General features: G+C 63.1%; 52 protein-coding genes (2 of these 52 only partly in view). 28 read left to right on the top strand and 24 right to left on the bottom strand.

All coding sequences use genetic code 11. From position 1 onward, the window contains the following. The 3 genes from BUB23_RS09345 to BUB23_RS09335 all read right to left on the bottom strand — a co-directional run. On the bottom strand, positions 1-1,083 hold the 5' portion of the coding sequence (locus tag BUB23_RS09345; RefSeq protein ID WP_073102840.1) for an MmgE/PrpD family protein. 255 nt of this gene lie to the left of the window's left edge; the window shows 1,083 of its 1,338 coding nt (coding positions 1-1,083); it begins with the start codon at positions 1,081-1,083; its stop codon lies off the left edge, out of view. Positions 1,084-1,144: 61 nt separating this feature from the next. Beyond that, entirely contained in the window at positions 1,145-2,119 is a 975-nt protein-coding gene (locus tag BUB23_RS09340) for a tripartite tricarboxylate transporter substrate binding protein (protein ID WP_073102839.1), read from the bottom strand. 168 nt (positions 2,120-2,287) lie between these two features. After that, on the bottom strand, positions 2,288-3,580 hold the full coding sequence (locus BUB23_RS09335; RefSeq protein WP_073102838.1) for an amidase: 1,293 nt from the start codon (positions 3,578-3,580) through the stop codon (positions 2,288-2,290). On the opposite strand from BUB23_RS09335, the gene BUB23_RS26670 reads away from it, so the two are divergent. Then, positions 3,579-3,809, top strand: a complete 231-nt coding sequence (locus tag BUB23_RS26670) for a hypothetical protein (RefSeq protein WP_143160931.1) — start codon at positions 3,579-3,581, stop codon at positions 3,807-3,809. The two genes, BUB23_RS09335 and BUB23_RS26670, sit on opposite strands and share 2 nt — an antisense overlap. After that, positions 3,788-4,717 (top strand): LysR family transcriptional regulator, encoded by a 930-nt coding sequence (locus BUB23_RS09330; RefSeq protein ID WP_073102837.1) that lies wholly within the window; start codon positions 3,788-3,790, stop codon positions 4,715-4,717. The genes BUB23_RS26670 and BUB23_RS09330 overlap by 22 nt, the downstream gene beginning before the upstream one ends. A 28-nt stretch (positions 4,718-4,745) precedes the next feature. Here BUB23_RS09330 and BUB23_RS09325 read toward each other — a convergent pair whose 3' ends face one another. Continuing rightward, positions 4,746-5,633: a LysR family transcriptional regulator gene (locus BUB23_RS09325; RefSeq protein ID WP_073102836.1), complete on the bottom strand. Its 888-nt coding sequence runs from the start codon at positions 5,631-5,633 to the stop codon at positions 4,746-4,748. A gap of 140 nt (positions 5,634-5,773) precedes the next feature. Between BUB23_RS09325 and BUB23_RS09320 the strand changes: the two genes are divergently transcribed. Genes BUB23_RS09320 through BUB23_RS09300 form a run of 5 tightly spaced genes read left to right on the top strand, consistent with a single transcriptional unit; the run spans position 5,774 to position 11,988 of the window. Beyond that, positions 5,774-6,745, top strand: a complete 972-nt coding sequence (locus BUB23_RS09320) for a Bug family tripartite tricarboxylate transporter substrate binding protein (protein ID WP_073102835.1) — start codon at positions 5,774-5,776, stop codon at positions 6,743-6,745. A gap of 34 nt (positions 6,746-6,779) precedes the next feature. Further along, the gene (locus tag BUB23_RS09315) at positions 6,780-8,948 is read left to right on the top strand and encodes an acetate--CoA ligase family protein (protein ID WP_073102834.1); all 2,169 of its coding nucleotides are present in this window, start codon (positions 6,780-6,782) and stop codon (positions 8,946-8,948) included. Next, the gene (locus tag BUB23_RS09310) at positions 8,945-9,739 is read left to right on the top strand and encodes an enoyl-CoA hydratase/isomerase family protein (protein ID WP_073102833.1); all 795 of its coding nucleotides are present in this window, start codon (positions 8,945-8,947) and stop codon (positions 9,737-9,739) included. Before BUB23_RS09315 ends, BUB23_RS09310 begins: the two co-directional genes overlap by 4 nt. Then, on the top strand, positions 9,736-11,151 hold the full coding sequence (locus BUB23_RS09305) for an aldehyde dehydrogenase family protein (RefSeq protein WP_073102832.1): 1,416 nt from the start codon (positions 9,736-9,738) through the stop codon (positions 11,149-11,151). Before BUB23_RS09310 ends, BUB23_RS09305 begins: the two co-directional genes overlap by 4 nt. A 24-nt stretch (positions 11,152-11,175) precedes the next feature. After that, positions 11,176-11,988: an enoyl-CoA hydratase gene (locus BUB23_RS09300; protein ID WP_073102831.1), complete on the top strand. Its 813-nt coding sequence runs from the start codon at positions 11,176-11,178 to the stop codon at positions 11,986-11,988. 40 nt (positions 11,989-12,028) lie between these two features. Here the strand turns inward: BUB23_RS09300 and pgi are convergent, their stop codons facing one another. The 8 genes from pgi to BUB23_RS09260 form a co-directional block, all read right to left on the bottom strand. Continuing rightward, positions 12,029-13,606: a glucose-6-phosphate isomerase gene (pgi, locus tag BUB23_RS09295; protein WP_073102830.1), complete on the bottom strand. Its 1,578-nt coding sequence runs from the start codon at positions 13,604-13,606 to the stop codon at positions 12,029-12,031. A 146-nt stretch (positions 13,607-13,752) separates the two neighbouring features. Continuing rightward, positions 13,753-14,010: a translation initiation factor IF-1 gene (gene infA, locus BUB23_RS09290; RefSeq protein WP_013744218.1), complete on the bottom strand. Its 258-nt coding sequence runs from the start codon at positions 14,008-14,010 to the stop codon at positions 13,753-13,755. 508 nt (positions 14,011-14,518) lie between these two features. Next, positions 14,519-15,385 (bottom strand): HpcH/HpaI aldolase/citrate lyase family protein, encoded by an 867-nt coding sequence (locus tag BUB23_RS09285; protein ID WP_073102829.1) that lies wholly within the window; start codon positions 15,383-15,385, stop codon positions 14,519-14,521. Then, complete coding sequence (locus BUB23_RS09280; RefSeq protein ID WP_073102828.1) at positions 15,385-16,587, bottom strand: CaiB/BaiF CoA transferase family protein; 1,203 nt, start codon at positions 16,585-16,587, stop codon at positions 15,385-15,387. Before BUB23_RS09280 ends, BUB23_RS09285 begins: the two co-directional genes overlap by 1 nt. Positions 16,588-16,594: 7 nt before the next feature. Beyond that, the gene (locus tag BUB23_RS09275) at positions 16,595-17,698 is read right to left on the bottom strand and encodes an ABC transporter ATP-binding protein (protein WP_073102827.1); all 1,104 of its coding nucleotides are present in this window, start codon (positions 17,696-17,698) and stop codon (positions 16,595-16,597) included. Beyond that, positions 17,691-19,412 (bottom strand): ABC transporter permease, encoded by a 1,722-nt coding sequence (locus BUB23_RS09270; RefSeq protein ID WP_073102826.1) that lies wholly within the window; start codon positions 19,410-19,412, stop codon positions 17,691-17,693. The genes BUB23_RS09275 and BUB23_RS09270 overlap by 8 nt, the downstream gene beginning before the upstream one ends. A gap of 51 nt (positions 19,413-19,463) precedes the next feature. Beyond that, complete coding sequence (locus BUB23_RS09265; RefSeq protein WP_073102825.1) at positions 19,464-20,570, bottom strand: ABC transporter substrate-binding protein; 1,107 nt, start codon at positions 20,568-20,570, stop codon at positions 19,464-19,466. Between the two features lie 98 nt (positions 20,571-20,668). Next, the gene (locus BUB23_RS09260; protein WP_073102824.1) at positions 20,669-21,592 is read right to left on the bottom strand and encodes a LysR substrate-binding domain-containing protein; all 924 of its coding nucleotides are present in this window, start codon (positions 21,590-21,592) and stop codon (positions 20,669-20,671) included. 317 nt (positions 21,593-21,909) lie between these two features. On the opposite strand from BUB23_RS09260, the gene BUB23_RS09250 reads away from it, so the two are divergent. Together BUB23_RS09250 and BUB23_RS09245 are read left to right on the top strand one after the other, a co-directional pair. Next, complete coding sequence (locus tag BUB23_RS09250) at positions 21,910-22,341, top strand: VOC family protein (RefSeq protein ID WP_073102822.1); 432 nt, start codon at positions 21,910-21,912, stop codon at positions 22,339-22,341. Positions 22,342-22,437: 96 nt separating this feature from the next. Further along, positions 22,438-23,202, top strand: a complete 765-nt coding sequence (locus tag BUB23_RS09245; protein ID WP_073102821.1) for an IclR family transcriptional regulator — start codon at positions 22,438-22,440, stop codon at positions 23,200-23,202. A gap of 27 nt (positions 23,203-23,229) precedes the next feature. On the opposite strand, the gene BUB23_RS09240 is transcribed toward BUB23_RS09245, so the two are convergent. The 5 genes from BUB23_RS09240 to BUB23_RS09220 are packed head-to-tail and all read right to left on the bottom strand — an operon-like array spanning position 23,230 to position 28,103. After that, the gene (locus tag BUB23_RS09240) at positions 23,230-24,396 is read right to left on the bottom strand and encodes an acyl-CoA dehydrogenase family protein (protein ID WP_073102820.1); all 1,167 of its coding nucleotides are present in this window, start codon (positions 24,394-24,396) and stop codon (positions 23,230-23,232) included. After that, complete coding sequence (locus BUB23_RS09235) at positions 24,393-25,625, bottom strand: CaiB/BaiF CoA transferase family protein (RefSeq protein WP_073102819.1); 1,233 nt, start codon at positions 25,623-25,625, stop codon at positions 24,393-24,395. Before BUB23_RS09235 ends, BUB23_RS09240 begins: the two co-directional genes overlap by 4 nt. Before the next feature lie 10 nt (positions 25,626-25,635). Next, entirely contained in the window at positions 25,636-26,646 is a 1,011-nt protein-coding gene (locus tag BUB23_RS09230; protein ID WP_084135920.1) for a Bug family tripartite tricarboxylate transporter substrate binding protein, read from the bottom strand. Between the two features lie 58 nt (positions 26,647-26,704). After that, positions 26,705-27,085, bottom strand: coding sequence for a cupin domain-containing protein (locus BUB23_RS09225; protein WP_073102818.1), 381 nt, complete (start codon positions 27,083-27,085; stop codon positions 26,705-26,707). A 55-nt stretch (positions 27,086-27,140) separates the two neighbouring features. Further along, positions 27,141-28,103: a LysR family transcriptional regulator gene (locus BUB23_RS09220; RefSeq protein WP_073102817.1), complete on the bottom strand. Its 963-nt coding sequence runs from the start codon at positions 28,101-28,103 to the stop codon at positions 27,141-27,143. Positions 28,104-28,196: 93 nt separating this feature from the next. Here BUB23_RS09220 and BUB23_RS09215 point away from each other — a divergent pair, with 93 nt between their 5' ends. From BUB23_RS09215 to BUB23_RS09150, 14 genes are all read left to right on the top strand, one after another. Further along, on the top strand, positions 28,197-29,576 hold the full coding sequence (locus BUB23_RS09215; RefSeq protein WP_073102816.1) for a D-serine ammonia-lyase: 1,380 nt from the start codon (positions 28,197-28,199) through the stop codon (positions 29,574-29,576). Between the two features lie 61 nt (positions 29,577-29,637). Then, positions 29,638-31,227: an ABC transporter substrate-binding protein gene (locus BUB23_RS09210; RefSeq protein ID WP_073102815.1), complete on the top strand. Its 1,590-nt coding sequence runs from the start codon at positions 29,638-29,640 to the stop codon at positions 31,225-31,227. 7 nt (positions 31,228-31,234) lie between these two features. Beyond that, complete coding sequence (locus BUB23_RS09205) at positions 31,235-32,176, top strand: ABC transporter permease (protein ID WP_073102814.1); 942 nt, start codon at positions 31,235-31,237, stop codon at positions 32,174-32,176. Positions 32,177-32,183: 7 nt separating this feature from the next. Beyond that, positions 32,184-33,086 (top strand): ABC transporter permease, encoded by a 903-nt coding sequence (locus BUB23_RS09200; RefSeq protein WP_084135919.1) that lies wholly within the window; start codon positions 32,184-32,186, stop codon positions 33,084-33,086. 34 nt (positions 33,087-33,120) lie between these two features. Continuing rightward, positions 33,121-34,797 carry an ABC transporter ATP-binding protein gene (locus BUB23_RS09195; RefSeq protein WP_073102813.1) on the top strand — a complete coding sequence of 559 codons (1,677 nt, stop codon included), beginning with the start codon at positions 33,121-33,123 and terminating at the stop codon, positions 34,795-34,797. A 71-nt stretch (positions 34,798-34,868) separates the two neighbouring features. Then, positions 34,869-36,371 (top strand): M81 family metallopeptidase, encoded by a 1,503-nt coding sequence (locus tag BUB23_RS09190; protein ID WP_073102812.1) that lies wholly within the window; start codon positions 34,869-34,871, stop codon positions 36,369-36,371. 109 nt (positions 36,372-36,480) lie between these two features. After that, positions 36,481-37,434, top strand: coding sequence for a MurR/RpiR family transcriptional regulator (locus tag BUB23_RS09185; RefSeq protein WP_084135918.1), 954 nt, complete (start codon positions 36,481-36,483; stop codon positions 37,432-37,434). Then, a complete protein-coding gene (locus BUB23_RS09180) occupies positions 37,427-38,386 on the top strand; it encodes an isoaspartyl peptidase/L-asparaginase family protein (protein ID WP_073102811.1) in 960 nt (319 codons plus the stop codon). The genes BUB23_RS09185 and BUB23_RS09180 overlap by 8 nt, the downstream gene beginning before the upstream one ends. A gap of 40 nt (positions 38,387-38,426) precedes the next feature. Next, on the top strand, positions 38,427-40,316 hold the full coding sequence (locus BUB23_RS09175) for a dipeptide ABC transporter ATP-binding protein (protein ID WP_073103094.1): 1,890 nt from the start codon (positions 38,427-38,429) through the stop codon (positions 40,314-40,316). A 20-nt stretch (positions 40,317-40,336) separates the two neighbouring features. Beyond that, positions 40,337-41,884 (top strand): glutathione ABC transporter substrate-binding protein GsiB, encoded by a 1,548-nt coding sequence (gene gsiB / locus BUB23_RS09170; RefSeq protein WP_073102810.1) that lies wholly within the window; start codon positions 40,337-40,339, stop codon positions 41,882-41,884. A gap of 66 nt (positions 41,885-41,950) precedes the next feature. After that, on the top strand, positions 41,951-42,871 hold the full coding sequence (gene gsiC / locus BUB23_RS09165) for a glutathione ABC transporter permease GsiC (protein WP_073102809.1): 921 nt from the start codon (positions 41,951-41,953) through the stop codon (positions 42,869-42,871). Between the two features lie 9 nt (positions 42,872-42,880). Beyond that, complete coding sequence (gsiD, locus tag BUB23_RS09160; protein ID WP_073102808.1) at positions 42,881-43,780, top strand: glutathione ABC transporter permease GsiD; 900 nt, start codon at positions 42,881-42,883, stop codon at positions 43,778-43,780. A gap of 5 nt (positions 43,781-43,785) precedes the next feature. Then, the gene (locus BUB23_RS09155; protein ID WP_073102807.1) at positions 43,786-44,847 is read left to right on the top strand and encodes a DmpA family aminopeptidase; all 1,062 of its coding nucleotides are present in this window, start codon (positions 43,786-43,788) and stop codon (positions 44,845-44,847) included. A 12-nt stretch (positions 44,848-44,859) separates the two neighbouring features. Continuing rightward, the gene (locus BUB23_RS09150; protein WP_073103093.1) at positions 44,860-45,684 is read left to right on the top strand and encodes a M55 family metallopeptidase; all 825 of its coding nucleotides are present in this window, start codon (positions 44,860-44,862) and stop codon (positions 45,682-45,684) included. 23 nt (positions 45,685-45,707) lie between these two features. Here BUB23_RS09150 and BUB23_RS09145 read toward each other — a convergent pair whose 3' ends face one another. Further along, on the bottom strand, positions 45,708-46,403 hold the full coding sequence (locus BUB23_RS09145) for an SDR family oxidoreductase (RefSeq protein ID WP_073102806.1): 696 nt from the start codon (positions 46,401-46,403) through the stop codon (positions 45,708-45,710). 418 nt (positions 46,404-46,821) lie between these two features. Between BUB23_RS09145 and BUB23_RS09140 the strand changes: the two genes are divergently transcribed. The 5 genes from BUB23_RS09140 to BUB23_RS09120 all read left to right on the top strand — a co-directional run bounded on the left by BUB23_RS09140 (position 46,822) and on the right by BUB23_RS09120 (position 51,682). After that, positions 46,822-47,805 (top strand): tripartite tricarboxylate transporter substrate binding protein, encoded by a 984-nt coding sequence (locus tag BUB23_RS09140; protein ID WP_073102805.1) that lies wholly within the window; start codon positions 46,822-46,824, stop codon positions 47,803-47,805. 57 nt (positions 47,806-47,862) lie between these two features. Next, a complete protein-coding gene (locus BUB23_RS09135) occupies positions 47,863-48,384 on the top strand; it encodes a PPC domain-containing DNA-binding protein (RefSeq protein WP_084135917.1) in 522 nt (173 codons plus the stop codon). An 86-nt stretch (positions 48,385-48,470) separates the two neighbouring features. After that, complete coding sequence (gene rfbB, locus BUB23_RS09130; protein WP_073102804.1) at positions 48,471-49,532, top strand: dTDP-glucose 4,6-dehydratase; 1,062 nt, start codon at positions 48,471-48,473, stop codon at positions 49,530-49,532. Between the two features lie 260 nt (positions 49,533-49,792). Next, positions 49,793-50,992, top strand: coding sequence for a CaiB/BaiF CoA transferase family protein (locus tag BUB23_RS09125; RefSeq protein WP_073103091.1), 1,200 nt, complete (start codon positions 49,793-49,795; stop codon positions 50,990-50,992). 156 nt (positions 50,993-51,148) lie between these two features. Further along, positions 51,149-51,682, top strand: coding sequence for a carboxymuconolactone decarboxylase family protein (locus BUB23_RS09120; RefSeq protein WP_073102803.1), 534 nt, complete (start codon positions 51,149-51,151; stop codon positions 51,680-51,682). A 35-nt stretch (positions 51,683-51,717) separates the two neighbouring features. Here the strand turns inward: BUB23_RS09120 and BUB23_RS09115 are convergent, their stop codons facing one another. The 6 genes from BUB23_RS09115 to tcuA form a co-directional block, all read right to left on the bottom strand. Next, the gene (locus tag BUB23_RS09115; RefSeq protein WP_073103090.1) at positions 51,718-52,434 is read right to left on the bottom strand and encodes an ABC transporter ATP-binding protein; all 717 of its coding nucleotides are present in this window, start codon (positions 52,432-52,434) and stop codon (positions 51,718-51,720) included. Continuing rightward, positions 52,427-53,179 (bottom strand): ABC transporter ATP-binding protein, encoded by a 753-nt coding sequence (locus BUB23_RS09110; protein WP_073102802.1) that lies wholly within the window; start codon positions 53,177-53,179, stop codon positions 52,427-52,429. The genes BUB23_RS09115 and BUB23_RS09110 overlap by 8 nt, the downstream gene beginning before the upstream one ends. Beyond that, complete coding sequence (locus BUB23_RS09105) at positions 53,172-54,140, bottom strand: branched-chain amino acid ABC transporter permease (protein WP_073102801.1); 969 nt, start codon at positions 54,138-54,140, stop codon at positions 53,172-53,174. Before BUB23_RS09105 ends, BUB23_RS09110 begins: the two co-directional genes overlap by 8 nt. A 31-nt stretch (positions 54,141-54,171) precedes the next feature. Then, entirely contained in the window at positions 54,172-55,041 is an 870-nt protein-coding gene (locus tag BUB23_RS09100; RefSeq protein WP_073103089.1) for a branched-chain amino acid ABC transporter permease, read from the bottom strand. 80 nt (positions 55,042-55,121) lie between these two features. Further along, complete coding sequence (locus BUB23_RS09095) at positions 55,122-56,300, bottom strand: ABC transporter substrate-binding protein (RefSeq protein ID WP_073102800.1); 1,179 nt, start codon at positions 56,298-56,300, stop codon at positions 55,122-55,124. 30 nt (positions 56,301-56,330) lie between these two features. Continuing rightward, positions 56,331-56,443: the 3' end of an FAD-dependent tricarballylate dehydrogenase TcuA gene (gene tcuA / locus BUB23_RS09090; protein WP_073102799.1), read on the bottom strand. 1,372 nt of this gene lie beyond the right edge of the window; the window shows 113 of its 1,485 coding nt (coding positions 1,373-1,485); its start codon lies off the right edge, out of view; it ends in the stop codon at positions 56,331-56,333.

Raw genomic sequence — 56,443 nt, 5'->3', positions numbered from 1 at the left:
GGGTTGCGCCGTCACGCGTTCGCGCAATGCGATCACGGCGGGATCCCTGACGGCCTGGTCCGAGTAGTTCCAGGCCGTGCTGCTTCCCTTCAACAGCGCAATGGCGGCTGAATGAAACACACTGAACTTGCCTTCGAGCCCGGTCAGCGGCTGAGTCTTTCCGGTAAGTTCCAGTACGAGGGGGTGGACTTGCAGCGCGACCTGTTCGATCTCGTCCGGCGCGTAAGCCTGCGCGGAGCTCAGCGCCAGGCATCCATCTATGATGGGATGAATCACCACGCCGCAAGCATAGGGCTTGAAGCTGTTGGCCAGCGTCTGCCATTGTTCCCCGAGGCCGCTGGTTGCATCGGCCAATTGCGGATCCGAGGACAGCACATGCGCAAAGCCGCGCGGCGCTTCAATGGCCCGGCTCGAGCTGGTGAAGCCGGCCCGGGCCAGCAGGACCGCGCTCAGCCCGCTCTGCGCCGCCCGGCCCGGATGCAGGCTCTTGCACATGGTGCCGAACATTTCGCGCAGGCCGGCTGCCTGCGTTGCGACAATGCCAAAGGCCCAGGCCATGAGCTTCGCGTCCAGCTTCAGGGCCCGTCCGACCGCGGCGGCGGCGCCGAAACCGCCCGCGGTGCCTGTCACGTGCCAGCCCGCGTCATAATGGGCCGGGCCGACGCCCATGGCGACGCGGCATTCGACTTCGATGCCGAATACGATGGCGTCCACGAATGTCTTGCCGTCTATGGGATGGTATTGCGCAAATGCCAGCAGGGCGGATAGCACGGGCCCGCTCGGGTGCACCAATGTGGCCAGGTGCGTGTCGTCGAAATCGAGGACATGCGAGCTGATGCCATTGAACAAGGCGGCGTGCAGGGCGTCCACCCGTTCCGGGCGGCCCAGTATCGACGCCTGCGCTGGCCCGATGAATGGGCGGAACGCAGCCAGCGCATTTTCCACCGCGGGATGCCGCGCGCCGCCCAGCGCGCAGCCGGCCCAGTTGACCAGGCTGCGTATGGCCTGATGGCGCACCGCGTCCGGTATGCGGCGCGTGTCATATTCGCTGACGAAGCGCGCAAGGCTTTCTGTGGTTTTCATCCTGTATTCCTGCTATGTGGCGCCCGGGGGCGCCCTGGTCTGCCGGGCGGCATAGAGCCGCTCAACTCGCTTGTATATTGGCGGTCTTGATGACTTCGGCCCATTTTTCCACTTCGCTATGGATCAATTGATCGAATTGGGCGGCAGACTGGCCGCCGGGCTCGGCGCCCATGGTGGCGAGCTTTTGCTGTATGTCCGGCGAGCGCAGGGCTGCGGCGATATCCGTGTTCAGCTTGGCGATGATGTCGGCGGGCGTGCCCGCGGGAGCCGCTATCCCCCACCATTGCAGTACCTCGTAACCGGGCACGTCGTCGGCGACCGCTGGAACGCCGGGCAGGGCGGCAAACGCTTTGGGTGTCGTCACGCCCAATGCCTTGAGCTTGCCGGCTTTCACATATTCGATGACGGTAGGGACAGGGGCGAACATGGCCTGGACCTGTCCGCCGAGCAGATCGGTCAGGGCGGGCGAGGTGCCTTTGTAGGCGATATGCACGAGGTCGACCTTGGCCTGCATATTGAAGAGTTCGCCCGCCAGGTGGGGCGAACTGCCGACGCCGGCGGAGGCGTAATTGATGCTGCCGGGCTTGGAGCGGGCCTGGTCGATGAATTCCTTGACCGAATTGGCGGGATTCGAGGCATTCACGACCAGCACCAGCGGGCCGGACGCAACCAGCGTGACCCCGTTGAAGTCTTTTTGCGGATCGAACGACAGATTCTTGTATAGCGTGGCATTGATGGCATGGCTCGGCGACGCCATCAAAAGGGTGTAGCCATCGGGAGCGGCCCGCGAGGCATTTTCGGTTCCAATGGAGCCACCCGCGCCGGCCTTGTTGTCCACGATGACGGGCTGCCCCCAGCTCGCTCCCAGTTTCTGGCCTATCAGGCGGGCCAGTATGTCGGCGCCTCCGCCTGGCGCGTAGGGCACTATGACGCGCACTTGCTTGGCCGGATAGGCCTGCGACCAGGCGCCAGCGCTAGTCAGCAGCAAGCCCGCCGCCAGGGCGCAGGCTTGGAATAGAACAGGTATTTTTTTCATGGTTGTCTCCGTGATTGTGCCGCAGCATAGGGAAAACGGCGGCCAGGGCGGGGAGCCTGGCGGTAAGGAAGAATGGCGGCTTTGACCGATATAGGCAATTCGTATTTATGGAAAAGTCGATTCGCCCTGGCTTAAAGCCGCGGGAATATTCGGCGCGCGCCGCCGGCATCAGGGAGCATGCACGATGCGCCCAACGTGGCCGGCAACCTGCAAGGCCAGGGTGTCGCAGCCCGGCCTTGCCACAATCTGGACGCCTATGGGCAGGGGGCCGGCGGCGGGCACAGGCACGTTCACGCTGGGCATGCCCAGCGTCGTCCACAATTTGCTGAAGACGGAACTGCCCAGCTCGGTGTCCGAGAATGGCGGAGCCAGGCCGGGCGCGCTCGGTGTCAGCAGGCAATCGCAATCGTGGAACAATTCTTCGCCGGCGGCGCGGCACTCGTCCACGATCCGGCATGCGCGCCGGTAGGCGGGCCCGGCTATCATTGCGCCGCGGGCCAGCTTCGCGCGCAGGCCCGGGGAAAGCCCTGCGCGGCAATGATCCCATTCGTAGGCCAGGGACTGGCGCGCTTCATAGTCGCTTATCGTATCGTGCGCCGCACCCAGCTCATTGAAGGCCTGCGGCAATATCGTGTCGCGCAGCTGCGCGCCGGCGCCGCCCAGCCTGCGCGCAACCAGGTCCAGGACATTCCGCGTGGCTGTTTCAGCATGCGCCCAGAAAGGCGCGCGGCAGACGGAAATGCGCAGGCTTGCGGGAGGGCCATGGGAAAATTCTTCCATCCCTGTCCAGTCGGACAATGCCTGCAGCGCCAGCGCGGCATCGCCCATGGAGCGGGCATGCACGCCCAGCGTATCGAAGCTGGGCACGATGGGTTTCATGCCCGCGGTATCGATGGCATCGAAAGTGGGTTTGAACCCCACCACGCCGCAATACGATGCCGGGCGTATGATGGACCCCGCCGTCTGGGTGCTGATGGCCAGAGGCACCATCAAGGCGGCCACCGCCGCCGCCGATCCGCTGGAGGACCCGCCAGGCGTATGGCCGGGCGACCATGGGTTGCGGGTCGGGCTCGCCCTGCCGCGCGTCGCGAATTCTTGAGTCGCGGTCTTGCCGATGACGACCAGGCCTGCGCGGCGCGCGCGCGCCACCACGCTGGCGTCACGCGGCGGCTGGTGGCCGCGGTAAATGGGCGAGTTGTATTGCGTGGGAAGATCGCCGGTGGCTATGACGTCTTTCACGCCTATGGGCACGCCATGCAGCGGCCCGCGCGCCGGTTGGGCGTCGAACGCGCGCGCCGTCGCCATCGCCCGCTCGGCGTCTATGGCGGCCCAGGCTTGCACCAGCGGCTCTTGCGCGGCGATGCGGTCCAGGCAGCTGCGCACCAGTTGTTCGGAGGTCAGCCGCCGCTCGCGCATGGCATGGGCGGCCTGGCTGGCTGTAAGCTCATAGGGCAGGGACATGGCGGGACTCCTGCTTGGGATCGGTTATAAAGTGCTTGCCCGGATTCCGCTGTGCCGGGCCGCAATGGGCGGACCTCCAGAGATTCGCCTTTTTCATGAAGACAGGCAATTCGTGATTATGGAAAAGCCGCTTCGCCTGCGCTTAAAGCTATTGGCGCTACGCCCGCTGATGTGTCGCATCCGCCCAATTCCCGGGATGAATAAAGTATGGCTTTCGACTTCGACCTGATTGATTTGCAGTTATTCGTGAACGTGGTGGATACGCTCAGTTTGACGCGGGGCGCCGAGCGCTCCCATATGTCGGCGCCGGCGGCCAGCGCGCGCATCAAGAAGATCGAGGAGGCGCTGGGAACACAGCTGTTTTACCGGACCACCCAGGGCCTTACGCCCACGTCCGCCGGGCATACCGTGCTGAAGAATGCGCTGGGCATCTTGCGGCAGGCCGAGCAATTGTCGGAGGAATTCCACGCGGGCGCCGGCAGCATGAAAGGCAATATCCGCCTCTATGCCAGCACCCTGGCCATCAGCGAATTCATCCCTTGCGCGCTGCAGAAATTCCTGTTGAGTTTTCCGGGGATGAACATCGACCTGCACGAGCGCGCGTCCACCGATATCGCGCGGGCGCTCAAGCAGGGGACGGCCGATATCGGCATCTTGTCGGCCGACGTTCCAGGCGAGGGATTGGAATGCGTTCCCTACCGCAGGGAAAGGCTGGTGCTGGTCGCGCCCGCGGGGCATGCGCTGGCGGGCGTCGGGCCGGTGGACTTCGGCCAGACGCTGCAAGCCGATCATATCGGCCTGACCGAAAGCACGGCCCTTCAGTCTTTCATCATACGCGCGGCATCGCGCGAAGGCATGGCGTTGAAATTGCGGATACAGGTCAATAATTTCGAGTCGCTGTGCAACCTGGTCGAATCGGGAGTCGGCGTCGGCATCATTCCGGATTCGGTGGCACGCCGGCATGCCCGGCGCCTGCGCATCGCTATCGTGATGCTGCGCAATGACTGGGCCATACGCGACCTGAAGATCGCGGTGCGCGACATGCGGTCGCTGTCGCCGCCGGCCAAGGCGCTGATCGATGTGCTGACCGCCCCCGAGCAAGGGCAGGAGCCCGGCGGGCCGGCGTCCGGCGGCTGAAACCCTGCCGCGGGAGGGAGCCCGGCATTCACGTTTGGGCGATCATGTGGCGGATCAGCCTTGCGACTTCGCGCGCGGCCCGGCTGGGCGGGCGTTGGGTGGTCGTCAGCATGACAACCAGCCTCGGCAACTGCGGCTCTATGATTCTTCTCGCCTGGAACAGCTTTGCGGCGACTTCCCCGACTATGGTCTGCGGGCTGAGCACGGCGTAGCAATGCTGCTGCTTGATGATGGCCTTCTGGGCCTCCAGGGAATCGGCTTCCACCACGACGTTCAGCTGGATGTGCAGCCGCCTTGCCGCGCTATCCACCGTAGCCCGCAAACCATTGGGATTGGCCGGCAGAACCAGGGGGACCTTGCCCAGCTCACTGAATCGGACTGTATCGCCTGGCGTCCTTTTTTCGGAAATGCCCACCAGCATGAGTTCGGACGAGGTCAATAGCTCCTCGCCATGGGTCTGCTCTTTGCGATAGCGGCTCAGCAGGGCTATGTCGGCGCGGCCTTCCGACAGCCATTCTTCTATCTGGCCACTGAATCCTTCCAGCATCCTGAGCCGTATGCGCGGATAGGTCCGCCGCACCGAGTCGAACAGGCCGCCAGCGATGTCCCGCATGAGGGATGGCAACAGGGCCAATGTGACCAACCCCGATGGCGCCTCGCCGAGATCGCGCATATCGGCCACCAGCTGGACGCTATTGAGCACCAGGCTTCTCGCGCGCGGCAGCGCGGCTTCGCCGAGTTCGGTAAGGGTTACGCCGCGGCCTGTGCGGTAGAACAACGGGCCGCCAAGCTCGCCTTCCAGGCCTACGATGATTCGGCTCAGCGACGGCTGCGTCAAGCCGAGCGCGATCGCCGCCTGTGAGATGTTGCTGACGTCCGCGACCTCGACGAAGGCGCGCAGTGCTTTGAGTTCCAAGCTTGTCTCCTATGCATGCCATGCATATCTGGTATAGAAGGTATTGTATACATGGATGCCTGGCCCGCTGCTAGACTGCCCCTCATCCTGCCTGGCGGCGCTATATGCCTGAAGCAGGAAAATCAAAAATGGAGACCCCAATGAAAACCCATAATGCCGTGCTGAGCGCGCTTCTTTCCGCCTGCGTCCTCACCTTCGCCGCGCTGCCGGCGCAGGCCGCCTATCCCGAACGGCCCATCCGCCTGATCGTTCCGTACACGCCCGGAGGCGTGACCGACGCCTTGGCCCGAGCCGTCGCCCAAGCGCTTTCCGAGAGGGTTGACCAGCCGGTCATTGTGGCCAATCATCCGGGCGGCGGGGCCAATATCGGGGCCAATATGGTCGCCAAAGCGCCTCCCGACGGCTATACCCTGCTGATGGGCTCGGCCGCCACGCACGCCATCAACGCCAGCCTGTACAAGAAAATGCCGTTCGATCACGTCAAGGATTTCGCCCCGATTTCGCTGGTGGCAGAGGTGCAGAACATTCTGGTCGTCAACCCCTCGCTGCCGGTCAAGAGCGTATCCGAGCTGATCGCCTATGCCAAAGAAAGGCCGGGAGACCTGAATTTCGGCTCATCGGGCAAAGGCGGCACCATACATTTGTCGGCTGAGCTGTTCAAGAGCATGGCTGGCGTCAATATGGTCCACATTCCCTACAAGGGCAGCTCCCCGGCGGTGGTCGATCTGATGTCCGGGCAGACGCAGGTCATGTTCGACAGTTCCGTCGCGCCGTATGTGAAGGCAGGCAAGCTGCGCGCTCTCGCCACCACGGGCACGAAGCGCTCTTCCGTATTGCCCGACTTGCCGACCATGGCGCAAGCGGGCCTTCCCGGCTACGAAGCTACGGCGTGGTTCGGCATCCTGGCCCCGGCCGGCACGCCCCGCCCCATCATCGACAAGCTGAACACAGAACTGGTCGCGCTACTGCACGACCCGAAGATGCGCAAATGGATGTTGGACCAGGGTGCCGACGCCATAGGAGATAGTCCCGAGGAATTCGCGGAATATATCCGCAAGGAAACCGACAAGTGGGCCCGCGTCATCAAGGAAGCCGGCATTACCCCAGAGTAAAAAATCTCTTTCATCTCAGGAAATTCGTATCGGTATGAATCACCAAGCCATTGCCCTCGGCGCAGCCCTTGATCCGGCTTCCATCGCCATTGTCGGCGCCTCCGACAACAAAAATAAAGTAGGCGGACGCCCGCTCGATTATCTAAAGCGCTTCGGTTACGCCGGCAGGGTATATCCGGTGAATCCATCGCGCAGCGTGGTGCAGGGCCAGCCCTGTTTCCCGGATATCGCCACGCTTCCCGAGGTGCCCGATCTGGCGATCGTGGCCGTCGCCGGAAGCGCTGTGCTCGAGGCTGTGCAAGCCTGCGCGTCCAAGGGCATACGCGCCGCGATCATCCTGAGCTCCGGATTCGGTGAAACCGGGGACCTTGGCCGCCGCCAGCAGGCGGAAATCGCCGAGGCCGCGGCAGCCGCCGGCATGCGGCTGATAGGGCCAAATTCGCAAGGGCTTGCCAATTTCAGCAGTGGAGCCGTGGCCAATTTCAGCACCATGTTCACGCAGTTGCCGCCTCAGGACGGGCCGGTGGCCATTGTCAGCCAGAGCGGCGCCACCAGCGCCGCTCTGTATACCTTGCTGCGCTTGAATGGCGTGGGGGTGCGCTATGTCCTGGCCACCGGCAACGAGGCGGACGTGACCGTGTCGGAACTCGCGCTTGCCGTCGCGGCTGATCCCGCGATAAAGCTTATCGTGGTCTATGCCGAGAGCCTGCGCGATGCCGATATGCTGGCTCGCGCAGCGGCAGCGGCGAAAGATAGAGGCATCCCCCTGCTTATGCTGAAAGCGGGGCGCAGCGCCGCGGGAGCCGCCGCCGCCGCCTCCCACACTGGCGCGCTGATCAACGAAGACGGCGTGGTCGACGCGTTTTTCCAGCGCCATGCGATCTGGCGCGCGACCGAGCTGCTGGATATCGTCAATATCGCGCCGCTATATCTGAAGGAAATCCGGCCGCGCGGCAGGAATCTGGTGGTCGTCAGCAACAGCGGTTCATCCTGCGTGATGTGCGCCGACTTTGCCGATGGGCTGGGCTTGCCCATGGCCGCCCTGTCCGCCACGACGCGCGGGCGGGCCGGCCGGGCGCTTGCTTCATTCGCCACTTGTTCGAATCCCATAGACGTGGCGACCGCCCTGCTGGGCGACAGCCGGGCCCTGGGGGCCGTTCTGCAAGCATTGGCCGATGATGAAGCCGGGGACCTATATCTGATCAGCTTGCCGGTGGCAGGCGACGGTTATGACCTGGAACAACTGGCCGAGGACATTGCCTCGTTCGAGAAGACCACCGGCAGGACGGTGGCGGTAAGCGCCACCACGGCGGCGACCCAGGAGCCATTCCGCCGGCGCGGGCTGGTGACGTTCGGCAGCGAACGCCAAGCCCTTGCCGCGCTCGACCAGTTCACCCGCCATTTGGCGCTGACAGCTTCGGCGCAGGCGCAGGCGCAGGCGCCCGCGCATCAGCGAAGGCCGCTATTGCTTCCGCCCGGAACGTCCGCCTTCCTGAGCGAAGCCCAGAGCATGGCTGTATTGGCCGACGCCGGTTTGCCCATGGCCGCTCATCAGGTCTGCTTCGATGCCGATCAGGCCGTCTCGGCCTGGCGCGGCATGGGCGCGGCCGTCGCGATAAAAGCATGCTCCGCCGAGCTTCCGCACAAGTCCGAGCATGGCCTGGTCCATCTGAATGTCGATGGCGAAGCCGCCGTGCGCCGGGCGTTCGAGGCCTGCCGCCAGGGGGTTCAGGCGCTGGATATAGCCTGGGATGGCGCCATCGTGGCCAAGATGGCGCGAGGCCGCCGCGAACTGGCGATTGGCGGCAAGATGGATCCGGTATTCGGCCCCGTCATTATGGTCAGCGACGGCGGCAAGTACATCGAGGCCATGCCCGATTTCGTTTTGTTGATCCCGCCATTCGATGCGGCGGCGGCGCGGGCGGCCATCGGCGCTTTGCGGGTGGCGCCCCTCTTTGCCGGCGTGCGCGGCGAGCCGCCGATGGACGTGGACGCCATATGCGCCGCCATGGTGACCGTTGCCTCGATCATGCAGCAGAATGCGGACACCGTTGCGTCGATCGATTTGAACCCTGTCATAGTAGGCTGCGCCGGGGACGGCATCGTCATAGCCGACGCCTTGATTGAACGCCGGTTGCCGGATGGCTCCGCGGCGCATGCTTTCCTCCCCCTCAACGCCGTAACCGAAGAAGTCGCGCAATGAAGAAATACGTAAACATCGAATATTCCGGCAATGCGGCCATCATCACGCTCAACCGTCCCGAGTCGCTGAATGCCATCGATCGCTCGATGAGGGACGCGCTTATCGACGCGATGGGCAGCGTCAACAGGGATGGCAATGTCCGGGCGATCGTGCTGACCGGCGCGGGCGATCGGGCTTTTTCATCCGGCCAGGACCTGAGCGAGGCGGCCGGTTTCGAGGCGCATGAAGTGCAAGCATGGATGGGCCACCAGTGCGCCATGTTCCAATCGATCCGCGACCTAGAAAAGCCGCTGATTGCCGCATTCAACGGCACCGCGGCCGGCACTGGCTTCCAGATCGGGCTGCTGGCGGACGTTCGCGTCGGCCATGCCGATCTTCTGATCGGACAGCCCGAGGTGCGCGTAGGCTTGGCCAGCATTCTCGGCTCTTACTTGATGACTTTGCACCTGGGCCTTTCGCACAATATAGAGATGTCTTTGCTTGGACGCCTGCTCACCGGCGAGCGGGCGCATGCGCTTGGGCTGGTCAATTATCTCGTCAGTCCGGATCAGGTGAAGGCCAAGGCGCTCGAGCTGGCAAACGAGTTCGCGCAATTGCCGGCCAATGCGCTGCGCCTGACCAAGGAGCGCTTCCGCCTGCTGACGCAGCCGGGCTTCGATGAAGCCTGCGAGGCGGTGCGGCGGTATCACCAGGCCGAGTATGCAACGGGCGAGCCGCAGGAAATCATGCGGGGTTTCCTGGAAGCCCGCAGCAGCCGCCGGCGCGAGCGCGAAGCGGGGAGAGCGGCATGAAACAATACGCACAAACCTATATAGATGGATCATGGCAAGGCTTTGATCCGCTGGCCTCCCTGGACTTGAAGGACTCCTTTACCGAGCAGCCCTTTGCCCATATCGCCCTGGCGGGGGCGGCGCAAGTCCAGCTTGCGGTTGCCGCGGCGCGCCGCGCCTTTGACGGATGGTCCGGCACGCCGCTGGAGCAGCGCGCGCAATTCCTGCGGCGCATCGGCGCGAACCTGGCCAAGCAGGCCGAGCCGCTTGCCGAGCAGATTACCCGCGAAGTCGGAATGCCGCTCAAGCTCTCGCGGCGCATCCAGGTCAACGCTCCAGCCGGAGCTTGGGAAAGCTATGCGCAGCTTGCCGGACAAATGGAGTATGCATCGCAGATCGGCCATTCTCTGGTAACGCAAGAGCCCGTCGGTATCGTGGCCTGCATCACGCCATGGAACTACCCGCTGCATCAGATGACCGCCAAGGTTGCGCCTGCGCTCGCCGCAGGCTGCGTCGTCGTGTTGAAGCCGTCCGAGCTCGCGCCCGCGGCGGCCTACGCCTTGGCCCAGGCCGTACATGAGTCCGGCTTGCCTCCCGGTGTATTCAATCTTGTCGTCGGTGCAGGAAACGTGGCCGGAGAGGCCCTGGCAGCGCATCCCGATGTCGACATGGTGTCGTTCACGGGGTCGACCGCCGCCGGGAAACGCGTGGCGGGCATTGCGGCCGACGGGGTGAAGCGCGTTGCGCTGGAGCTTGGCGGCAAGTCCGCTTCCATCGTGCTGCCCGGCGCCGATCTTGCCCTGGCCATGCGCCATGCCTTGGGCGCCTGCTTCCTTAACAGCGGGCAGACCTGCACCGCCATCACGCGCCTCCTGGTTCCGGCCGATCGCTATGACGAATGCGCCCGCCTGCTGCAAGAAGGCGCGGCATCGTTTGCCATGGGCGACCCGATGGAGTCCGGAACCCGGCTGGGTCCCCTGGTTTCCGGGCAGCAGCGCGACCGCGTCCAGGATTACATCGCGCAAGCCCTTGCCGCCGGCGCCACATCGATCACGAGCCGCGCCATATTGCCACCCCATGGCTATTTTGTTGCGCCCACTGTCCTGGGTGGTGTGCATCCGGACTCCGCAATCGCCCAGGAAGAGGTTTTCGGGCCTGTGCTGGCGGTGATCGCCTATCAGTCGGAGGAAGAGGCCATCGCTATTGCCAATCACAGCAACTATGGGCTGGCCGCCGCCGTCTGGGGCGCCGATCGCGGCCATGCCCTGGCGGTGGCGAAGCGGCTGCGGGCCGGCCAGATAGACATCAATGGAGCGGCTTTCAATCCCCTGGCGCCTTTCGGCGGATTCAAGCATTCAGGCGTCGGCCGGGAAAACGGCGCTTTCGGAATCAAGGAATTTCTCGAACCCCGCGCTATCCAATTGCCCGCATAGCCCCACCCCGCCAAGGAGATCCCGATGTCTTTCGAACAATTGCAGTACGCCGTCGCCAGCCATGTGGCTACCATCACGCTCAATCGCCCGGACCGCCTGAATGCCTTGACCCGCGTCATGGAGGCGGAAATCCGCCTCGCCATGGAGCAGGCGGACGCCGATCCCGGCGTCAGGGCCATCATCCTGACGGGGGCTGGCCGCGGCTTTTGCGCCGGCATGGACATGGACGAGCTTGCGGTGCTGCCGCCGGATGATATCCGCGCGCAGCAGTGGATGCGTCCCTACGATATGAACCGGCGCGCGGACTACCAGACCCGCTATTCCTATTTTCCCGCCATCGGCAAGCCTGTCATTGCCGCCGTCAATGGCGCCGCGGCGGGGCTGGGCCTGATCATGGCGCTGTATAGCGATATTCGCTTTGCCAGCAAAACGGCGGTTTTCAGTACCGCCTTCGCCAAGCGCGGCCTGATTGCGGAGCACGGCATAGCGTGGATATTGCCTCGTGTGGTCGGCCAGGCGCATGCCGCCGACTTGCTGTTTTCGTCGCGCAAGATAGCGGCCGAGGAAGCCCTGGGCATCGGGTTGGTGAACCGTGTGACCGAACCGGAAGCGCTGCTCGAAGAGGCGCTTGCCTATGCGCGGGACTTGGCCGGGAATGTATCGCCGCGCTCGATAAGAATCATGAAGCGCCAGCTATGGGAAGCCCCCTACCAGACGCTGGGCCAGGCCATTGCCGACGCCAACCAGGAAATGTTTTTGAGCATCCAGAGCGCGGACTTTAAAGAAGGGATAGAACACTTCCAGCAGCGGCGCCCTGCGGCATTTACCGGGGAATAAGGGATAGGGGCAGTGGCGCCGCCGCTACCCCCTGCCGCACTCACGCTTTCAACGAGGCGCCAAATTCCTTCACCCAGTGCGCTGTGGACGCATCATGGGCGGGGTCTATGGCGGCCTGGCCGGAAAGTTCGGCGGCAATGCCCTTGGCCAGCACCTTGCCGTATTCCACCCCCCATTGGTCGAAGGGGTTGATGCCCCAGACCACGCCCTGCACAAACACCTTGTGCTCGTACAGCGCGAGCAGCGCGCCCAGCGTGTAAGGCGACAGGCGGGGCAGCACGATCAGATTGGACGGGCGTCCGCCCGCATGGACGCGGTGTCGCGCTAGCCACTGGGCCTTTTCTTGCGGCATGCCCGATTCCTGGCATTCCTTCAAGGCCTGCTCGTAGGTTTTGCCTTTCAACAAGGCTTCGCGCTGGGCCAGGCAGTTGGCCAACAGGCTTTGATGGTGGCCGGGCCAGCCGTGGTCGGCCTGTTCACAGACTATGAAATCGACTGGCGCGCCGTCGCTGCCCTGGTGCAGCCATTGGAAAAACGTATGCTGGGCGTCCGTGCCGGGCATGCCCCATACGGCCGGGCCGGTGGGCACGCCGACCGGGTCGCCCGCCAGGTTGACCGACTTACCCAGCGATTCCATTTCCAATTGCTGGATGTAGGGCACCAGGTTGGCGAGGCGGAAATCATAGGGCGCGATATTCAGGGACCCGTAGCCCAGCACGCTGCGGTTGACGATGCCGGCGATGGCCATCTGGATGGGGGCATTCTGGGCGATGGGGGCCTGGGCGAAATGGGCGTCCATGGCGGCGGCGCCGGCCTGCATGCCGGCCACTACGTCGGAGCTCACGGCCAGGGCCGTGGTCAGGCTGACGGCCGACCACAGGGAAAAGCGCCCGCCGACCCAGTCCCACAGCTTGAAAATATGCGCGTCGGGCACCCCCCAGGCCTTGGCCACGTCGGGGCGCGCGGTAATGGCGACGACTTGTTCATAAGGGTTCTCCACGCCCGAGGCCTGCAGCCATTCCAGGGCGCGCTGGCCATTCTGCAGGGTCTCGGCGGTGGTGAACGATTTGGAGGCCAGCACGATCAGGGTGTCGTGGGGATCCAGCCCGGCCAGCCCGCCTTGAATCGCGTGGCCATCGATATTGGCCACGAAATGCACCTGGCGCCAGGTGCCGGCATAGCCGAAAGCGCTGACGGCCAGGCGCACGCCCCAGTCGCTGCCGCCGATGCCGATATGCACGATATTGCGCCAGCGGCGCTCGGAATCGGCCAGGCGCACGAAGTCATTGAGCCTTTGGCGTTCGGCGGCGACTTCGTCGATGGGGGCGGGGGCGCGCAATGCGGTGTGCCAGGCGGCGCGTTCCTCGGTGGCATTGGCCATGCCGCCGGAAAGCATGCGCTCGCGCTGTTCGTTGAATTGGCGGGCGGCCAGCAGGGCCTCGGTGGCCTCGACCAGCGCGGGCGAGCTTCCTTGCCCGCTGATATCGAGGTCGATGCCCGCGGCCTGTATCAGCCGCAGGCTATGGACGTGGATGGGGGAGTTCTTGGCCGCGCTCTCAAACGCTGCCCATTCAGGCAAGTCCGACAGGGAGTCGGCAGTTGGCTGCTTGCTGATCACGAGCGTTCCTTTGGCAATGACTATCGTTGGCCGATTGTATAGCCTTTGGTGCCCGGCGCATTGGCGCAGCCCGACGGCGGCATGCCCCGGCCGCCATGCCCGCAAGGGCGGGCATTCGGGGAGGCGTTCAGCGGATTTTTTTCTTATTAACGGCGGCGCTGGCTTGGGCCGCCAGGCGCGCGTCCCGCAATGTGGCGGAAAGTGATCCGGCCCTTGCTCAAATCATAGGGCGACATTTCCAGCGAAACCTTGTCGCCGGCCAAAATGCGGATATGATGCTTGCGCATCTTGCCACCGGTGTAGGCAACTACCGGGTGGCCGTTGTCCAGCGTGACACGAAAGCGCGAATCGGGCAGCACTTCAGTGACCAGCCCGCCCATTTCGATCAGTTCTTCTTTAGCCATAAAATATTCCTGTAAAAATTAATGAAATGCCGGCATGTCGAACTCGCGTTGCGTGTCATTCGATGGCGGGCATGATGCGATACCACAGCATTTGTGCAGCGTGCATAGCGGAAACGGCAATGCCATTTCGCGGGAAGGCGCTAGCCTGGCCCAGTGTACGATTGCTGCGATTGCGAACCGAGGTTCGAAGGTCAGGCGTGGCGTTAGCCGCAGCCTGAGGCGGCGCCCCTGGCCTTGGTGGGGGCCACAGGTGAATACTTGCGACGCGGCGCCGTCTGGGCGCATGGTGCCGGGTTCCCGATGAGGGTGGGTATTGTTTTTGCTGGCTGCACCTGCGTTAGCAGAACCATGGTATCACACATGGGCCGCCCTGCCAATTGGCGCTTACGTTAAATGAGCACGCTGGGCCCAGGGTATTCGTTTCACGGGCCGTCAGGCGGCCGCGGCGAAACATTGCGCGAGCCGCGACCGGACCGGCTGGCAATGCCGGCCCGGTCGCGGGCGACGGTCAGGCCGTGGCCTTTCCGGCGCGGCGGATAGTGGCCAGCGCGCGCTCATAGACAGGAATGTCTATCATCTTGCCGTGCAGCGCGATTGCTCCCAGGCCTTGCGCCATTGCCGCCTCGAATACTTCGATGACTTCCGCGGCCTGCGCCGCCTGGGCGGCGGAGATCCCGAAGGCTTCATTGAAAGTGGCGACCTGGGCGGGGTGAATGGCGCAACTGCCCGTGAACCCCAATTGGCGCGCCAGCGCCGCAAGGCGCGCGAGGGCTTCGATATCCGTGAAGTCGGCGATGCTGCCGGGCAAGCCCAGGGCGTCGACGCCGGCCGCGCGCGCCGCGATCGCCACTGTTTGGGCCGCGTAGCTCATCGCCACCGGTTCGGGAATCTGCTCCATGGCGGCGGCGTAGTCCTCCACGCCAAAGCCGAGAGCCACCAGCCGGTCGCTCGCCTGCGCGATCGCCACGGCGTTGAAGATGCTCAGCGGTGTCTCCAGCAACGCCACCAGCGCGGTGTGTCCATCGGGCAGCCCGGCCTTCTGTTCGGCCCGCTTGACGCGTTCGACATGGGCCAGCAGTTGCTCCGGCGTATCCACCTTGGGAACGAACAGCCCCGCGACGGCTTTGCCGACGCTGGCCGCCACGTCCTTGTCCGCCAGTTCGGGGGCGCTGTTGATGCGGACGAACACCCGCAGGCCGCGGCTGGCAACGTCCACCGCCGCCTGCGCGATGCGCGCGCGCGCCTCTTCCTTGCGTTGCGGGACGATCGAATCCTCCAGATCGAGAATGACGGCATCGGCGCCCCGCAAGTGGGCCTTGGCCAGGAACCGGGGCTCCAGTACGGGTACAAATAACAACGATCGCAGTATGCCCATCAGATCACTCCTTCAGTATGTAGTTTTTCAAGGTCGTCCGCGCCCAGTCCGAGCGCGGCATAGATTTCCGCATTGTCCGCTCCCAGCGCCGGCGCGGGACGGCGGATGGCGCCCGGCGAGGTCGATAGCCGGGGCAGAACTTCGTGCATGGGTATGCTCCCCATGTCATCGTCGGGTAGTTCGACGATGACGCCGCGCGCCTGTATGTGAGGGTCGTCCATCACCTCGGAGACGTCGTAGACGGGGCCCACGGTGACATGTTCGGCGGCGAAGAAGGCCAGCGCGTCAACGCAGTCGCGCGCGCCGATGAAACCGCCAATGATGGCGTCGAGTTCTTCGATGTTGCGCAGCCGGTCGGAATTGGTGCGAAAGCGAGCGTCGCCGATCAGGTCGGCGCGTCCGATCGCGCGAAAAAGCCTGATGGCCATTTCCTGTGTCGATGCCGAAAGCGCCACGTACTTGCCGTCACGAGTCGCATAGATATTGCGCGGCGCCGATACCGAAGCGCGATTGCCCGAGCGCGGGGGCACCTGGCCCGTTACGCGGTACGCCGCAATGTCGGGGCCAAGTATCGATATCATGGGTTCGAGCAGTGAAAGATCGATCACCTGGCCGCTGTTTCCCTTGCATTCGACTTCGCGCAGTGCGATGAGCGTCGCGTAGGCGCCGTAAAGGCCCGCCACCATGTCGGCCAAAGCCATATTGGGCAGGGCCGGCGGCTTGTCGGCGAATCCGTTCTTGGCGGCGAAGCCTGAAAGCGCCTCGACCAGGCTGCCGAAGCCCGGCAGCTTGCTGTACGGCCCGGTCTGGCCCCAGCCCGAGACGCGCACGACGACCAGGCGGGAATTGAGCTCATGCAGCCGTTCGGGTGAAAAGCCCAGCCGTTCGAGCACGCCGGGCCGGAAATTCTCCAGCAGCACCTGGGCATCGCCGACCAGCTCTTCGAGCATTTCCTTGCCGCGCGGCGTGCGGATGTCGAGAGTGATGCTTTTCTTGTTCCGGCCGTATACCTTCCAGAAGACGGCAACGCCATCCTCGTTCCATTCCCGCAGCGTATCGCCGCGGCCAGGCGCCTCCACCTTGATGACTTCGGCGCCGAAATCGGCCAGAAGCAGGCTGGCCATGTTGCCGGCGACCACGCGCGACAAATCCAGGACCCGGACACCGTCCAAGGGACAGCGGGCATGCGCTTGATATTCCATTATTGACTCACGCGGGTTGAAGTTGCGCTCCTCCGGCGGCGAACGTCACGATCGCCTCGGCAGGAACATGGATGGCGACATCGCCATTGGGAAGATCTTCGGTGGACTCGACGCGCAGGATCGAACCCAGCGTCTCGACCGTGTAGGAATAACGGGCTCCGAGATAGCTTTGCTCGACGATGCGCCCCAGGATCCGCGTGGCCGGCGAGGCCTCCAGCGGGATATCACGTTGTGTCAGCCGGATGCTCTCGGGGCGGATCGCCGTCATGATGGCGAGGCCGTCGTTGCCGGAGATATCGGCTGGCAGCGCCAGCTGCTGGCCATCGGCATAGCGCGCCATCGTCGCCTGGCCCACCCGCGCAAGCGAGGCGTTGATGAGATTGCTGGTGCCGATGAAGTCGGCCACGAACTGGTTGGCGGGCGAGCCGTAGATGCGCTTGGGGGTGTCGATCTGGACGATTCTTCCGCCGTTCATGACCGCGATGCGATCGCTCATGGCCAGGGCTTCCACCTGGTCGTGCGTGACATAGACTGTGGTCAAGCCGACCTTGGTTTGCAAGTGCTTCAGCCAGGTCCGGGCCCGGTCGCGCAGCTTGGCATCCAGATTGGACAAGGGCTCGTCCAGCAGCAGCACATCGGGACGGAACACCAGCGTGCGGGCCAATGCGACGCGCTGCTGCTGCCCGCCGGACAACTGGTGCGGATAACGGTCGGCCAGATGCTCCATTTCCACCAGGGCAAGCGCCTCGCGCACCCGTTCGCTGCGCATCTGGCGTGAAATCTTGCGCAGCTTGAGCGGAAATGCGCAGTTCTGCTCTACCGACATATGCGGCCACAGCGCATAGGATTGGAAAACCAGGCCGCAGTTGCGCCGCTCGGGCGGCAGATGGATGCCGGTGGCGCTGTCGAAATAAACCGATGCGCCCAGGCTGATCCGCCCGGACGTGGGCGGCTCGAGCCCGGCGATGGCGGCGAGCGTGGTGGACTTGCCGCAGCCGCTGGGGCCCAGCAGGGTCAGGAACTCTCCTTCATGCACCTTGAACGAGACATTGTCGACCGCCAGCACGTCGCCATACTTGCGGCAGAGGGAAGAAACCTCGAGTTCAGCCATAGTTCCTGACTCCTATAAGGTAGCGGAAAATCACCATGAAGACCGCAATGATCGCCATCTGGATGACGGCAAGCGCCGCGACCGAGCCGTTTTCGCCCTGTACCCAGAAGGACAGCATCGTGGTGCCCATCACCTCGCTGCCGGGGCCGAACAAGAATACGGCCACGGCATATTCCTTGATGAAATGGATGAAAAGAATGGCATAGCACGCGAACAAGGCCGGGCGCAGCTGCGGCGCCAACACGAGCAGGCAGGTTTGCAGCCAACTGGCGCCGACACTGCGGGCGCTGCGGTCATGGTCGCCGCTGATCTGCAGCAACGCGGGCTGGATCGCACCGTATCCGGTGGGCAGATGGCGCATGACGAAGGCAAAGATAAGAATGGCGATGGTGTTCTGCATCCAGGCCATTCCCGGCAGCCAGGCTGTGGCCCACAATACGCCCATGCCCACCAGCAGGCCAGGGATCGCACGCGGATAGAGCGCGATGAATTCCAGTGGGCGGCGCAGCTTGTAATCGGAGCGTAGGGCGACGAAGGCGCAGGCGGTCACCAGGACGGTGCCCACCAATGCACCCAGGACGGCCACGCCCAGGGTGTTCCAGATAGATCTGACATACGCGGGAAACGAGAAGACAGTCTGGTAATTGTCCAGCGTCAGGACGTCGGCCAGGGGAACGAAGGGCGACAGCACAGAAGCGAACGACCGGACCACCAGACCGCCCATTACCAGCAGCACGGTGGCGAACAGGTAGGCCAGCAGAGCTATGCAGCATGGCCAGCGCCACCAGCCCAAGTCGAGCAGGCGCGCGCGGCCGGCTTTGCCGCCGACTGTGACAAAGCGCTTGCCGTCGCCTACCAGATGCATCTGCAATAGCACCAGCACCGTGACTACGCCTATCAGCATGACCGCCACGGCGCTGACCAGGGCATGGTCTGGCGTGGAGGCTTCAAATCCCTCGGCGTAGATGAATGTCGTGAGAAAGTGCATGCCGCTGGGCACCGCCAGCAGCAGCGGCATGACGAATAGTTCGAGCGCCAGCACGAAGTTGAGGATGGTTGTCGTGACGATGGCCGGTCGCAGCAGTGGCAATGTAATGGCGGCCAGAGTCTTGATCGGCCCCGCTCCGCTTAGCCGCGCTGCATCTTCCAGAGCCGGGTCGATGGTGCGCGCTGCGCCGATGCTGTAGAGAAATGTAAGGGGCGCGAGCGACAGGCCGGCCGCGATCGACAGGCCTGCCAAGGAATAAAGGTTCCATGGTTTCCAGCCGATGATCTGCTCGACCTGCAGCGTGACGAAGCCCGAGGGTCCATAGGCAACGATCCAGCCGAATGCGAGGACCAGATGGCTGACATAGATGGGCCAGAGCATCAGGTTCATGATGCCCCGCGCGCCGGGCAGGTTGGTGCGCGCCACCAGGATTGTGGCCAGCACCCCGACAACCTGGGCGATCAGCGTGGCCAACGTTGCGAATATTGCAGTGTTGACCATGGCGCTCTGGAAAGCGCTGCTGGATAAGGCGCGCCAGTAGCCGCCGAGGCTCAATTCGCTCATGCCGTCGTACAGCGGCGTATTTGAAAACGACTGCATGACGACCGGAGCGATGGGCGCTGCCACCAGCACCAGCACTACCAGCAGCACACAGGTCTGCAGCGTGCGTTCCCCTACACCCGCCCCACGGCCGTGCGTGGGGCGGGTTCCTTGATCTGGCTTCATATCTTTGATCCCTCGGTGTCAATGAGTGCGCTGCTGCGCTTGGGGGAGGAATCAGCGGTTGAATGCCTTGCGCCAGCGCGGGATGAACGCATCGAGGAGGGGCAGTTGGTCGGGATCGTAGGTCATCATCTGGATATGATCTTCGCCGCCGACTTTCTCGACAATGGTGTGATATGTCCAGTAGGTGATGTCTTCGGGCTTGAGGTCGCGAACCGGCGTCAGGCCGCCGCGCCCAAAGCCGACTTGGCCCTCGTAGGACAGCACATGATCAAGCAGCAGCCGTGCCGATTGGGGGCTTCGGCCGCCCTTGGTGACCGCCATCAGCCGAGGGTAGATGGGCTGCTTGTCCTTGAAGAAAGACCAGCCGATGGTGTTGCGCTGGGCCGGCCCGTCGAGCTTGGGAAACACGGTGATGCCGCTGATGAGATAGGCCAGCGCGTATTCGCCGATGGTGAGTTTTTCGAGCATGACGCCGCCTGCGCGCTCGGCCTTGGAGACCGGGCCAAGCTTGGCGTATGTATCCCATATCTTGTCACCATGGCCCTGCGTCCAGACCCAGTTCCATATGGCAGTTTCGGCGCCAGCCCCCGCATCGTAGGTGACGAACTTTCCTGCCAGATTCTTCTGCTCGTCGGCCAGCTTGGCGATTTTTTCCGCCGTGTCTGGGACTTCCCCCTTGGGGATCAAGTGCTTGTTCCACACTATCAGCGCTGGGTCGGCTGACAGCGTATATGCGCCCGGGATCGGGTTCGACCAGGCGGGCAAGTGGCCTTTTTCCGGCGAATCGTATGCAAGCAGCTCGCCGCGTTCGGACGCTTGCAGCCAGCGGGGAATGCCGAACGCGGCGATGAAGTCGGCCGTGCGCGATCCGCTTGCCTTTTCGGTGTAGTACCTGTCCCATAGCTCGTTGTTGAGATCCAAAGTCTCTACTTTGATCCAGGGGTATTTCTTGGCGAAGCTTTCGAGCACGGGCTTCCAGTTGAAGGAGGCCATGACGGAATAGACCAGCAGGCCGCTTTCCTTCTTGGAGTCGTCAATGATCTTGCTGTAGGAGGCCGGGTAATAATCCGGCAGGGTCTGCGCGGCGGCGGAAGTTGCGTAAACAAGCGTCAGGCTGCTGGCAATGGCAAGTATTCCACGGGCGATCGTCGTTTTCATATTGTCTCCTTCGTTATAATTTTTTCAAAGGAGTTTTAGTATAGACGTCAAGTTTCGCGGCGAAGCATACGGAATTCCTATGTGGCCAAAGGTTGAGCTTATGTCCTCATGCGGACCGAGCCGGCGGCGGAGGGCTGCTTCAACTCTGCGGCGATGACTTTCCGCAGCAGTTCGTATACCGCTTTGGCCGGGCGCGACAGCGGCGGGACTTTTGGCCGGCACAGCGCGACCGGCCGCCATATTTCGGGCTCGATGCGGTAGCCCTTGACCTCGCCGCGGCCGGCCTCGAGCGAGAACGTCGCCCAAGGGAGGATGCTGCAGCCGACCCCCCGGCTGACCAAGGTATTTATGGTGGGGATGGATCCGTCGATTTCGGAGATGACGTTGGCTTTGACGCCGTGACGCGCAAACGCCCCATCGAGCAGGGTGCGCAAACCGAGGAAGGCGCTGGGGAGGATCATCGGGTAGCGGCTGACGTCCTCGATCGGGAATGGATCGTCGACCTGCAAGGAGGGCGGCGCCATCAGGTACAGCGCTTCGTCGAAAATCCACTGAACGCCCAGGCCCGCCTGGCCGGTCTGGAACAGGATGGCCATGTCCAGTTGGCCGCTGTGCAGCAGCGGCTCCAGACGGCCGCTGACGCCGGTCATGATATACAGATTGATATCCGGGTAGGTGGCGCGCACTGCTTCGAGTATCGGCACGGCCAGCATGATCGCGGTGCTGGACGGGATGCCGATGGATACATATCCGGAGGGATGCTTGTCCAGTTCGCGCAGTTCCTGCCGCATCGAGTTTTCCAGCCGCAGCAGCATCTGTGAACGTTCGTAGAATCGTGCGCCCGCCTCGGTGGGGACGATGCCTCGCGGCGTGCGTTCAAGGAGCTTGACCCCCAAATCATCTTCCAGCAGATGCAGCTGCTGGCTCAAAGCGGGCTGGGCGATATGCAGCTGTTCCGCGGCGCGGGTGATGCTGCCCGCATCGACGATAGTGACGAAATAGCGATACCGTCGCAAAGCCATGCTCCTTCTCTCCATGAAAGCGTGCTGCGCCGGCTCGCGCAAGGACATCGTGCAAAAGAGGCGCGGGCGCCCTGCGCTACCGGCCGATTATACCCGGCGCGTCTTTCATCCATGCGATTGAGCGGGCATCCGCAAGCTCGATATCCATGGCGGGGATTTCTTCGTCTGCTGGTCTGCGGTGTCGCCAAAGGGATAGGGGGCTATGAGGAAAAGATTCTTTTAAGATACTATGGTCCATCATGCTTATCCGGCCTTGGTCGGGCGTGTAGACCACCGGGCCGAACACGCCGCGCCGGGCCGTCAAGGAGGTATGACGCATGCTCAAATTGAACCGCATCATCGAGACCGCTCTTTACGTCGATGATCTCGATCGCGCAGGGCGCTTCTACGCCGATATATTGGCGCTAAAGCCGATGCTGAATACAAAAACCTTATTCGCCTATGACGTGGGCGGTCAAAGCGTCCTGCTGCTGTTCAAGCGCGGCGCATCGATGAAGACTCAAGTATTTCCAGGGGGGCCGGGCTCCCCCGCGGGCGAGATACCGCCCCACGATGGCAGCGGCCCGCTGCATATGTGTTTCGCCATTGACGCGGACCAGCTCGCCGCCTGGGAGGCGCGGTTGAGCGGAAAGGGGGTGCTTATCGAAGGCCGCGTGCGGTGGGCGGGCGGCGGCGAAAGCGTTTATTTCCGCGACCCGGATGGGCATCTTCTCGAGTTCATGACCCCGGGCAACTGGCCGATCTATTAGGGCCATTCGGCATATCTCTACACCCCCGGAATGTGGACCGGAACTCCGCTCGGTATACTCAGGCACATTACCTACCTGACGCCCGCGATACGGACCATGATCGAAAAAAAAGCTGATACCAACGTCAAGACTGCCTTGCGGGTGATCGAAATCATCGAGGTTTTCGCGCGCGAAACCAAGCCGCTGTCGCTGTCGGAGCTGGCCAGGCACCTGGATGCGCCGGTTTCCAGCTGCCTGGCCCTGTTGCGCACTTTGGCCAGCCTGGGGTATCTGTACGAAGCGGGGCGCCGGCAGGGCTACTATCCGACCGGGCGGCTGCTGGCCATGGCGCAGCGCATTTCCAAGGCGGACCCCATCTTGGGGAAGGTGTTGCCCAGCCTGGAAGAGCTGCGCGACACGACTTGCGAAACTGTGGTGTTCGCCAAGCTGGACTTGATGAGCAAACGGGTGGTGTACCTGGATGTGCTGGCGTCTCCGCATCCGATCAGTTATGTGGCGGTGGCGGGTTCGCAAAGGGACATACACGCCAATTCGCTGGGCAAGGCGCTGCTGTCCACGCTGGGGGGCGAGGAGCGCCGGGCGCTGCTGTCCGGGCTCAAGCTGCAGGCCTATAACAAGCGCACGCTGGTCACGCCGGAAGCCATCGAGGCGGACATCCAGGCGTCGCTGGAGCGCGGCTGGTTCGCGAATCTGGGCGAGTCCATCATGGAGGATGTGGGCGCCATTGCCTGGCCTTTGAAGGTGTCGGGCAATGATTATGCGATTTCCGTAGCGGGGCCTTTGTACCGCATCGAAAGCCATGTGGAAGACCATGCCAAGAAGCTGCGCGTGGCATGCCGGTTCATGGAACAGAATATTTGACCGTTGTGCTGACGCGGATGTTCTTTTCTAATATGACTTCGGCAGCCCCAGGACCTTTTCCGCGATGAAGCACATGATCAACTGCGGACTCACCGGCGCAATGCGCGGAATGAAGCTTTCGCGCAAATACCGCTCTACATGGTATTCCTTCGCATACCCCATCCCCCCCAGCGTCAGCACAGCCGTCTGGCACGCATTGAAGGCCGCCTCCGCCGCCAGATACTTGGCCGAATTCGCATACTCGCCGCAAGGCAGGCCCGCGTCATACAGCCATGCCGCCTTCTGCACCATCAGATCGGCCGCTTCCAGCTGCATCCACGCTTGGGCCAAAGGATGCTGCACGCCTTGGTTCTGCCCGATAGGCCGGCCAAAGACGACCCGCTCATTCGCGTAATCCACCGCCCGCGCCAGGGCCGCCCGGCCAAGGCCCACCGCTTCCGCGGCGATCAGGATGCGTTCCGGATTCAGGCCATGCAGAATATATTCGAAGCCCTTGCCTTCCTCACCGATACGGTCGGCCGCGGGGATGCGCAGGCCGTCGATGAACAGCATATTGGAATCGACCGCCTTGCGGCCCATCTTTTCGATTTCCCGGACCTCTATCTTGCCCTTGTCCAGGTCGGTGTAAAACAAGGACAAGCCCTGCGTCGGCTTCTTTACTTCCGACAATGGCGTCGTGCGGGCCAGCAGCAGCATTTTGTCGGCCACCTGCGCCGTCGATATCCAGATCTTGCGCCCGTGCGCCACATAGCCGTCGCCGTCGCGCACCGCCCGCGTAGCGAGCTTGGTGGTGTCCAGGCCGGCATCGGGCTCGGTGACGGCGAAACAGGCCTTCTGCTCGCCGCTGATCAAGGGTGGCAGCGCCCTGGCGCGCTGTTCGGGCGTGCCGAACACGACCACGGGATTCAGGCCGAAAATGTTCATGTGCACGGCCGACGCTCCCGAAAACCCCGCCCCCGAGCGCGATATCGTGTGCATCATCAGGGCGGCCTCCGTCATGCCCAGCCCGGAACCGCCATACGCTTCGGGCATGGCAATGCCCAGCCAGCCGGCTTGCGCGAGGTCGCGGTGGAACTCATGGGGATATTGGCCATCCCGGTCGCGCGCCAGCCAGTAGTCGTCGCTGTAGCGGCTGCACAGGGCTTCGACCCCCGCGACCAGGGCCTTGCGTTCATCTGTCAATACGAAACTCACGGCTTTTTCCCCTTGTTTGCGGCCGCCGCCGCGCCAGTCCCCAGCAAGCCTGCAATGGCTTCATCGGCCAGGCCGGCTTCGCGCAGCACTTCTTGTGTATGTTCGCCCAGGCGCGGCGCATGGCGCCGGATGCTCAGCGGCGTTTTCGAATAGCTGCCGACCGGGGCCGGCGAGCGTATCGCCCCTTCGGATGGATGCTGCAGGTCCTTGAGCATGCCGACCTGGCGCAAGTGCGGGTCGGCAATCAGGTCGTCCACGCCATACAGCGGCGCGGCCGGAATGTCGGCGTCGCTGAAGGCCTGCAGCCAATGCTCGCTGGTGTTGGTCGCCATCACATCGGACACCAGGCAGTAGGCCTCATCGATATGCCGCGCCCGGGCGGTATGGCTGCTGAAGCGCTCGTCCTCGAGCAGGCCGGGCCGGCCTATCATCTGGAAAAACCGCGACCAATGCTTGTCGTTGTAGATCAGCACGCTGACGTAGCCATTGGACGTGGCGTAGGGGCGGCGATACGGCGCCAGCAGGCGGGCGTAGCCGGTAGGGCCTTCGGGCGGGCTGAAGCTTGCCCCGCCCAGGTGATCGCCCAGCACCAGCTGGGCCATGGCTTCGAACATGGGGACTTCGATCTCCTGGCCCTGGCCCGATGCGCGCGCCTGGATCACGCCGGCCAGTATGGCGATGGCCGCCTGCATGCCCACGGCGCGGTCCGCCAGGGTCAGAGGGGCGTAGCGCGGAACGTCGCCGGAATTCTGCTGATACAGCGACGGAATGGCCGTCATCCCCTGGATCAGGTCATCGTAGGCTGGCCGGCCCCCATAGGGCCCGGCGTTGCCGAAGCCATAAGCTCCCACATACACCAGCTTCGGGTTGACGCCGGACACCTCCGCGTAGCCCAGGCCCAGCCGCGCCATGGCCTGCGGCCGCACGTTGTACAGCAGAACGTCCACCGTCCTGGCCAGGTCAAGGCAGGCTTGCCGCCCTTGCGGCGTTTTCAGGTCCAGCACGATCGAGCGCTTGTTGCGGTTGAGGTGCAGGTACATGGCGCCCATGCCGGGATTGCGCATGGGGCCGACCGCCCGCATATTGTCGCCCGCCGGGGACTCCAGCTTGATCACGTCGGCGCCCAGGTCGCCCAGTATCTGCGTGGCGTAAGGCCCCATCACGACGGAGCTCAGGTCCAGTATGCGGATCCCGTCCAGGGGACCCGCGGAAGATTGTGTTGTTTTCACGCCGGGGCCATTATTGCGCGCTTATATTGGCTGCCTTGATCAAATTGCCCCACAGGACATACTGGTCCTGGACGAATTTGCTGAAGTCTTCGGGCGTGCCGCTGAACGCATCGAAGCCCAATTGAGCCAGGCGGGCCTTGGTGTCGGGGTCGCTGACGATTTTGTTGATGGCGTTGTTGAGCACCTTCACCACATCGGGCGACATGCCGGCGGGGCCGAAATAGCCATTCCATGAATTGATGTCGAAATTGGCGACGCCCGATTCTTCCATGGAAGGCAGGTCGGGCACCAGTTCGCTGCGCTTGGCGGTGGACACCGCCATGGCGCGCAGGCGGCCCGACTTGACGAAGGGCATGCCGGAGGTGAAGTCGGTGAACATGAAATCGACCTGGCCGCCGACCAGGTCGGTCAGCGCCTGCGGCGTGCCTTTGTAGGGAATATGCAGGATATCCAGCCCCGCGGCCTTCCCGAGGGTGGCGCCCGCGACTATGCCGGTGCTGTTGCCGCTCGCATAAGTGACGGTGCCCGGATTGGCTTTCGCGTACTTGACCAGTTCCTGGACGGTTTTATAAGGCTTGCCGGGATTGCTCACCAGCAGGAAGGGCAGATTGCCGCCGCGGGCGATAGGGGTGAAGTCCTTGACCGGGTCGTAGGACACGTTCTTCATCAGCCATGGCGCGGCCGAATGCGAAGTGTTGGTCGTGACGAACAGGGTGTAGCCATCGGGTTTGGCCTTGGCCACGAAATTGGCGGCTATCGTCGCATTGGCGCCGGGCTTGTTCTCGACAATGACGGGCTGGCCCAGTTGCTTGCCGAGCTCTTCGGCAAAAATTCGCCCCACGGCGTCGGTGCCCGACCCGGCCGGGAAAGGGACCACCAGGCTGATGGGTTTTTCCGGATAGGCCGCCAGGGCGCTGCCGGCGCATAGCGCCAGGCCCAATAACGATGCGCCCAGCAAACCTTTGCCGGAAAAAAGGCCGGGCGCGCGAGGCGCCGGGAAGCGGTGCGGAATTGCGGTCATGGTAGGTCTCCTGTGCCGCGATTGTGTGGTTGCGGCTTGGTTGTGCTGCTTGACGGGGCTAGCGGATAACCCGCGCGGGGTTTTCTTCATATGGCGGTGAGTAGATGACCAGCAGGCGCGCCGGCTCATCGCTGGTCACCGTGAAGACATGCTTTTTGTCGGGAGGGAAATAGCAGCAGTCGCCCGGCAGCAGTTCGCCGCGTTCGCCCTCGACCTCGACGATGGCCGAGCCCGACAGCAAGTAGCAGACTTGCTCGATGCCCGGATGCGCATGCGGGTGCGCGCCCTGGTTCTTTTCGATAGTGCCCACCAGCACCTCCACATGCCGGGCGCCCACATTGTCGCGGCCGATGAGGCGGCGGTTGACGGTGCCGCTGTGATTGGCGGGGGAATAACCGGCGACATCCGATTCACTGACGATCCAAGAAGGTTTGCCCATGCTTTTATTTCCTGTGTATGAAAACAGTTTTACACATATAAAATTCTGCCGCAAGCTAGGGTTTGCACGCAAGCGTCTTGAACCAGGCGTCGCGCGCTTTTTTAAACCGCTTGCTTTCCCGCTGCAGCCAGATCTCGATGATGCTCAGGTTTTCTTTGGGCTGGTGCATGGAAATGAAATGATATGAAGCCCTGGAGCGCACCGGCCTGGAAAACAGCTGCACCAGGCGGCCTTTCAATAAATCGTCCAGCACCAGCGCCAGCCTGCCCATGGCTACGCCCTGCCCCGTCAAAGCGGCGGTCACCGCCAGTTGCGACAAATTGAAGTGCAGGCCTTCGTGCAGCGCTGGAAGCGGCGCATCCACACCTTCCAGCCACGTTGCCCATTCCGCATCCTCCGGCGCGTTGTCCCACGGCATGGCGTCGTGCAGCATGAGCGAGCTGGGCAGGTCGGACGGCTGCCTGATTTCGGGGTGGGCCGCGATAAACGCCGGGCTGGCGACCGGCACGAGCCATTCGTCCAGGAACTCCACCGCGTCCAGGTCGGAATAGTGGCCGAGATCGAAGCGTATGCCCGCTTCGATCTGTTCTTCTTCCATGCGGAAGCGATCCAGCGCCTGGAATTCCCCGTGGACACGCACCGACAGATCGGGATGCTCGCGCAACAGCTGCCCCATGCGCGGAGTGAGCCACATCATGGCGAACGATGGCGAGCAGCTCAGGTTCAGCGCATGGTTTTGTCCACTGTTCTGTATCTGCCCCAGGGCATCGTTCAGAACCTGGAACGACTGGCCGACCGCCATGGCCAGCCGAAAGCCGTCCTGCGACAGCACGAGGCTGCGGCGCGTGCGATGGAACAGGGGAACGCCCAGGTGTTCTTCCAGCAGCTTGACTTGCTGGCTGACGGAGCCCTGGGTGACGTGCAATTCGGCGGCCGCCTTGGTGAAACTGTTGTTGCGCGCGGCCGCGTCAAAGCAGCGCAGCCATGTGAGCACAGAAGAAGAGAGCTTGTATTTCATTAGTTTGACTAACAACAAAGTTAATATAAATGGTTTGCCAGATCCGCATTGCGCCGCCAGAATCAGGTCCATGAACATACCCATTCCGGCCGTATGGAAATCCCGGAAACACTAGGGAAAATACTGATGCGCAGCAACCGTTCACGTAAAATCAGCAGTTTGCCACAGCTTTGGCTGAATCCTGAAATTCGTTCGTCCGACGATGGACCCGCCATCAACTCCATTACTATAAACAATGTAAGAGAGGCTGAAGCCCGTCTCGCGAGGTTCGCTCCCTTGTTGGCCGGGCTCTTCCCCGAGCTCGCCGAAAGCCATGGCATCATCGAGTCCGCTTTGCTCGAGCTGCCTTCGGTCGCGGGCATCGAAAACCCCGGCGGCCGCTACGGAAAGTTCTGGATCAAGGCCGATCACGCCCTGCCCATCGCGGGGTCCATCAAGGCCAGGGGCGGGATACACGAAGTGCTGGAGTTCGCTGAATCGCTGGCGCGCCGGCATGGCTTGCCCGGTCCCCGCGGCGACTATCTTGAACTGGCGTCGCCCGCGGCCCGGTCGATATTCAGCCAGCATGAAATTTCAGTGGGTTCCACCGGCAATCTTGGCCTGAGCATAGGCATCATGGCGGCGGCATTGGGCTTTCGCGCCACCGTGCATATGTCGGCCGAAGCCAAGCAATGGAAGAAAGACCGCCTGCGCCGGCATGGGGTTACCGTGCTGGAATATTCCGGCGACTACAGCGAAGCCGTCGAGGCGGGCAGGGTGCGCGCGAGCGCGGATCCATACACCTATTTTGTCGACGACGAGCAGTCGCGCCTGCTGTTTTCGGGCTATGGCGTTGCCGCGTTCAGGCTGCGCGCCCAGCTTGAGGAACTGGCCATCGCGGTCGATGCCGAGCACCCGCTGTTCGTTTACCTGCCCTGCGGGGTGGGCGGGGCGCCCGCCGGCGTGACCTTCGGACTCAAACATATCTTCGGCGACGCGGTGCATTGTTTCTTTGTCGAGCCGACGGCATCGCCATGCTTCCTGGCGCAGATGCAGAACCCCGACTGGGCGGGCATTACCGTGTACGACGTGGGCCTGGACAACGCCACCCATGCCGACGGGCTGGCCGTTCCCGCGGCTTCGCAGCTCGCCATTGAGGAAATGCGTCCGCTGCTCGCGGGCATCGCCACCACCTCGGACGATACCTTGTTCGCCGATCTGTATTGGCTGCACGTTCAGGAAAATATCCGCATTGAACCGTCGGCCGCCGCCGCGTTCAGCGGCCCGCGCATGCTGCTGGGCGGCGAGATCGGGCAGGCGTACTTGAGGCGGCATGGTTTGCACCCCAGCATGCATCGGGCCAATCACATCCTGTGGACTACCGGCGGCCTTTTCGTGCCCGACGACGAATACGCCGATTTCCTGGAGCGGGGAAGAACCGTCGCCCAGGCCACCGAAGCCGGCTTCAGCAGCGCCAGTTCCATCGCTTTATAGAAAGAAGCTCCCACGAGCCTGCCCGCCTGGCTCTTTCCTACCACCAAAGCAAGGTAAAACCATGTCAAAACAAAAGCTGTTCTCGCCGCGCAAACTCTTGTTCGCCGCCGCGCTTGCCGCCGCGGCCGTGGCCCCGTCGCTTCATGCCCAGACCATCACCGCGGTCATGCATTCCAGCCTGCGCGTGCTGGATCCGGTCATGACCACGGCGCATATTACGCGCAATCACGGCTATATGATCTATGACACCCTGCTGGCCACCGACGCGCAAAACAATATAAAGCCGCAGATGGCCGAAAGCTGGGAAGCGTCCGGCGACGGCAAGTCCTATACCTTTACCTTGCGCGACGGCTTGAAATGGCATGACGGCGCGGCCGTCACCGCCGATGATTGCGTTGCTTCCATCAAGCGCTGGGCGCAGCAGGACAAGATGGGCCAGATGATGAGCGCCCAAATGTCTGAAATGAAGGTTCTGGACGCCAAGCGCTTTGTCATGACGTTCAAGGAGCCGACCGACCTGGCGGTGCGCGCGCTGGCCAAGCCCAGCGGCATAGCCCCTTTCATGATGCCCAAGCGCATTGCCGATACCCCCGCCAATCAGCCCATCAAGGAATATATCGGGTCGGGTCCTTTCAAGATGGTGGTGGCGGAGTTCAGGCCGGGCCTGCAGGTCGTGTATGAAAAGAACGCCGACTACGTTCCCCGGAAAGAAGCGGCGAGCGGCATGGCCGGCGGCAAGAACGTCTACGTCGATCGCGTGAAATGGATAGCCACGCCCGACGCCATGACCTCGGTCAATGCGCTGGTCAGCGGCGAAATCGACTACCTTGAACAGCTCCCTTACGACCTGGCTCCCATCGTCGAGAGCAATGCCGACATCAAAGTCCAGGTGCTCGATCCGCAAGGCTACCAGACCGTGATGCGCATGAATCACCTGCATGCGCCCTTCGACAACAAGAAGATCCGCCAGGCAGCCATGTACGCCGTGGACCAGGAAAGCGTCCTGCAGGCCTTGATCGGCGACCCCAAGTACTACAAGACCTGCGCCGCCCTGTTCGGCTGCGGCTTGCCTTATGACAGCCAGGCGGGCGCCGAAGTCACCGTCAAAGGCAATATCGACAAAGCCAGGGCGCTGCTGAAAGAAGCCGGCTACGACAACACGCCTGTCGTTATCCTGCAGCCTACCGATACCCCGTCGGTGAACGCCCAGCCCGTCGTCATCGCCCAGGCTTTGCGCGCCGCCGGTTTCAAGGTGGACATGCAAGCCATGGACTGGCAGACGGTGGTGACGCGCCGCGCGGTCCAGGCAGATCCCAAGGCCGGCGGCTGGAATATCTTCGCCACCAATAATGTAATGGCCGAGGCGCTCGATCCCCTGCGCGCCTTCGGCGTCGCCGCCAACGGCACACAAGCCTGGTTCGGCTGGCCCAATGTGCCGAAAATCGAAGAATTGCGCGTCGAATTCTCGCGCACTGCCGATGAAGCCAAGCGCAAGCAATTGGCCAACGATATCCAGCAACTGGTCATAGACGAAGGCGTGCTGCTGCCCATGGGCCAGTACTTCGTGCCCGGGGCTTTCCGCAAGAACCTGACGGGCATGCTGGAATCGCCCGCGCCGGTCTTCTGGAACATCAAGAAATCAGCAAGCTGAGCCGGCCATGTTTAACTTTATCCTGCGGCGCACCGCGGCATCGATTCCCGTCATGGCCATGGTCGCGGCGGTGGTGTTCGCCATACTCAGGCTGACTCCGGGGGACCCCGCGGCCATCATTGCGGGTGATTCCGCCACACCGCAGCAGCTTGAAGAAATACGCCGGATGATGGGGTTGGACGAGCCGATGTATGTCCAGTTCCTTATCTGGATATGGCGCTTGCTTCAAGGCGATCTGGGCACCTCCCTGCTTTCCGGCGTGCCTGTGGCCGAGATGATAGGCCAGCGCATGGGGCCGTCGCTGGCCCTGTGCCTGAGCACCATCACTTTATCTGTCCTGGTGGCCATTCCCCTGGGAATACTGGCTGCCTGGCGCCAGGGGAAACCGCTGGACCGCCTCGTCATGGCGGCATCGGTGCTGGGTTTCTCGGTGCCCGTATTCGTGACGGCGTACGTGATGATTCTTGTGTTCTCGCTGAAACTGGGCTGGTTTCCGGTGCAAGGCTACAAACCACTTGCGGCCGGCCTCTGGCCGTTCGCGCAAGCCCTCGTTCTGCCCACGATTGCGCTCAGCACCGTATACATAGCATTGATCGCCCGCATTACCCGTACCAGCATCATCGAGGTAATGGGCGAGGATTTCATTCGCACCGCGCGCGCCAAGGGCCTGCGCGAGCGCAGCGTACTGACCGGCCATGCCTTGCGCAATGCCGCCGTCCCCATCGTCACCATCATAGGCGTCGGGGTAGCGATGCTGATCAGCGGCGTTGTGGTGACGGAGTCCGTCTTCAACTTGCCGGGGCTGGGCCGGCTGGTCGTGGAAGCCGTGCTGGCGCGCGATTACCCGGTCATACAGGCGTTGATACTGCTGTTCGCCTTCGTCTACGTTTTCATCAATCTTATTGTCGACGCGCTGTACACCGTGTTCGATCCACGCATCCGTTACTGAGGCCGACATGACAAACGCTACAACGACCTTGCCCGCGGGTTCATCCCCGGGCGATGCTGGTCCCGGACCGGCGCAGATCCAGTCGGCATTTGCCCGGACGCTCCGGGGCGGCCCCGTGCTGATATCGCTCTTCATACTTGCGCTGGTCATTTTTGTTGCCATTCTTGCTCCATGGCTGCATACGGTCGATCCGACCGCCATCAATCCCGGCGTTCGATTGAAGCCCATTACAGGAGCGCACTGGCTGGGCACGGACGCCTATGGGCGCGATGTATTTTCGCGCGTGCTGTATGGCGCGCGCGTGTCGCTGATCGTCGGCCTGGGGGTGGCGGTGTTCAGCATGGCGACAGGCCTGGCCATAGGCGTGGTGGCGGGCTATTTCCGCTGGATAGACGCCATCGTCATGCGCGTCATGGACGGCCTCATGGCGATTCCAGGCATCTTGCTCGCGATCGCCCTGGTGTCGCTTTCGGGCGCCAGCCTGATGACGGTAATGATCGCGATCACGGTTCCGGAAGTCCCGCGCGTAGTGCGGCTGGTGCGCAGCGTGATTCTGAGCGTGCGCAACGAACCCTATGTCGAAGCCGCGGTGGCCCTGGGCACGCCGACCTTCACGCTGATGCTGCGCCACCTGGTCCCCAACACCATCGCGCCGCTCGTCGTGCAAGGCACTTATGTGTTTGCGTCGGCCATTCTGACAGAAGCCATTCTCAGTTTTCTGGGGGCGGGGGTTCCGCCTGAAACCTCCTCGTGGGGCAACATCATGGCCGAAGGCCGCGCCTATTTTCAGCTGCTTCCGGGGCTGGTGCTGTATCCGGGCGTGCTGCTGTCCTTGACCGTGCTGAGCGTAAACGTGCTGGGCGACGCCATGCGCGATGCGCTGGATCCGCGCATGTCGCGCCGGTTGTGAGGCGCGCGCCTTGAACGAAGACCAGGAAACAATCATGACTCAGACAGCGCAAGAGAACGATAGCGGCAGCGGCAACGCTCCGGTATTGACCATAAGAAACCTGTCCGTCAACGCCAGCCGTGGCGCCGACGGCGCAGCCGGCCTGGGGCGCCCGATAGTCCACGGCATGAGCCTGCAGGTCCATGCTGGTGAAACACTGTGCATCGTCGGCGAATCGGGGTCGGGTAAATCGGTGACCTCCCTGGCGGTAATGGGCCTGTTGCCTAAAGACGCCTTGACCGCGATGGCCGGGGAAATCGAAATCGACGGCGAAGACGTCCTCAAGGCGAGCGACAGCCGCCTGCGCAAACTGCGCGCTTCCAAGATAGCCATGGTGTTCCAGGAACCCATGACGGCGCTCAACCCGGTCCACCGCGTGGGCGCCCAGGTCGAAGAAGTGCTCAAGCTGCATACCAGGACGGGGGCCGCCGAGAGGCGCCGCCAGGTGCTGGCCATGCTGGATTCCGTGCATCTGCCCGATATCGAACGCATTTACGATTCTTATCCGCATCAATTGTCGGGCGGCCAGCGCCAGCGCATTGTCATTGCGATGGCCTTGATCCTCAAGCCCAGGCTGCTCATCGCCGATGAGCCCACGACGGCCCTGGATGTGACCACGCAGAAGCAGATTCTCGCCCTGATCCGCGAATTGCAGGCCAGGCACGGCACAGCCGTGATCTTCATCACCCACGATTTTGGCGTCGTGGCGGAGATCGCCGATCGCATCCTGGTCATGAACCAGGGCTGCGTGGTTGAAACGGGAACGCGCGATCAGATACTTGCGCGCCCGCAGCAGGATTACACCCGCATGCTGGTGTCATCGGTGCCCAGCCTTGTTCCCCACGAGCGTTGCGCCCCGGCTGGCGAGATCATCCTGAAAGTGCGCGGGCTGTGCAAGTTCTACGAGAAAACCAAAAAGCTGTTCAGCAAGTCCGAACAAGTGCCAGCCGCCAGCGATGTCGCCCTGACGCTGCGGCGCGGCGAAATCCTCGGCATCGTCGGCGAGTCGGGGTCGGGAAAGTCCACCGTGGCGCGCTGCGTGGTCAGGCTGATAGACCCCAGCTCCGGGGAGATCAGGCTGCACGATGACGACATCACCGTTATGGGGCGCAGCCAGCTTATGCCCATGCGCAAGCGCATCCAGATCATTTTCCAGGATCCCTACCGCAGCCTGAACCCCAGGCGCCGCGTGGGCGATTCCATTATCGAAGGTCTGCTCAATTATGGTACGTCTCGCGGCGACGCCCTGAAACAGGCGCTGCGGGCCATGGAGCTGGTCGGCTTGCCGGCCGACACGATGGAACGCTATCCCCATCAATTTTCCGGCGGGCAGCGCCAACGCATCTGCATTGCCCGCGCCCTGGTGATGGAGCCGGACGTGCTCGTCGCCGACGAAGCCGTTTCCGCCCTCGACGTATCCGTGCAGGCGCAGGTGCTGGACCTGCTGGAGGAAATCCGGCAGCGGGTCGGGGTGGGGGTGCTGTTCATCACCCACGACTTGCGGGTCGCCGCGCAGATTTGCGACACCATCCTGGTGATGCAGCACGGGAAGGTCGTGGAATCGGGCAGCGCCCGGAAGGTTCTGAGCCAGCCGCAGCAAAGCTACACCAAGGCCTTGATAGACGCCGCGCCCGGACGCGGTTGGGATTTCCAGAACTTTAGGCCGGCATGACCGGGGCACCGCATTCGAAGCACGCATCGGCATACGGTGCAAACAATTACTCGTTAAAGGCAGGAAAGAATATGTCACGCATTGTTTATGGTGGTTTTCAACACGAAACGAATACCTTCGCGCCCGATCTGGCCGATTGGGATGCCTTCCTGGCCGGGGGCGGGTGGCCCGGCCTGCTGTCGCGCGACGCCATCTGGCCGGCGATAGCCGGCGCCAATATACCCGCGGCGGGTTTCGTCCAATGCGCGCTGGACGCCGGCGACACCCTGGTTCCCACCAGTTGGTGCGCGGCCAGCCCATCGGCGCATGTCGCGGCCGATGCTTACGAGCGCATCGCCGGCATGATTGTGGACGGCATCAGCGCCGCCTTGCCGGTGGACGCCGTGTATCTTGATTTGCATGGCGCCATGGTGGCGCAAACCTTCGATGACGGCGAAGGCGAATTGCTGCGTCGCGCGCGCGCGGTGGTGGGGCCCGACGTGCCTATCGTGGCCAGCCTGGACCTGCATGCCAACGTCACCGCGCAAATGCTGGAGCAGGCGGACATCCTGGTAGCCTATCGCACCTATCCTCATGTCGATATGGCGGAAACCGGGGCCCGCGCCTACCGGCAACTGCAGGGCCGGCTGGCTGCCGGGGTGCGCCCGAAAGTCGCGGTGCGCCGTCTGCCTTTCCTGATTCCAATCTGCTGGCAATGCACCGACATTCAACCCGCCAAAGGCTTGTATCAGCAGTTGGCGGAGATCGAAAAGGACGTCACGCATATGTCGTTCGCCACTGGCTTTCCGGCTGCCGATTTCCCCGAGTGTTCGCCTGTCATCTGGGCCTATGCCGATGACCAGGCCAGCGCCAATGCCGCCGCCGATCGCCTGGCGGCCGCGGCGAATGCGGCTGAAGCATCGTTCGCGGGCAAGCTTTACAGCCCCGACGAAGCGGTGCAATATGCCATGGGGAAGGCCTTGTCCAGCGCCAGGCCCATCGTTATCGCCGACGCCCAGGACAATCCCGGCGCGGGCAGCAACTCCGATACCACCGGCATGCTGCGCGCCCTGTTGCGCAACAAGGCAAAGCGCGCGGCCATTGGGCTGATTGTCGACCCTGTCGCCGCCGCGAAGATCCACGCTTGCGGCCAGGGCGAACGCATACGCCTGGCTATCGGCGGCAATGCGGGTCTGGCCGACGACCAGCCTTTCGAGGGCGATTTCTTTATCGAAAGCCTTTCCGACGGCAAGGTCGACGCCACCGGCCCCTACTACCACGGCTTTCGCCTCGACATGGGGCCGTCGGCCTGCCTGTTGATCGACGGCGTGCGTGTGGTCATCGCTTCCCGGAAAGTGCAAATGGCGGATCAAGCCATGTTCCGTTTCGTCGGTGTGGAGCCCACCGCGCAAGCTGTCCTGGTGGTGAAAAGCGCCGTCCATTTCCGCGCGGATTTCACCCCTATCGCCGAGGAAATCATTGTCGGCGCGGCGCCCGGTTTCATGCCCATGATCCTGCGGCAGCTGCCATGGAAGAACCTGCCGGCCGGAATAAGGCTGGACCCTTGCGGCGTCGGGTTCCAGGCGGTGGACTAGGGTTACTCCCTATGAAAATTAATTTTCATAAAGTCATTTTCAGTGTAAATTAACTTACATAATTTACAGGCCCGCATTATTTCCTGCGGGCCGGACCGATCAGGATTTTATGACCAAGAGCCTAAGCGCAAGCCTGGCCCTGAAGGGCGAGGGCAAGCGAGGCAAGACCAATGCGGCGCCGAAGGCGCCCCCGCATTGTCTTTCCGTCGCCGAGCGCATCGCGCAATCCATGTCGGCCCTCAGCGCATCGCACCGGCGCATGGCCGACTATGTGCTGGCGCGCCCGTTCAAGGTCGCCATCATGTCCATCGATGAATTCGCGCAGGAATGCGATGTGTCGATCGCCACGGCCAACCGCTTTGCGCGGGCGCTGGGCTTGCCCGGCTACGCGCAGTTCCGGGCCCAGCTGGCGCAAGGCTTCGAAGAAGCGCTGGAGCCGGTCGAGCGCCTGCGCCTGGAGCGCAGCCGGTCGGCCACCTGCTTCGACGTCTTTGCGGCGTCCTTGTACGAGGATCAGCGCAATTCCGAACTCACCCGCCACTCGCTGAGCGCGGAGCAATGCGAAAAAGCGGTGCAGGCCGTGCTCGACGCCAGCCGCATTTTCATCATTGGTTTCGGCTCCAGCGGCTTTCTCGGCGGGTTATTGCAGCGCGGGCTCAGCCTGCACTGCCCCATGGTCGAGTGCCTGGCCGGGCCCGGCGGCGTGTCGCATGCGGCGCGCGAGCTGTCGCGCATGAAAAAGGGCGACCTGGTCATCGCCATCGCCTTTCCCCGTTATCTGGCCGACACCATTACCTTGGCCAAGGCCGCGAAGTCGGGCGGGATCACGCTGCTGGCCATTACCGACAAGCCCACCTCGCCGCTGGCGCCCCTGGCCGATATCTGTTTGTATGCCCACAGCCAGCGCCAGTTGTTGTCGAACTCGGAAACCGCCGCGCTGGGCATGATCGAGGCGCTCTCGGCCGCCGTCGCCCACCAGTCGAAGGACTCGCTGACCACGGCGGCCCTGCTGACCGAATCCGTGATGCCGTGGTTGATTTATAGGGACAAGAAAGATGATTAAGCCTGTGCTGGTGATCCATGGCGGCGCCGGAGCCATATCGCGCGCCAGGACGACGCCGGAAATCCGCCAGGACTACGAGGCGGCCTTGCAGCAGGTACTGGAAGGCGCCGGAGCCATCCTCGCGCGGGACGGTTCGGCGCTGGACGCGGTGACCGAGGCGGTGCGCCTGCTGGAAGAATGCCCCTTGTTCAATGCGGGCTATGGGGCGGTGTTCACCAGCGAAGGCAAGCACGAGCTGGATGCGTCCATCATGGACGGCAACACCCTGAAAAGCGGCGCGGTAGCCAATGTGACGATATTGCGCAACCCGGTCCTGGCGGCGCGGGCCGTGATGGAGCGCAGCTCGCATGTGTTTTTCGTCGGGCCCGGCGCCGAGGCCTACGCCCGCAGCCAGGGCCTGGAGTGCGTCGCCGCGGATTTCTTCTCGACGTCGGCCCGGCGCGAACAACTGGAGCGGGTGCGGCGCGCGGGAGCCGGCCTGACGGCGCTGGATCACGATGCGCAGGCCATGAGTTTCGCGCCGCTCGATGAAACCCGCAAGCTGGGCACGGTGGGTGCTGTGGCGCTGGACAGCCATGGCGACCTGGCGGCAGCCACGTCGACGGGCGGCATGACGAACAAGCAGCCTGGCCGCGTCGGCGACGCCCCGCTGATAGGCGCCGGCTGCTATGCCAACAATCGCAGCTGCGCGGTCTCGACGACGGGCACGGGCGAAGCCTTCATCCGCATGGTGGCGGCCTACGACGTATCGGCGCAAATGGAGTATGGCGGCTGTTCGCTGGCGGATGCGGCCGAGCGCGTCGTGCATGTGAAGCTGCCCAGGATAGGCGGCTCGGGCGGGCTGATCGCCGTCGATGCGCAAGGCCAGGTATGCATGCCCTTCAATACCGAAGGCATGTACCGCGGCTATATGTACGCGGGGCAGCGCCCGTTTGTTGCCATACACACTTAGCGGCGAGATTTTTAATGGATGAATTCTGCCCATGAAGGCCATGCCTGATTCCACCCCAGTCCTGGCAGACGACCGCGTGCTGCAGGTCGAAAACCTGAGCGTGCAGTTCAAGGGCGCCGAGCGCAGCATCGATGCCGTCAAGAACCTTTCCTTCCATGTGGATCGCGGCGAAACCCTGGCCATCGTGGGCGAGTCCGGTTCGGGCAAATCGGTGACGTCGCTGGCCCTGATGCGGCTCGTCGAGTACGGGGGCGGCCGGATCATCGGCGGCCGTGTGCTTTTTCGCCGCCGCAATCGGCAAATGGTCGATATGGCGGCCGCGTCCGGCAAGACATTGCGCAGCCTGCGCGGGGCCGACATGGCGATGATCTTTCAAGAGCCCATGACCTCGCTGAACCCGATCTTCCCGGTCGGTGAACAGATTGCCGAATCGATCCGCCTGCATCAGGGCCTGGGGCGGGGCCAGGCCCTGGCGCGGGCCCTGCAGATGCTCGACCAGGTGCGCATTCCGGACGCCAGGAACGTGCTGGGCCGCTATCCGCACCAGCTCTCGGGCGGCATGCGCCAGCGGGTGATGATAGCCATGGCCCTGGCGTGCAAGCCGGCCTTGCTGATAGCCGACGAGCCCACCACCGCCCTGGATGTCACCATCCAGGCGCAAATCCTGCAGCTCATCCGCGAGCTGCAGCGCGAGATGAACATGGGGGTGATCTTCATCACCCACGATATGGGCGTGGTCGCCGAGGTGGCGGACCGCGTGCTGGTGATGCTGCGCGGCGACAGCGTGGAGACCGGCTCGGCGCAGCAGGTTTTCGCCACGCCGCGGCACGCTTACACGCAGTCCTTGCTGGCGGCGGTGCCCCGCCTGGGGTCCATGCGCGGCACCGACGAACCCGAGCACTTTCCCGTGCTGTCGGCCCCCGCCGGGAGCGGCGGACAAGTCCTTGCGCCGCGGGCGGACAGGGCCGTCGCCGTGCCGCCCGCCGACTCGGGGGCCGCGCCCATCCTGAGGGTGCGCGAGATGTCGACCCGTTTCGATATCCGCACGGGGATATTCGGGCGGGTGACGCGCCGCGTTCATGCCGTCGAAAAAGTCAGCTTCGACCTGTTCCGCGGCGAAACCCTGGCGCTGGTGGGCGAATCAGGCTGTGGAAAGTCGACGACCGGGCGTTCTTTGCTGCGCCTGGTGCGCACCCAGGGCGGGCGCATCGAGTTCGACGGCCAGCAGATCGACGAGCTGGAAGGGCCGGCATTGCAAAGCCTGCGGCGCAATATCCAGTTCATTTTCCAGGACCCCTTCGCGTCCCTGGATCCGCGTGTGACGGTGGGCTATTCCATTATCGAGCCCTTGCTCATACACAAGGTGCTCTCGGGCGAGGCCGCGAGGGAACGCATGGCTTACTTGCTGGAGAAGGTCGGCTTGCCGGCCGACGCCGCGCAGCGCTATCCGCACGAATTTTCCGGCGGCCAGCGCCAGCGCATCTGTATCGCGCGGGCGCTGGCCATGAGCCCGAAAGTGGTCATCGCCGACGAATCGGTTTCCGCGCTCGACGTCTCCATCCAGGCGCAGATCGTGAACCTGCTGATCGACCTGCAAAAAGAAATGGGCATCGCCTTTCTGTTCATTTCGCACGATATGGCGGTGGTCGAACGCATCAGCCACCGCGTGGCGGTGATGTACCTGGGCCAGATCGTGGAAATAGGCCCGCGCCGCGCCATATTCGAGAACCCCCAGCATCCCTACACCAGGAAGCTGATGGCGGCTGTGCCGATCGCCGACCCCGGCCGGCGCCATCTGGACCGCAAATTGTTATCGGGGGAAATCCCCAGCCCTATCCGCAATGTCGGCGATGAACCCGAAGTGTTTCCGTTGATCGAGGTGGCGGCCGGCCATTATGTGGCGCAACACCAAAGCAGTGCTTCATTTTAAATTTACTGGAGAAGCAGCTCATGAAATATCTCAATGCCAAAAATTCGGTGCTTGCCGCCATACTGGCGGCCGGCGTGTTCGGCGGCGCGGCGGCGTTCGCCGCCAAGGACGTCACTGTCGCGATAGAAACCTCGCTGGACTCCCTGGACCCCTACAACACCAATTCGACCCGGTCGCAGGCGCTCGGAAAAGTGTATTACGAAGGCCTTTTCCAGTTCGACAAAGACCTGAAGATCCAGCCGCTGCTCGCCGAAAGCCATGAGTCCAGCGCCGATGGCCTGGTTTACACATTCAAGTTGCGCAGTGGCGTCAAATTCCAGGACGGAACCGACTTCAATGCCGACGCGGTCAAGGTGAACCTGGAGCGGGTGCTGAACAAGGCGAACGGCCTGGCGCGCTACAACCAGTTCAGCCGCATCAGCAAAATCGAAGCGATCGATCCGCTGACGGTGAAAATCACCCTGAGCGAGCCATTCTCGGCCTTCATCAATTCGCTGGCGCACCCGTCGGCCATGATGATTTCGCCGGCCGCCCTGAAGAAATGGGGCAAGGACATCACCTTCCACCCGGTGGGGACCGGGCCGTTCGAGTTCGTGGAATGGAAGCCCGCGGAATACCTGAAGGTCAAGAAGTTCGATGGCTACTGGAAAAAAGGCTATCCCAAGATCGACAGCCTGACTTTCCGCACGGTCACCGACAACAACACCCGCGCCGCGGTGGTGCAGACCGGGGAAGCCCAGTTCGCCTACCCCTTGCCATTCGAGCAGGCGGCGCTGCTGTCCAAGAATGACAAGCTGGACGTGGTGGCCGCGCCCTCGATCATTGCGCGCTATGTTTCCATGAATGTGCAGCAGAAGCCTTTCGACAACCTCAAAGTGCGCCAGGCCGTCAACTATGCGATCAACAAGGAAGCCCTGGCCAAGGTCGCCTTCGCCGGCTACGCCTTCCCGTCGCAAGGCGTGATACCGCAAGGGGTGGACTTTGCCAAGAAAATGGACCCATGGCCCTACGACCTGAAAAAAGCGCGCGAATTGTTGGCAGAAGCGGGCTACCCCAACGGTTTTTCCACCACCTTGTGGTCGGCGTATAACGACGGCACCTCCGCCAAAGCCGTGCAGTTTCTGCAGCAGCAACTGGCCCAGGTAGGCATCAAGGTTTCGATCGAGCTGCTGGAATCCGGCCAGCGGGTGCAGCGGGTGGAACAAGTCAAGGATGCCAAGACCGCGCCCGTTCGCATGTACTACAGCGGCTGGTCGGCTTCCACCGGCGAAGCGGATTGGGCATTGCGCCCATTGCTGGCCACCAACGGCTGGCCTCCCGTTTTCTATAACACCGCCTACTATTCCAACCCCAAGGTGGACAAAGACATCGCCGACGCGCTGCTGACCACCGACACGGCCGAGAAAACCAGGCTGTACGATAGCGCGCAGGACCAGATATGGCACGATGCGCCCTGGGCTTTTCTGACTACGGCGCAATTATTGTCGGCCAATAGCAAGAAGCTCAGCGGCCTCTACGTGATGCCTGACGGTTCCTTCCAGTTTTCGGAAGTGGACCTGAAACCATAATCGGGAAAAATCGCTGCACGGCGGGTCCGGTCCCACTCGGGCCGCTCCCGCCCGGCGCGCATCAAGATGCTGACATACATAGTAAAACGGCTATTGGGCATGATCCCCACGCTGCTGCTGGTGGCGATAGTGGTGTTCATGTTCGTGCATGCTCTGCCGGGCGATCCGGCCAGGCTGGCCGCGGGGCCGGAAGCCGACGACGTAACGGTCCAGATCGTGCGCCACGAGCTGGGCCTGGACCTGCCTCTGCCCAAGCAGTTCCTGCGTTATTTCGACAATTTGCTGCATGGCGACCTGGGCCATTCCCTGCGCACCAAGCGCCCCGTGTCGCAGGAAATCGGCGACCGCCTCATGCCCACCTTGCTGCTGACATTGACCAGCATGGTCTGGTCTGTGGTGTTCGGCCTGGTCATAGGCGTGGTTTCCGGCGTCTGGCGCAACCGCCTGCCCGACAGGGTGGGGATGACGGTGGCGGTGTCGGGCATTTCATTCCCGGCCTTCGCCCTGGGCATGGTCCTGATGCAGATATTCTCGGTGCAGCTGGGCTGGCTTCCCACCGTGGGGGCCGGCACCTGGAAACATTACATATTGCCGTCCATCACGCTGGGCGCGGGCGTGGCGGCGGTCATGGCGCGCTTCACCCGGGCGGCGTTCATCGAGGTCATGCAGGAAGACTACGTGCGCACGGCGCGGGCGAAAGGCCTGTCCGAGCGCATCGTCGTCCTCAAGCACACCTTCCGCAATGCATTGATTCCCGTCGTCACCATGATGGGTCTGCAGTTCGGCTTTCTTTTGGGCGGCTCCATTGTGGTGGAAACCGTCTTCGCCTGGCCGGGCGTGGGCATGCTGCTGGTCGACTCCGTCATCATGCGCGACTATCCCGTCATTCAAGGACTGATACTGTTGTTTTCTCTTGAGTTCATTCTGATCAACCTGATAGTCGACGTGCTGTACGGCATGATCAATCCGACTATCCGGTACAAGTAGGGGCGGACGATGAATCGAGCACCGATCCTGGCCCCCGCCGGCGCCCGCGCGCCGGACAGCCCGGTACGCACGCCGCTGCGGGAGTTCTGGCGCAAGTTCCGCAAGCAGAGGCTGGCCATGTGGGCCGGCATATTCGTGCTGCTGCTGGTGCTGGTGGCGGTTTTCGCGCCATGGATAGTGCCCTTCGACCCCGAGGGCTTCTTCGACTACGACGCCTTGAACCAGCCGCCCTCGTGGACGCACTGGATGGGCGTGGACTCACTGGGGCGCGACATCTACAGCCGGGTGGTGATGGGCGCGCGCATTTCCCTGGCGGCCGGCTTTGTCTCGGTGGCCCTGGGCGCGCTGGCGGGAACGGTGCTGGGCCTGGTCGCCGGCTACTACGAAGGCTGGTGGGAGCGCATCATCATGAGAATATCCGATGTGCTGCTGGCTTTCCCGGGCATTCTGCTGGCCATAGGCGTGGTGGCGGTCCTCGGTTCCAGCATGGTCAACGTCATTATCGCCGTCGCCGTGTTCAGCGTGCCGGCCTTCGCGCGCCTGGTGCGCGGCAGCACCCTGGCCATCAAGAACATGACCTATATCGAGGCGATGCGCAGCATAGGCGCGCCCGATGCCGTCATTATCTTCCGCCATATTCTGCCCGGAACGATTTCGCCCATCGTGGTGTACGGCACCATGCGCATCGGCACGTCCATCATTACCGCCGCCAGCCTGTCATTTCTCGGCATGGGGGCGCAGCCGCCCACGCCGGAATGGGGCGCGATGCTCAACGACGCCCGGGCCGACATGCTGCTGGCGCCGCATGTGGCCATTTTCCCCGCGCTGGCCATTTTCCTTACCGTGCTGGCCTTCAATTTGCTGGGCGACGGCTTGCGCGACGCCCTGGACCCCAAGATTGACCGCTGAACGCCATGCCTTGTTTTGATGCTCCCAGAGTAGGATATCTGCCGGCCGGCGCAAGCGACCGGATCACCGATGTGCCCGGCGTCGCGGTGGGCCATGCGACGCTGTCGCGGGGCGAGGTGCAGACCGGGGTGACGGTGATCAGGCCGCATGGGGGCGACGAGTTTCTTTGCAAAGTGCCCGCCGCCGCCACGGTGATCAATGGCTTCGGGAAAAGCATAGGCCTGGTGCAAGTGCAGGAGCTCGGCGTGCTGGAAACGCCCATAGCGCTGACCAATACCTTTGCCGTCGGCGAGGTGGCGACGGCCCAGTTCCGCCAGGCGGTGGCGAATCACCCGCAGATAGGGCGCGACTGGCCCACCGTGAATCCGCTGGTGTTCGAATGCAACGACGGCTACTTGAACGATATCCAGGCCTTTGCGGTGTCGGCCGGCGACTACCACGGCGCCTGCCGCGCCGCGGCGGCGGATTTCGAGCAAGGCGCGGTGGGCGCGGGGCGCGGGATGTCCTGCTTTTCCATGAAAGGCGGCATCGGCTCGGCGTCGCGGCTGGCCGCCACGGCCGGCGGCGACTATGTGATGGGGGCGCTGGTCCTGGCCAATTTCGGCTGCCTGCCCAATCTGATGGTGAAGGGCCAGGCGCTGGGCCGGCTCATCGGGAACGACAGGCGCATATCCCGATTCGATGCGCCGGCCGCTGAACCGGAAAAGGGCTCCATCATTATCGTGCTGGCGACCAATGCGCCGCTCGACGCCCGCCAGCTGCGGCGGGTTTCCCGGCGAGCGGCCGCGGGGCTGGCGCGCCTGGGATCCGTGTACGGCCATGGCAGCGGCGATATCTCGCTGGCCTTTACCACCGCCTACCAGGTCCCGGCCTCGGCCGATGGCCCCGCGCCCATCGTGGCGCTATTGCACGAATCGCTGATCGACCCTTTGTTCGAGGCGGCGGCCGAGGCCACCGAACAGGCCATCGTCCATGCCTTGTGGGCCGCCGCGACGGTTGCTGGCAGGGGGGGCCGCCGGCGCCTGGCGATAACGGAAGCGCTGCCGCAATGGCGCGATTTTTTTTGAAAGGAAGTCTTGGTGAAAGTCCTGGTTTCGGTTGATATTGAAGGCGTTGCGGGCGTGACCCACGCCGAACAGACACGCAGCGGCAACGGCGAGTACGAGCGCGCCCGGGCCTGGATGACGGCCGAAGCCAACGCCGCCGTGCGCGGCGCGTTCGACGGCGGGGCGACCGCGGTCCTGGTCAACGATTCGCATGGCGGCTTTCGCAACCTGTTGCTGGACCGCCTGGATGAAAGAGCCGAAATGGTTACGGGCAAGCCGCGTTATCTGGGCATGATGGCTGGCGTCGAGCAAGCCTGCGACGCGGTCTTCATGGTGGGCTACCATGCCCGCTCCCAGGAGCGCGGGGTGCTGGCGCACACCATCAACAGCTTCGCCTTCCGGCGCGTGCGGGTCAATGGCGCCGAGCTGGGCGAGGCAGGCCTGTACGGCGCCCTGGCAGGGGAGTTTGGCGTGCCCGTGGCCTTGCTGACGGGGGACGATGTCTTCCTGGCGGAAACGCAAGGGCTGTTTCCCGGGGCCGTATCGGTGCAGACCAAGCGCGCCGAGGGCAATGCGGCTTGCGTATCGCTCGCGCCGGGCCGCGCCTGCGCATTGATCCAGGAAGCGGCGGCCGCGGCCGTGGCCAGGGTGCCTGGCTTGCGGCCGCTGGCCTTGCCCGGCGGCGCTGCGTTCCAGTGCGAATTGACGACTCAGACCCCCGGCCAGGCCGACCTGTTCTGCCAATGGCCTTCGGTCACGCGCGTAAGCGGCAGCGCGCTGAGCTTCCAGGCGGAAAGCATGTACGCGGTGCTGCGCATTCTCAACAGCTTTTCCGCCATGTCATTCATGCTGCGCTGAGGCGCTTAAGGCATGTCTCGCTGTCAGATGCCGGCCACGCCGACGGTCATGCCGCCGCATACATAAAGCACCTGGCCGGTTGTAAACCCGCAGCGGCTGTCCAGGAAATACGACACGGCGTGCGCGATGTCTTCCGGCGTGCCTATGCGCCGCACGGGCACGGCATTGATGATCGCCTGCGTGCGCGGGGCGTCTGGCGGATTGCCGCGCTCGAACAATTCGGTGCGGATCGGACCAGGCCCGATGGCGTTGGCTGTGATCCCGTGCTCGCCCAATTCCAGCGCCCAGACGCGCGTCATCCCGATCAGGCCGGCCTTGGTGGCGGCATAGGCGGTGCGCAGTTCCTTGCCTAGCGCGGCGCGCGACGACATGTTGACGATACGCCCAAAGCTTGCGGCTTTCATGCCGGGCAGCAGCGCTTGCATGCACTGGAAGGCGCAGCGCAGGTTGAGCGAGAACGTCAGCTCCAGTTCATCCAGCGTCTGCTCATCGGCGCCGGCCGGGCAGATGATGCCGACATTGTTGACCAGGCGGGTGATGGGGCCGCCGGCCAGGGCTTGCCGCAGGGCGCGCGCTGTTTCGGCGGGATCGGACAGATCGGCGATGATGCCGTCGCCGGCGCGATCGATGATCACGACCTCGAACCCTTCATCGCGGCATCGCTGCGCGGTCGCGGCGCCTATGCCAGAGGCGCCGCCGGTGATCAATACTCTTTCCATTTTGTTTTCCAATGCCTCGCTGGGCTGGCTCCGGGCATTACTGTTCGTTGCGGGAACAATAACTCATAAAACGAACGCGGCGAATGTTAGTTCCGCGTCTTGGCGGCTGTCAAGCCGCCCCGCAAGCCGCTCGGCAAGCGCGGGCGCGGCGTTTGGCGGCACCGCGCCCGGGGCTTGTGCGCAGGCCGCCACGCGGATTCCAGGCGCAAGGGATAGGCGAGTTTTTCTCGACGATGTTTGAGAATTTCTCGTTTTGAGCTGCCTGCCCCCACCCATATACTGGCGCTGAACCAGCATGCGCTCTGCGCGTGCCCAGCGATAGCCGCATTCCGATCACCCGTTCGACCTTGAAACTTCAACCATAAAAGAGCCGTGCGCAGCCTGTGCCAGGTTTCGTTTCGGCCAGAGGAGACTGCAAATGATCCACCGCCAGCGCCGCCTCATGCTCGGGCTCCTGCCCGCGCTGTTCGCCTTATTGGCCGCGCCGTCCCCGGCGTTCGCCGCCGAGGACGGCGATTTTCCCCAGCGCAGCATCGAGCTGGTCGTTCCGTGGCAGGCGGGCGGAGGCGCCGATGTCGTCGCGCGGGCATTCTCGAGCGCGGTGGCCAAGCATTTGCCGCAGCCCGTCGTCGTCGTCAACAAGCCAGGCGCATCCGGCGCGATCGGCATCGGAGACGTCATTCGCGCCCAGCCCGACGGCTACCGCCTGGTGCTGGCCACCAGCGAACTGGTGATCCTGCGGCACCTGGGCATGGCCAAGTTCTCGTATACGGATCTGGCGCCTGTCGCCGGCCTGAATTCCGACCCCGCCGCCATCGTCGTGCGTGCGGACGACCCCGCCCGCACGCTGGAAGATTTTCTGGCCAAGGCGCGGGCGCAGCCCGGCGTGCTGTCGATCGGCAATGCCGGGGTCGGATCCACATGGCATATGGCGGCGGCGGCATTCGCCGCGGCCAGCGGCACGCGCTACAACGAGATTCCTTTTCCCGGAGGCGCGCCGGCGCTGCTCGCCCTGCTGGGCGGGCATATCGACGCGGTCAGCGTCAGCACCGCCGAAGCGTCGACCTACGTCGATGCCGGCAAGCTGCGCATATTGGCAGTCATGGCGGACAAGCGGGAACGCGGGTTCGAGTCGGTGCCCACTCTCAAAGAGCTGGGCATAGACGTTTCAGTCGAAATGTGGCGTGGGCTGGCTGCGCCCAAGAATACTCCCGCCTCCGTGATGGCGGTTCTCAGGGTAGCGGCAGCCAAGGCGGTGAAGGAGCCTGCCTGGCTGGACACGCTCGCCAAGCTTCGTTTCCGCACGGATTCCTATGCCGATGCCGCGACGCTCGAAGCCGTCATGGCAAAGGAAGATGTTTTTTACGGCAAGCTCGCAGGCAGGCTGGACGTCAACAACTGACGGCGCCCAGGCCGCATATCTTTGTATCCCTAAAACACGATAAATCGAGGCATACCCATGTTCTTCAAGAAAATCCCTCCCTTGTTTCTGGTCCTAGCGGCGGCCGTCGCGTGGAGCGGCCCGGCCATGGCCCAGAACCTTACGGGCAAATACATGCGGACCCCGACCGGCTACCTGATGGTGCTGCGCAATGGCGATGACGTGATCGCTCACCTGGAGCGGCTGGCCGTGGTCGAACAGATTCCCAGCGCAAGCATCGTCGGCATCGGCTTCATGCGCGAGGCGACCTTCGGTTTCTATGACTTTTCCAAGAAGGTCTTCAATCCCAAGACCTTCAAGGATGTGGAAATGGCCAACCTGACGGGCACCATCGCCTGGAAAGAGGGCAAGCCCTCGATCCACGCCCATGGCATCGTCACCGACGGCACTTTCGTCGGCGCGGGCGGACACCTGCTGGGCCTGACCGTGGGCACCGGCTCCTCCGAAATCACGGTGATCCTGCATCCGCAGCGGCTGGAGCGCTTCGTCGATCCCGAGATCGGCGCGAATGTGCTGGGGCTGCATCCCGGCGCGAAGTAGAGCCTGATTTCCGCCAGGGCCGGGCGGCCGCCGCGTCTCCTATAATCCCGGAATCAGATCCTTCACGCTTCCAGGCCTTGGCTTCCATGAAAATTCTCGTTACCGGCGGCGCCGGCTTTATCGGTTCGGCAGTCATCCGCCATATCATCGGCCAGACGGACGATGCGGTGGTGAATGTGGACAAGCTCACCTACGCCGGCAATCTGGAATCGCTGGCCGACGCGGCCCTCAGCAAGCGCTATGCTTTCGAACAGGTGGACATCTGCGATGGCGCGGCGCTGCAGCGCATCTTCCGGCAGCACCGGCCGCAAGCCGTCATGCATCTGGCCGCCGAATCGCATGTGGACCGTTCCATCGACGGCCCCGCCGCTTTTGTCGAGACCAATATCGTCGGCACTTATACTTTGCTGGAAGCGGCCCGCCAATACTGGCAAGAGCTGGACGAGGGCGCCAGGGGGCATTTCCGCTTCCACCACATATCGACCGACGAGGTCTATGGAGACCTGCAGGACCCGCTGGCGCTTTTCACCGAAACCACGCCTTACGATCCCAGTTCGCCCTATTCCGCCAGCAAGGCCAGTTCCGACCACCTGGTGCGGGCCTGGCGCCGCACCTATGGCCTGCCCACGCTCATCACCAATTGCTCGAACAACTATGGTCCCTACCATTTTCCCGAAAAACTCATCCCGCTGGTGATACTCAATGCCCTGGAAGGCAAGCCGCTGCCGGTCTATGGCCGGGGCGATCAGGTCCGCGACTGGCTGTACGTGGAGGACCACGCCCGCGCCCTGTACCAGGTCGTCACACAGGGCAGGGCGGGCGACACCTACAATATCGGCGGCCATAATGAAAAGCGGAATATTGAAGTGGTGCGGGCCATCTGCCTGTTGCTGGACGAACTGGCGCCGGCCAGGCCCGCGGGCCTGGCCCGGTATGGCGACCTGATCACCCATGTGAAGGACCGCCCCGGCCACGATATGCGCTACGCCATCGACGCCGCGAAAATCCAGCGCGAACTGGGCTGGGCGCCGCGGGAAACCTTCGAGTCCGGCTTGCGCAAGACCGTGCAATGGTATCTGGCGAACCAGGAATGGTGCCATCGCGTGCAGGACGGCAGCTACCAGCGCGAGCGGCTGGGAATGGCATAAGACGCGGGCAGGCGCCAGGCGGCCCTGCTTCAGCCAAAAATCCGCAAATCCTTGAGCGTCCCGGCACATCCGCCGTGCCTGGCCGATCTTGACATGTCCTGGAAACCGTGACAATATTCTATCTTAAGAAATTATGTTTCATAAGACAGAACGATATCAATGGGAATCCAGGCTGGGACACACATGTCCGAATGGGATGACGACTTGCAAGAAGATTTACGGAATTGCTTATGAATTGCGATGATACGCCGGCCGCGCCGATGTCCAGGCCCTTGCGGGACATACGCGTTCTGGACCTGACCAATGTTCTCGCGGGCCCTTTCTGCTGCCATCAGCTCGCGCATATGGGCGCTGAGGTCATCAAAGTGGAAACGCCCGGCACCGGCGACCTGGCGCGCCAGCTGGGCGCCGACCATGAGTTGAACAAGGGCTTGATGGGGGTGTCCTTCCTGGCCCAGAACGCCGGGAAGAAGTCGATCACGATCAATTTGAAGCATCCTTCGGGCAAAGAGGCTTTCTTGCGGCTCTTGCGGACCGCCGATGTCGTCGTCGAGAATTTCCGTCCCGGCGTCATGGAACGCCTCGGGCTTGGTTTCGAACGCCTCCGGGCTGAACGCCCCCGGCTCGTTTATTGCGCCATTTCCGGCTTTGGGCAAAACGGCCCCCTGCGCAACTTGCCGGCTTACGATCAAATCGTCCAGGGCATGTCGGGAGCCATGAGCATCACCGGCGATGCCGGGACGGCTCCTTATCGCGTCGGCTATCCCATTGCCGACACCATAGGCGGCATGACCGCCGCATTCGCCGTGGCTGCCGCCCTCGCCGAAAAAGATCGCCAGCAAGCCCGGTTCATCGATGTTTCCATGCTGGAAGCCACCATCTCGACCATGGGGTGGGCGCTTTCCAATCTGCTCAATGCCGGCCACGCGCCCGAGCCCATGGGCAATGAAAACATCACCGCGAGTCCTTCCGGCACCTTCCAGACCGGGCAAGGCATGCTCAACATCGCGGCCAACAAGCAAGAACAGTTCGAAGCGTTGTGCCAGGTGATCGGCCGCCCGGAACTGGCCGCCGATCCGAGGTTTTCGCAGCGGCAGGCCCGTTTGCAGCACCGCTATGAACTCAAAGAAGAAATAGAGCTGGCGCTGGCCGCGCAGACTTCGCTGCACTGGTGGGAGCTGTTGACCAGCGCCGGCGTTCCGTCAGGGCCGGTCTATAGCGTGGAAGAGGCCGTGGCGCATCCCCAGATACAAGAGCGCGGCATGATAGGGCGGTTCAGCGACGTGCCGGGAGTGGGCCGGGACATACGCGTGGCGCGCACGGGTTTCAGGCTGGATGGCCAGGCGCTGGCCGTCGATTCCCCGCCGCCCACGCTGGGCCAGCATAGCGCCGAAGTGCTGCGCGAACTGGGCTACTCCGAGCAGGACATAGAAAAGCTGCGGCAGGAAAACGCAATATGACGGCGGCCTCATATTGCCCCGAATCGCGGCCGCAGCCTTGAAGGCCAGCGCCGCCGATACCGCCGGACCTGATGCTAAACTGCCCAATGTTCACACCGCGCCGGGCGCCCGCCCGGGCGGCGGCAGGCTTCGGATTAATTCAGGGTCATCAAGACAATGGCAAGACTACCTTATGCATCGCTGAGCAGCGAGCCGATACAACCCCTGGTGGAGCGCATCACCAAGGAACGCGGCAGCGTGCTGCACTTGTACCAGATGCTTTTGCACAGCCCGCCGGTGGCCGAGGGCTGGCTCAATTACCTGACCGCCATCCGCCAGAAATGCAGCCTGAATGGCGCATTGCGCGAACTGGTGATCGTGCGCGTCGCCATCATCAACGGGGCCGACTACGAGGCCGCCCAGCATGTGCCCATCGCCCTGAAAGAAGGCGTCACCCAGGCCCAGATCGACGCGCTGTCCGATTGGCAAGCCTCGGACCAGTTCAGCGAAAAGGAAAAGCGGGTGCTGGCGCTGACCGATGAAATGACCAGGAACGTCCAGGTCGACAAGGCGACCATAGACAATCTGAAAGCGCATTTCGACGAGCGCGAACTGGTCGAGCTGGTTGCGACGGTGGCCAGCTACAACATGGTTTCGCGCTTCCTGGAAGCGCTGGGCATACACATCGACGACGAGCGCTCGCCCGCATAGGCATTGCCATCCCGAAGGCGGCTTCCGCGGGATCTTCAAAGATAATATTCACGGGCCAATTCCTCGTGGTCTTTTTCGAGCTCGCTGGCCGGTCCCCGCGCCACGATCCTGCCCGCCCGCAGCATGTAGTATCGGTCGATGACCTGCGCGGCCAGCAGCATGTTCTGTTCGACCAGGATTATCGTGATTTCGCCTTCCTTGCGCAGGGCTTGCATCATGGCGCCGATTTCCTGGACAAACAGCGGCGACAGGCCGGCCGACGGCTCGTCGAACAGCAGGACTCTGGGCTCGGCCATCAAGGCCCTGCCTATGGCCAGCATTTGCTGCTCGCCGCCGGACATCGTGGACGCGCGCTGCCTGAGGCGCTCTTTCAGGCGCGGAAAATAGTGGCAGACCCGCTCCAGGTTGCGGTCGAAGGACTTGGCGGCGCGCGCAAGAGAGCCCAGCCGCAAATTGTCGTGTACGGTCAGGTCGCCAAACAAATCGCGCTCCTGCGACAAATGCAGCAGGCCGCGGCGCACGATGACATGCGGCGGACAGCGGTTGATGGACGCGCCGAACAGCCGCAGCTCGCCCGCGGCGGGGCGCAGAAAGCCGGACAAGGCATTGAGCAGCGTGGTCTTGCCCGCGCCATTGGTGCCCAGCAGGCCCACGGCTTCCCCTTCGAACAGATCGATGTCTATGTCCGAAAGCGCCAGGGTCCTGCCGTAGCGCACGTCGACGCCGGAAATTCGCAGTATGGGATCAGGCATGGCCAAGGTATACCTCCAGGACGTCCTTGTTGTTGCGCACTTCGCTGGGCGGACACTGCGCGATTTTCTTACCGTAATTGAGCACCAGTATTTGATCCGATACCGCCATGACAAGGTCCTGGACATGCTCGACCAGCAGGACCGTCATGCCCTTGGCCGTCAATTCGCGCAGCACCTGGCCGAGATGCAGCCGTTCCCCGGGCGACAGGCCGACTGCCGGTTCATCGAGCATGATCAGTTCGGCGCCGGCGACCATGGCGCGCGCGATTTCAACGAGGCGCTGCTGGCCAAAGGACAGATCGCCCGCGGGCCGGTCCGCCAGCCCGGCTATGTCCATTTGTCCAAGCATTTCCCGGGCGCGGCGCGTGGCGTCGCGCTCGGCGCGGGCCGAGCCGGGCGCGCCCAAAGCGCAGCCCCAGAAAGAACTGCGGGTCGAGAGTTCCAGGCCGGTCAGCACGTTCTCGAGCACGCTCATTTCGCGCAGGATGCCGTTATTCTGGAAGGTGCGCCGGATGCCCAGCGCGGCGACCTGCGCGGGAGACATGCCGGCCATGCTCTGGCCGCGCAACGCCACATGGCCGGCCGTCGGCCGGACAAAGCCGCCAATGGCGTTGAACGCCGTGGTTTTTCCCGCGCCATTGGGCCCCATCAGCGTGAAGACCTCGCCCTGGTTGACCGTGAACGATAGGTCGTCGACCGCGGTCAGGCCGGCAAACTTCACTGTCAGGTTCCTTACCTCAAGCATCTTTGCTCTCCCGATACAAGCGCTCGCGCAATATTGGCAGGCGACCCGCCAGAAAGCCGCTAATGCCCTTGGGCATCAGGAACAGCACGATGATCAGCAAGAGGCTGAACACGATTTCCTCCAGGCCAGGGAAATTGCGTAAGAGCTCGGGCATGCCTGTCAGCAGCACCGCGCCGATGATGGAGCCGGCCATGCTGCCCAGCCCGCCTATCATGACTATGGCAAAGTGCATGAGCATTTGGGAAATGCCAAAGGTGTCCGGGGAGACCCGGCCATTGAGCGCCGCGTAAAGCGCGCCGGCCAGGCCGGTGATCAAGCCGCTCCAGGCGAAAGCGATGACTTTGCTGCGATTGACGTTGATGCCCAGCGACAGCGCCGCCAGTTCGTTGTTGCGCACGGCGACGAAAGCCCGGCCGAAACGCGAGCGCAGCAATAGGGAGGTGGCGCCGACACCGATAAGCACCGCCGCGAGGAAGACATAATATTTGCCCTGCTCGTCCACGGGAACGCCGAAAACGGCTATCTGCGGCATATTGAACCCGCCCGATCCGAAGGTGACCGGGTCGTTGTGCACATACAGCCAACGCATCAATTCGCCGAAAGCCAGGGTGATGATGGCCAGGTAATAGCCGCGCACCCGCAAGGCGGGCAGCCCGACCAGGCAGCCGGCCAGGCCCCCGCAAGCGGCGCCGATTATCGTGGCCCACAGGAAAGACAGGCCGAAATGCACCATGGACAGCCCGGCGGCGTAGGCGCCGATGCCGAAGAATGCCGCATTCGCGAAGGCCAGCTGGCCCAGATAGCCCAGCACCACATTGAGCCCCACGGCGACCAGGCAATACACGAGCATGGTGTTGGCCACGAATTGAAGATAGTCATTGACGACCAGCGGCAACAAGCACAGCAACAGCAGCAGGGCCAGCAGCGCCATGCGCTTGGAGCCGCCGGGCGGACCTGTCATCGGGCCCGTTTCTTTTGATGTACTGAGTGTCTTATCCACGGCCCTGCCTCCATTCGCCCATGATGCCTTGCGGCCTTACGATCAGCACCACGATGATGACCAGGTAAGCGGTGATTTCCACCAGCGAGCTGGATATATATCCGCCTATCAGGTTTTCCAGCACGCCCAGCGTAAGGGCTCCGGCCACGGCGCCCGGCAGCGAGCCAAAGCCGCCCAGGGTCATGGCCGCGAACGCGCGGATCAGCATATGGCCCCCCATATCGGGGTAGACCAGCGTGTTCGGCGCGATCAGGATGCCGGCCGCCGCCCCCATCAGCGCGCCGACGCCCCACATCAGGTTGCGCAGCAGAGGCACGTTGATTCCCACCAGCGAGGCGCCGCGCGGCGTCTGCGATGCGGCCTGTATGACCTTGCCGGTTTCGGTCCTCTGGAAGAAATAGAAAAATCCGAATACCACCAGCAGGGAAAAGCCGGCGATGAGGACGTCCTGCGGCATCAGGATGACGCTGCCGATCTCGATCGGGTCGCCCCCGATCAGGGGCTGCAGCGGCTTGACCTCGCGCCCGTAGAAAAAGCGCGAAATCCCTTTCAGCAGATACGATAGCGCGACGGTCATCATCGCCATGCTGATGTGCGGGGCATTCTGCAGCGGGCGCATCAGCACTCTTTCTATGGCGCAGCCCGCCAGGAACAGCATTGCCAGCGCAAACACGATCGAACCGGCATACGTCCAGCCGAACAATTGTTGCGCCACCAGCACCGCGAATGCGCCGAGCATGAAAAACTCGCCATGGCAGAAGTTCACGACCGTGGTCGAGCGGTACAGCACTGTCATGCCCAGCGCGACCACCGCGTACACGCTGCCGTTCACGATACCACTCATAATCAGCTGAGCGAACATGGACATCCTTTTCAAATCAGGGCCGGCCGAGCGCCTGCCTGGCGTTCGGCCACCGGGTTATCGCGTAAGCGGCATTCTGATTATTGCGATTTCGCCGCGGGATAGCTATCGATGATTTCAGGGTGGTCCACCGGCCAGTAGATCATTTTCCCGGCGCTGATGCCGGCGTGCACTTCAGGTGTGAAGGTCAGCGAGCCGGACTGTATGCCGGGATCGAAATCGCGCAGCGTGTTCAATTCGGCCATGAACTTCTCGCGGGTCAGCTGCGGCCCCGAGCGCTTGATTGCCTCGACAATCGCCAGGGCGCCCGTCATGCCCATGAAGCTGAGCGTTTCCACCGGCTCTTTCGGGTAGTAGCGGCGGTACACGTCGACCCATTTCTTGAACTTGGGCGCGTCCAGGGTTGCGGACAAGGGATAGAAGACGAACAGGTTCTTGGTTGCCGCCGGGTTGCCGACGCGCTTGACCATATCCTCGATGGAAACCCCCTGGGTGGTGACCGTGGGGGCCTTGATGCCATACTTGTTGGCATCGCGCAGATACAGCGTGAGCTCGGGCGGGTAGAGTATGGCCAGCACGACATCCGGCTTGGCGGCGCGTATCTTCAGCAGTTGCGAGGTGGCGTCGGTGCTGCCCCGTTCCAGCCATACCGATTCGACGGGCTCGAGGCCTTTGGCCTTCATGAGGTCCAGCAGCGGCGTTATGTGCGATTTCCCCCATTCGTCGGAGTGGCTGACGATGGCGATACGCTGGGTCTTGGGCTTGGACAGCGCGAAATCCAGCATGGTCCTGGTGACCGCCGCGGTGGTGGCGATCGGGTGGAAGATGTTCGCCGTGACCGGGGTCGAGATCGCGGCGCTCGCGGCGCCCAGCACCATGAACGGCAGTTGCGGGTTGCGCGCCAGCTCGGGCTTGATGGCCATGACCGTGCCGCTGCACCAGCCGCCATGGATCATGAAGACCTGGTCTTGCGAGATGAGCTTTTTGGTCGCCGAAATGGTCTTGTTCGGATCGCAGGCATCGTCTTCGATGGACAGCTCAATCTTGCGTCCATTGATCCCGCCCGCGTCGTTGATGTCTTTGTAAATCGCCGCGGCGCCCAGCAAGGGCAGCGATCCAATGGCGGTAGGTCCGGTCAGAGGGCCGAACATGCCGATGCGTATGGTGGTGTCGGTGACCCCGGTTTCCGCCCGGGACAACGAGGGCGATATTGTCGTTGCGGCAACGATCAAGCTTGCGATGAATAATATTTTTTTCATAGCTGTCTCCTGTTTGTTATATGTCTGTCTTTACAACATTGCGCCGGGCTTTCCGGCGCCATGGGCGACCGCGGCATGTCCGGCTATCTGGCCAAAGACGGCGCCACGCAATACCGAGGTCGCGCCGGTATAGGTGCCGTAGT

Origin of the sequence: Pollutimonas bauzanensis, assembly GCF_900129885.1 — a bacterium.
Classification (GTDB): domain Bacteria; phylum Pseudomonadota; class Gammaproteobacteria; order Burkholderiales; family Burkholderiaceae_B; genus Pollutimonas; species Pollutimonas bauzanensis.
The sequence above is the reverse complement of the archived record's forward strand: the minus strand, read 5'-3'. Positions and strand labels throughout refer to the sequence as shown.

Coding starts and splice junctions, on each gene's coding strand:
- BUB23_RS09340 (WP_073102839.1), bottom strand. CDS start 2,119: ATGAAAAAAATACCTGTTCTATTCCAAGCCTGCGCCCTGGCGGCGGGC.
- BUB23_RS26670 (WP_143160931.1), top strand. CDS start 3,579: ATGGCGGGACTCCTGCTTGGGATCGGTTATAAAGTGCTTGCCCGGATT.
- BUB23_RS09335 (WP_073102838.1), bottom strand. CDS start 3,580: ATGTCCCTGCCCTATGAGCTTACAGCCAGCCAGGCCGCCCATGCCATG.
- BUB23_RS09330 (WP_073102837.1), top strand. CDS start 3,788: ATGGCTTTCGACTTCGACCTGATTGATTTGCAGTTATTCGTGAACGTG.
- BUB23_RS09320 (WP_073102835.1), top strand. CDS start 5,774: ATGAAAACCCATAATGCCGTGCTGAGCGCGCTTCTTTCCGCCTGCGTC.
- BUB23_RS09315 (WP_073102834.1), top strand. CDS start 6,780: ATGAATCACCAAGCCATTGCCCTCGGCGCAGCCCTTGATCCGGCTTCC.
- BUB23_RS09310 (WP_073102833.1), top strand. CDS start 8,945: ATGAAGAAATACGTAAACATCGAATATTCCGGCAATGCGGCCATCATC.
- BUB23_RS09305 (WP_073102832.1), top strand. CDS start 9,736: ATGAAACAATACGCACAAACCTATATAGATGGATCATGGCAAGGCTTT.
- BUB23_RS09300 (WP_073102831.1), top strand. CDS start 11,176: ATGTCTTTCGAACAATTGCAGTACGCCGTCGCCAGCCATGTGGCTACC.
- infA (WP_013744218.1), bottom strand. CDS start 14,010: ATGGCTAAAGAAGAACTGATCGAAATGGGCGGGCTGGTCACTGAAGTG.
- BUB23_RS09285 (WP_073102829.1), bottom strand. CDS start 15,385: ATGGGCATACTGCGATCGTTGTTATTTGTACCCGTACTGGAGCCCCGG.
- BUB23_RS09280 (WP_073102828.1), bottom strand. CDS start 16,587: ATGGAATATCAAGCGCATGCCCGCTGTCCCTTGGACGGTGTCCGGGTC.
- BUB23_RS09275 (WP_073102827.1), bottom strand. CDS start 17,698: ATGGCTGAACTCGAGGTTTCTTCCCTCTGCCGCAAGTATGGCGACGTG.
- BUB23_RS09270 (WP_073102826.1), bottom strand. CDS start 19,412: ATGAAGCCAGATCAAGGAACCCGCCCCACGCACGGCCGTGGGGCGGGT.
- BUB23_RS09265 (WP_073102825.1), bottom strand. CDS start 20,570: ATGAAAACGACGATCGCCCGTGGAATACTTGCCATTGCCAGCAGCCTG.
- BUB23_RS09260 (WP_073102824.1), bottom strand. CDS start 21,592: ATGGCTTTGCGACGGTATCGCTATTTCGTCACTATCGTCGATGCGGGC.
- BUB23_RS09250 (WP_073102822.1), top strand. CDS start 21,910: ATGCTCAAATTGAACCGCATCATCGAGACCGCTCTTTACGTCGATGAT.
- BUB23_RS09245 (WP_073102821.1), top strand. CDS start 22,438: ATGATCGAAAAAAAAGCTGATACCAACGTCAAGACTGCCTTGCGGGTG.
- BUB23_RS09230 (WP_084135920.1), bottom strand. CDS start 26,646: ATGACCGCAATTCCGCACCGCTTCCCGGCGCCTCGCGCGCCCGGCCTT.
- BUB23_RS09225 (WP_073102818.1), bottom strand. CDS start 27,085: ATGGGCAAACCTTCTTGGATCGTCAGTGAATCGGATGTCGCCGGTTAT.
- BUB23_RS09220 (WP_073102817.1), bottom strand. CDS start 28,103: ATGAAATACAAGCTCTCTTCTTCTGTGCTCACATGGCTGCGCTGCTTT.
- BUB23_RS09215 (WP_073102816.1), top strand. CDS start 28,197: ATGGAAATCCCGGAAACACTAGGGAAAATACTGATGCGCAGCAACCGT.
- BUB23_RS09210 (WP_073102815.1), top strand. CDS start 29,638: ATGTCAAAACAAAAGCTGTTCTCGCCGCGCAAACTCTTGTTCGCCGCC.
- BUB23_RS09205 (WP_073102814.1), top strand. CDS start 31,235: ATGTTTAACTTTATCCTGCGGCGCACCGCGGCATCGATTCCCGTCATG.
- BUB23_RS09200 (WP_084135919.1), top strand. CDS start 32,184: ATGACAAACGCTACAACGACCTTGCCCGCGGGTTCATCCCCGGGCGAT.
- BUB23_RS09195 (WP_073102813.1), top strand. CDS start 33,121: ATGACTCAGACAGCGCAAGAGAACGATAGCGGCAGCGGCAACGCTCCG.
- BUB23_RS09190 (WP_073102812.1), top strand. CDS start 34,869: ATGTCACGCATTGTTTATGGTGGTTTTCAACACGAAACGAATACCTTC.
- BUB23_RS09185 (WP_084135918.1), top strand. CDS start 36,481: ATGACCAAGAGCCTAAGCGCAAGCCTGGCCCTGAAGGGCGAGGGCAAG.
- BUB23_RS09180 (WP_073102811.1), top strand. CDS start 37,427: ATGATTAAGCCTGTGCTGGTGATCCATGGCGGCGCCGGAGCCATATCG.
- BUB23_RS09175 (WP_073103094.1), top strand. CDS start 38,427: ATGCCTGATTCCACCCCAGTCCTGGCAGACGACCGCGTGCTGCAGGTC.
- gsiB (WP_073102810.1), top strand. CDS start 40,337: ATGAAATATCTCAATGCCAAAAATTCGGTGCTTGCCGCCATACTGGCG.
- gsiC (WP_073102809.1), top strand. CDS start 41,951: ATGCTGACATACATAGTAAAACGGCTATTGGGCATGATCCCCACGCTG.
- gsiD (WP_073102808.1), top strand. CDS start 42,881: ATGAATCGAGCACCGATCCTGGCCCCCGCCGGCGCCCGCGCGCCGGAC.
- BUB23_RS09155 (WP_073102807.1), top strand. CDS start 43,786: ATGCCTTGTTTTGATGCTCCCAGAGTAGGATATCTGCCGGCCGGCGCA.
- BUB23_RS09145 (WP_073102806.1), bottom strand. CDS start 46,403: ATGGAAAGAGTATTGATCACCGGCGGCGCCTCTGGCATAGGCGCCGCG.
- BUB23_RS09140 (WP_073102805.1), top strand. CDS start 46,822: ATGATCCACCGCCAGCGCCGCCTCATGCTCGGGCTCCTGCCCGCGCTG.
- BUB23_RS09135 (WP_084135917.1), top strand. CDS start 47,863: ATGTTCTTCAAGAAAATCCCTCCCTTGTTTCTGGTCCTAGCGGCGGCC.
- rfbB (WP_073102804.1), top strand. CDS start 48,471: ATGAAAATTCTCGTTACCGGCGGCGCCGGCTTTATCGGTTCGGCAGTC.
- BUB23_RS09125 (WP_073103091.1), top strand. CDS start 49,793: ATGTCCAGGCCCTTGCGGGACATACGCGTTCTGGACCTGACCAATGTT.
- BUB23_RS09120 (WP_073102803.1), top strand. CDS start 51,149: ATGGCAAGACTACCTTATGCATCGCTGAGCAGCGAGCCGATACAACCC.
- BUB23_RS09115 (WP_073103090.1), bottom strand. CDS start 52,434: ATGCCTGATCCCATACTGCGAATTTCCGGCGTCGACGTGCGCTACGGC.
- BUB23_RS09110 (WP_073102802.1), bottom strand. CDS start 53,179: ATGCTTGAGGTAAGGAACCTGACAGTGAAGTTTGCCGGCCTGACCGCG.
- BUB23_RS09105 (WP_073102801.1), bottom strand. CDS start 54,140: ATGACAGGTCCGCCCGGCGGCTCCAAGCGCATGGCGCTGCTGGCCCTG.
- BUB23_RS09100 (WP_073103089.1), bottom strand. CDS start 55,041: ATGTTCGCTCAGCTGATTATGAGTGGTATCGTGAACGGCAGCGTGTAC.
- BUB23_RS09095 (WP_073102800.1), bottom strand. CDS start 56,300: ATGAAAAAAATATTATTCATCGCAAGCTTGATCGTTGCCGCAACGACA.